This is a genomic window from Streptomyces harbinensis (assembly GCF_900116145.1).
GTDB lineage: Bacteria > Actinomycetota > Actinomycetes > Streptomycetales > Streptomycetaceae > Streptomyces > Streptomyces carpaticus.
In genome coordinates, this window is the sequence record NZ_FPAB01000004.1 from 56,037 (window position 1) to 112,280 (window position 56,244).

The following is a 56,244-nucleotide window of genomic DNA, read 5'->3' on the forward strand; positions in this document are numbered from 1 at the left end:
GGCGCTGGCGATGGCGGCGGCGCACCGGCCGGACGTGGCGGTGCTCGATCTCCAGATGCCGGGCGCGGACGGGGTGGCGGTGGCGGCGCGGCTGCGTACCGAACTGCCGCGGTGCACCACCATGATCGTGACCGGGCACGGGCGCCCCGGGCATCTCAAACGGGCGCTGTCGTCCGGGGTGCGGGGCTTTCTGCCCAAGACGGTCTCGGCCCAGCGGCTGGCCGAAATCATCCGTACGGTGCACTCGGGTGTCCGTTACATTGACCCGGAGCTGGCGGCGGACGCCATCAGCGCGGGCGATTCGCCGCTGACCGCCCGCGAGACGGAACTCCTGGAGCTGGCGGCGGACGGTGCGCCGATCAGTGAGATCGCCGCGCGGGCGGCGCTCGCCCAGGGCACCGTCCGCAATTACCTCTCCTCGGCGGCGGCCAAACTGCACGCCGAGAACCGGCACACCGCCGTGCGGCTGGCGCGCGAGCGCGGCTGGCTGTGACGGGGCGAGGCAGGCCGGGGCGGCGCCCGCCGGACCGCCCCGCGCCCGTGCCGCTCCCCGGCGCGGGTCCGGCACGCCGCCGCGCACCACACCTCGTACGCACCTGACCGCACCGCACCGCACCGAAGGGGCCCTCGACCATGACCACCGCCACGCTGATCGTGTTCGTCATCTCCATCGGCGTGGTCGGCTGGGTCGCCTGGCGCGGCTTCCGGGCGGAGGACGCCCGGCGCGCGGCCGAGGAGCGGCGCGACCGGTAGCCGGGCGGCTTCCCGGTCCGCTCAGCGGCCGGCGGCGCCGGCCGCCGGGCGGGGCCAGTTGCGTCCGCTGTGGGCCTCGATGCTGCGGTTGAGGCGGGTCAGCAGGTCCTCCAGGGCGCGCACGTCCGCCGGCTCCCAGTCGGCGAGCACCCGGCCCAGGCCCTCGCGGCTGCGCCGGTCGCGGTCGGCGAGCCGCCGGGCGCCCTCCTCGGTCATCTGGAGCCGGCGGGCGAGGCCACCGTCCGGGTCGGGGACCCGGCGGGCGAGTCCGTCGCGGAGCAGGGCGGCGGTCTGCCGGTTGATGGTGGAGGTGTCCAGCGCGAAGGCCTGGGCGAGTTCGGCGATGGTCATCGGGCCCTGGGCGGCGAGCCGGGTGAGCAGCAGATGGGCGGAGCGCTCCAGCGTGCCGTCCGTCTCGCGCTGGCGCGCGGCCATCTCGTACCGGCTGAGCAGCAGCAGTTCCCGTTGCAGCCCCGCGTACCGTTCCTGCGCCTCGGCCACTTCGGCTCCCTCCTCGTCGTACCGACCCTAAAGAAAAACCCAAGGCCGAGCGTTCCACACCCGATCGGAATATGCACGATGCACAACGTATGTATGCTGCATAACGATGCCCCGGGCAGTCGCGCCCGCCCGGCTGCCCTCCCGTTCCGCACCCACCCCCGTCCACCTCCCACCGAGCCCGGAGGCCACGCCCTCATGCCCAGCTCCACCGCCCCGCCGCCCACCGCCGCCCCGCCCGCCACCGTCGCCCGCGGGTCGGCCAACGTCATCGTCGCCGTCCTCGCCTTCTCCGGCATCGTCACGGCGCTCATGCAGACCCTCGTCGTCCCGCTCCTCGTCCAGCTGCCCGCCCTGCTCGGCACCACCTCCGCCAACGCCTCCTGGGTGGTCACCGCCACCCTGCTCGCCGCCGCCGTGGCCATGCCCACCACCAGCCGGCTCGGCGACATGTTCGGCAAGCGGCGGATCATCTTCGTCAATCTCGGCCTGCTCATCGCCGGCTCCCTGGTGTGCGCGCTCTCCGACTCGGTGGTCCCGATGGTCGCCGGCCGCGCCCTCCAGGGCTTCGGCATGGGCCTCATCCCGCTCGGCATCGGCGTCATGCGCGACGTCATGCCGCCGGAACGGGTCGCCTCCTCCATGGCGCTGATGAGCGCCTCCCTGGGCATCGGCGGCGCGCTCGGCCTGCCCGCCGCCGCGCTGGTGGCCCAGAACTTCGACTGGCACGTCCTCTTCTACGCCTCGGCGGCGCTCGCCGCCCTCGCCCTCGTCCTCATCGCCGTCTTCGTCCCCGAGTCGCCGGTACGGTCCCTGGGCCGCTTCGACCTCACCGGGTCGATCGGCATCGGCATCGGCCTGGTCTGCCTGCTGCTCGCGCTCTCCAAGGGCGCCGACTGGGGCTGGGGCAGCGGCAGCACCCTCGGCCTGTTCGCGGCCGGTGTGCTCGTCCTGGCCCTGTGGGGCCGGTACGAACTGCGCACCCCCGAACCGCTGGTGGACCTGCGCACCACCGCCAGGCCCGAGGTGCTGTTCACCAACCTCGCCGCGCTGGTCATCGGCTTCGCCATGTACGCCATGTCGCTGATCGCGCCGCAGCTGCTCCAGCTGCCCGAGGAGACCGGCTACGGGCTCGGGCAGTCGATGGTCGCCGCCGGACTGATCATGGCGCCCGGCGGGCTGATGATGATGGTGTTCTCGCCGCTGTCCGCGATCATCACCAAGTCCCGCGGCCCGAAGACCTCGCTCATCCTCGGCTCGGTCGTCATCGCCGCCGGCTACGGGCTCGGCCTCGTCATGGTGCACGAGGTCTGGCAGGTCATCGTCTTCACCTGCGTGGTCACCTCCGGCATCGCCATCGCCTACGCCGCGATGCCCACCCTCATCATGGGCGCCGTCCCGCAGTCGGAGACCGCCGCCGCCAACGGACTCAACGCCCTGATGCGGTCGATCGGCACCAGCACCGCCGGCGCGGCGATCGGAGTGGTGCTCGCGAACAGCACCACCACCTTCGGCACCGCCGAGGTGCCCTCGCTTGCCGGGTTCCGCACCGGCTTCGCCATCGCCTGCGGCGCCGCCGTCCTGGCCGCCGTGCTCGCCGCCCTCATCCCCGGCACCCGGCCGCGCGGCGGGGGCGCCGTCCCGGCGGCGGAGGCGGAGGCGGAGCCGGGGACCGAGACGGAGACGGAGACGGACCGGGCCGCGGCACGGGGCGGCGTCGCGGACGGGGCGGCCGGGGACGACCGGCCCCGTACCGCCTCCCGCACCGCCGGCTGACCGGCCCGTACGCCCGCGCCCCGGGGCCCGCCCGTCACGGCTACGGGGGGCGGCGGTGGCCGGCCACCGGCGTCGTGGCGATCGCCCTCACCCGCCCTCCCCCACCGGTGCTCCTCCCCCGGGCGCCGGGCCCGGCTCCGTCCCCGGACCCTCAGATCCAGCCCCGGTCCCGGGCCAGCAGGGCCGCCTGGGCGCGGCTGCCGGCGTTCAGATGGTCCATCAGATGCGCTATCCGCCGCCGGTAGGTGCGCACCGAGACGCCGATGCCGCGCGCCGCCGTCTCGTCCTTGGCGCCCGAGCACATCGCCGCCAGGATCAGCCGGGCGGTGTCGGTCGGGGTGGGCGCCGGGGTGAGCGGGGTGGCCTGCGCCCAGGCCCGTTCGAACAGGGCCCGGACGCTGTCCACGATGGCCGGTTCGCCGGTGAACAGCGCGCCGTGTTCGATGGTCGGGCCCTCGCCCAGCGGGAGTGCGGCGCGGTGGTCGCAGACCAGCAGGCGTTCGGTGGCGTGCCCGATCAGCCGCACCCGGCCGCCGTACCGTTCGATCTCCCGCAGCTGGGCCGCGGTGGCGGGGTCGTCCAGGGTCTCGCAGAGCATCACGGTGCGGAAGGCCACGCCGCGGCGCAGGCAGCCCAGCGCGAGCGGGCGGAGCCAGGCGAGGTAGCCCGGGGAGAGTTCGGGGTAGGGGGCGAGGCTGAGCACGTCCCGGCGGGCGTGGTGGATGAGGTCCTCGACGCGGGGTCGGACGAGCGCCGGATCGGTGAGCCGTTCGATGCGCTCGACGGGCCCGGCCGGGCGGGGGCGGTCGGTGCGGTCGGCCCGCTCCGTACGGTCCGCCGGTCGGCCGTCCCGCGCGGCGCCCGGGGCACGGCCGCCGTCCCCGGCGGACCGGGCGCGTACGGTGTCCGGGCGGTCGTGGCCGCGTTCCGTGCCGGCGTGCATGTTCATCCCCGTTCGGGCCGTGCGGTGCCGGGGTGGTCGGGCCCGGCGGCATGCCTGTCGGGGGCTTTCTACCAAGCGGGCCCCGGCCGGGTCAGCCCGGGGGGCCCGCTTGACCGTTCACGGTCAGTCCCAGGCGGTTCCGGTGAGCAGCCGGTAGGCCTCGGTGTACCGCTCCCGCGTCGCGTCGACGACCTCCTGCGGCAGCTCGGGCGGCGGGGCGTCCCCCGTACGGTCCCAGCCGGAGGCCGGGGAGGACAGCCAGTCACGCAGGACCTGCTTGTCGTACGACTTCTGCGGGCGGCCCGGCTCCCACTCGTCCTTGCGCCAGAAGCGCGAGGAGTCCGGGGTCAGCACCTCGTCCGCGAGGATCAGCTGGTCCGCGCCGGGCTTGCGCCCGAACTCGAACTTGGTGTCCGCCAGGATGATCCCCCGGTCCCGCGCCACGTCCCGGGCCCGCCCGTACACGGCGAGCGTCGTCTGGCGCAGCTGGGCCGCCGTCTCGGCGCCGACCTGGCGGGCGACCTCCTCGTAGCTGACGTTCTCGTCGTGCTCGCCGACCGCCGCCTTGGTCGCCGGGGTGAAGATCGGGGCGGGCAGCTCGGAGCCGTCCACCAGACCGGGCGGCAGCGCCAGACCGCACACCGTGCGGTCGCGCTCGTACTCCTTGAGCCCCGAACCGGTGAGGTAACCGCGGGCCACCGCCTCCACCGGGATCATCTCCAGCGCGTGCGCGACCATCACCCGGCCCTCCCAGTCGGCGGGCGCGCCCTCGGGAACGTCGGTGGAGACGAGGTGCCCGGGCACCAGATCGGCCAGCTGGTCGAACCACCACAGCGACAGCCGGGTCAGGATGCGGCCCTTGTCGGGGATTTCGGTGGGCAGTACCCAGTCGTACGCGGAGATCCGGTCGGTGGCGACGAGCACCAGCTCGCCGGCCTCGTTGCGGTAGAGATCGCGGACTTTCCCGGTGTGCAGATGCACAAGACCGGGCACCCGCACGGGCTCAGGCTTCGTGACGAATCCTGGCACTGTGCCTCCTGGCGGCTGAGAGGGTCGGTCAGTCGATGGGCCACGCGGCGTTCATTCTCACGCATCGCGCCCGCCGGCCGGCGCCCGGGGGGCCGCGGTCAGTCCCGTTTGCAGATGCGGTCCAGCAGATTGGCGGTGGCCTTCTGGATCCGGGGATCGGTGTGCTGCGGACGGTCCAGCGCCGGGGACCAGGCGAAGGTGCCGGAAGCGAACACCCAGGCGCCGCTGGGCGCCCGGTACAGCGAGGTCTCCTGATGCCGGCGCACCCCGGCCTCGTCGCGGTACGGGGAGTGGGCCAGCAGGATGCGGCTGTCGCTGACCGGCAGGGCGGTGCGCGGGAAGTAGCGGTCGGCCTCCCCGGCGACCAGGCCCGGGAGTTCGTCGCCCTCGTGGGCCCCGGTGGCCTCCCACAGCCAGTGGTCGGCGTTGCGCACGACCAGCGGATACGGGCGCGGCACCCGCCCGGCGTACTGGACGCCCAGCAGCAGCTGCTCGGGCTCGCCCTGCTCGCGCCACAGGGCGGGCCGGCCGGGGCCGCGCCGCTTGCGGCAGCGCAGCAGGCCGTCCTCGTCGCCGGACGGCAGCGCGCTCAGCTCCACCTGCCAGTACATCGTGTTCGCGGAGAGGAACACCAGCGAGGTACCGGTGTCCCGGGCGTGCTCGACGGCGCGGCGCATCGGCAGCGACCAGTACTCGTCGTGGCCGGGGAAGATCAGGCCCCGGTAGCGGGAGGTGTCGACGCGACCGGCGTGCAGATCGCGGGCGGTGGCGTACGCGAGGTCGTAGCCGTACCGCTCGGCCCAGCGGATGAAGTCGTAGGCGTGGCCGACGTGCAGCGGCAGCCCCGCCCCGGCGAAGGGGCGCGCGAACGAGACGGTGGTGGCCGCGTCCTGCTCGCCCAGCAGATGACCGGAGGCGTCCCAGGCGTGGTAAAGGCTGGCGCCGGTGCGGCCGTCCTCGGGGAAGAGGTTGTACGCCTGCCAGGTGACGTCGGGGAGCAGCAGCAGGAGATCGGCGGGCTGGTCGTCGCGGACGGTGAAAGGTACGTGCGAACGGAACCGGCCATCCGCGGTGGTGAGCACGGCCACGTGCGCCCCGGGGCGCCAGTCGGACGGGACCTGGAGCCGCCACGACAGCCACCAGTTGTGGCAGGAGACCGTGCGGTCGGCGATCAGCGGCTCCGGCTGGCGGGTGCCGCGCTGGACGGGGCTGCGGGTCAGCATCCGGGCGCCGTCGCCCGCGTAGTGGCCGATCCGGTAGATGTCGATCGAGAAGTCCTGCGGCGGGTTGACGGTGACCCGGAAATCGATGGACTCGCCCGGTGCCACGGTGCTCTGCGGGGCGAAGCCCTTGATCTGGCAGTCCACGTCGTCGGGGGTCCGGGGGCCGGATGACGGCTGGTCATCGCCCTGCCGGCCCGGGGAACATAGCCCCCGGGCATCGGGGTCCACGTACCACGGGACGACGCGGCCGGTGTCGTCGAAGTAGTGCTCCCCGCCGCGCAGCCAGGGCAGCGGGCCCTGCCCGAACGGGTCGGACACGGCGTGCGCCAAGGCTCCGGACTCCCATCGCCGGATCCGGTCCGTGCCCTCAGATGCCAGAGACAAGGTCCCCTCCTCCGCCCCGACTCCACTGCCGGACCAGCACATCACACATCGCGAGGGCGTTGTCACCGTTCGTCGTGAAATGGCTGGAGGTGATTGCCTCTTCACCGGCAGGAGCGGGGTGCGGCCCGCGGCCGGGTCAGGTCGCGGGGGCGTCCAGCCGCGCCCGCTGCTCCGGGGTCAGCCGCAGGTGGCGGGCGGCCACGTTCTCCTCCAGATGGGCAATCCGGGAGGTGCCGGGGATCGGGAGGATCACCGGCGAGCGGGCCAGCAGCCAGGCGAGCGGCACTCCGGGGTCGACGCGGTGCAGCTGGAGCAGTGCGTGGCGCTCGGTCCGCAGCCGCACCAGACCGCGTTCGACCTGCTCGCGCAGCACCTCGGGCCGCCCGTCGAGCCGCCACTCGCCGGTGGCGGCGGAGCGGGCGACGCCGACCTTGGTGGTGATCAGCAGCCCGGGCGGGTACGGGTGCAGGGCTTCGGCGAGCAGCTCCTCGTTGGCGCCGCCGCCGTACAGATAGGCGGTGTCGATGAGCGTGACCCCCAGCTCGACGGCCCGCCGGACGACGGCGATCGCGCCGTCCCTGGCGCTCCCGGCGGCGGTCGGCAGGTGCATGGCCCCGAACCCGAGCCGTCCCACCCGCAGATCCCCGCCGATCGCGAAACCGTCCGCTGCCACCCGCGCCACCCCCTGGTCGAGAGGGGACACGCTAACACCGGCGGGCGGGGGCACCGGGGCGGCCGGTGTCCGGGTCCCGGGCGTTCCCGGGGACTCGGTTCCCGTCCGGCGGCCGATGGTCCGTGGGTGCTGATGGCCGGACGGCCCGGCCCGCGCCGGGAGAGCCGCGTGGCCGCGCTCGTCCGCTCCGTACGCCGGGCGCGGGGCGTACGGCGGGGGTACCGGCGGGCCGGCGGCGCGGGGCGGGCCCGGTGGCCGGGCTCAGACCAGCCGTACCGGTTTGTCCTCGCGGACTCCGGCGGCCGTCAGCCAGGCGCGCAGCGGCTCCGGGTCGGCCTCGTCCACCAGGCTGTGCACGCAGCCGCCGAGCCGTTTGAGGTCCGTGGGACGGCGCGGGCTGCCGGAGCGCAGGACCGGTCCGTCCAGCCAGTCGAGGGCCGGGGTCGCGCCGGTGGTGTCGGCGGTGGCGCAGCAGACGGCGGCGGCCACGTGTTCGACCAGCAGCTCGCGTCCGGTGGCGGGCGGCTGGGCCGGGAAGCCGAGCGGGGGCAGCACGCCCGACCGGCCGCCGGTGGTGGCCGCCGGGAGCGGGCCGTCCGTCCCTCCCTCGGCGGCCGTGCCGATCCTGGCGGCCAGCGCGTCGGGCCCGCCCGGTCCCGCGGCGGCCTCGGTCAGCCGGCTGAGCGCCCGGGCCAGGGTGGGCGTCTCCTCGGCGTCCAGCGCCGCGAACAGCCGGGCAGCGCGGTCGCGCCAGATGCGGTCGACGACCTCCTCGGGGTAGGCGGTCCAGTCCACCGGGGCCCAGGGGGCGGCGTCGTGGCCGGGCCCGCCGTGGAACAGCCGGGCGGCCAGCAGGGAGATCTCCTCGTCCACCCGGCCCGGCTCCTCCAGCAGGTCGCAGGCGGGGCGTTCGCCCAGCCGGGAGGCGAAGCCCTGGGCGGCGAGCCGGTCGCGGCGGGAGAGTTCGGTGAGGGCGGAGACGACCCCGGCGTTCAGCCGGCGCGGCCAGCGGCCCATCCGCCAGGCGGGCAGCGCGACCTTGGTGAGCAGCCGGTCCCAGCCGGCGTAGGCGAGCCCGACCTGCTCCTGGGCGGCGGTCCGCACCCCGTGGTCGACGCTGTGCGCGCGGGCGGAGGCGGCGGCGGCCACCCCGCGTTCCATCTCGGCGGCGTGCGTGCCGGCGGCGCGCAGCAGCAGCCGGGAGACGGCGCCGGAGAGGGCGAGCAGCGGGTGCCGCGGCGGCCAGGCGCCGGCGGCGAGTCCGGCGGTGGCGTCCCAGCTCCGCACGCAGCGGCGGGCCGCCGCGATGTCGGGGTGGGCGGACGGGCCGGTGCCGGCGACGACGGGCGCGAGCAGCGCGCGCAGTTCGCCGACCCGCATCCACCATAGGAAGGGGGAGCCGATCACCAGGACCGGGGCACGGGTGTCCGATCCGGCGAGAGCGTGTGGGCCACCTGTATCCCGGGTGCGGGGCTGTTCCTCCAGCCAGCTGTCGCAGTCGGGGGTGAGGGCGATCCCGCCGGGGTGCGGCACGGCGAGCCGGTCGGCGAGGTCCCGTATCAGACCGTGCAGGGCGGGGGCGTCGGCCTCGGACACGTCGATGGTGGGCGTGACGGCGGGCCGGGCGCGGGCGATGAGCACACCGACGGCGGCGGCCACCGCGATCACCGCGACGGCGACGCCGGCGACCGGCCACCGTACGGCGTCCGGCACGTCCGGCCCGGCGGCGAACAGCACCACGGCGACGGCGGCCGGGAGCAGCGCGAGCGCCAGCGCGCTGTTGCGCGCGCGGAGCACGGCCAGCGCGTGGTCGCGCGCGGAGTGTGTGGCTCTGTGCTGCTGCCGCTGCCCCATGCCCCTGCCCTCCGCCGTGCCCGGCCCCGATCGTGCTCGTCATCCCACTGTGGCACCGACGGCCGACGGCGCAATGCGCGGTGGGCCGATCGCATGATCACCACGGCCCGCCACGGGACAACTCCCGCCGCACCCTAGTTGCGCACACGGCGAGCGTCAGCCGGACAGCGGCATCGGTCACCCGATGGAGGGGCTTTGGGTAAAGGAAGGCAGTGCATTCCGGCCACAACGACGCGATCCCGCCGCGCCGGTGGAGGCGCTCCGGCGGTACGGACTCGCCGTGCGCGCGCCGTCCGCCGTGCGGCCGGGGCCCGGCCACGGACCACCGCACGGACGAGGGCCCGGCCCCGGCGCGCGAACGCCCCGGGGCCGGGCCCGTACGACCGATGGGGGATCAGGCCGGCCCGGCCGCCGCTTCCGCCGCGGCCCGCGCGATGTCGCCGCGGTGGTGGGACCCCTTCAGCCCGATCCGCCCCACCGCCGTGTACGCCCGGGACCGGGCCGCCGCGAGGTCGGGCCCGGTGGCCGTGACCGACAGCACCCGGCCGCCGGCGCTCAGCACCTCGCCGCCCGCGCCGCGGCGCGTCCCGGCGTGCAGCACGTAGGCGTCCGGCGCGTCCCGTTCCGCCACCGCGTCGAGGCCGGTGATCGGGTCGCCGGTGCGCGGCGCGGCCGGGTAGCCCTCGGAGGCGATGACCACCGTGACCGCCGCGCCCTCGCTCCAGCGCAGCGGCGGCAGTGCGGCCAGTTCGCCGGTGGCCGCCGCGTACAGCAGGCCGGAGAGCGGGGTGCGCAGCCGGGCCAGGACGACCTGGGTCTCGGGGTCGCCGAAGCGCGCGTTGAACTCGATAACCCGCACCCCGCGCGAGGTCACCGCGAGCCCGGCGTACAGCAGGCCGGAAAAGGGGGTGCCGCGCTTGCGCAGTTCGGCGACGGTCGGCTCCAGGACCGTCTCGCGCACCTCGTCCACCAGGCCGGGCTCGGCCCAGGGCAGCGGCGAGTAGGCGCCCATGCCGCCGGTGTTGGGGCCCGCGTCCCCGTCGTGGGCGCGCTTGAAGTCCTGCGCCGGCTGGAGCGGCACCACGGTGGTGCCGTCCGTGACGGCGAACAGCGAGACCTCGGGGCCGTCCAAAAACTCCTCGATGACGACGCGTTCGCACGCCAGCGCGTGCTCGCGGGCCCGGGCACGGTCCTCCGTGACGACCACGCCCTTGCCGGCCGCGAGACCGTCGTCCTTCACCACGTACGGCGCGCCGAACGCGTCCAGCGCCGTGTCGATCTGCTCGGCCGTGGTGCACACGTAGCTGCGCGCCGTGGGGACGCCGGCCGCCGCCATGACGTCCTTGGCGAACGCCTTGCTGCCCTCCAGCCGGGCGGCCTCGGCCGACGGGCCGAACACCGGGATCCCGGCCGCCCGTACCGCGTCGGCGACGCCCGCGACCAGCGGGGCCTCCGGGCCGACCACCACCAGGTCGGCGGCCAGCTCGCCGGCGAGGGCGGCCACGGCCGCGCCGTCCAGCGCGTCGACGGGGTGCACGGTGGCAACCTCGGCGATCCCGGCGTTGCCGGGGGCGCAGTGCAGCGCCGTCACCTCGGTGTCGCGGGAGAGGGCGTGGCACAGAGCGTGTTCGCGGGCACCGCCGCCGATGACAAGGATCCTCACGGGAGGCAGCCTATCGGCGCCACCGGCCCGCTCACTCCTTCGGGTGAGGGAGGCGGACGCCGCTCCGGCCGTCACCCTCCCTTCTCGCCCTCTTCTGAGCGCAATTACGCCGAAAGTGGTCCGGACAGCACTATTTCCCGGGGTAAGAAAGGGGATCTTCGTTCGTTCATACCTCTTCAGGGAGTCGTGGGATGAGCCATCCGGAGGACACCGGTACCACGGGCGCGGGACGGCGGCGGGCGGATCTGGCCGGCCGGCCGGCGCCGTCGGCGGACTGGCACGAGCCCGCCCGGCGGCTGGCGGAGCTGTACGAGCTGGCGGAACGGGAGGCGCTGGCCACCGTCGACTGGTATCTGGGGTCGCGGCAGCGCAAACGACGGGCCGCGCGGGCGCTGCGCGGCGGGATGCTGACGGGGCTGACGGCGGGGGCGGCGCTGCCGCTGCTGGAGTTCACCGGGGCCGGTGAGGCGCTGGCCGGCTGGGGGTATCTGGCGCTGCTGGGGGCGGCGCTGTGCGCGGTCGGCGACCGCTGCTTCGGGGTGAGCTCGGGCTGGATGCGGGACATGGCGGCGGCGCAGGCGGTGCGGCGGCGGCTGGAGACGCTGCGGTACGACTGGGCGGCGGAGAGCGTCCGGGAGGTGCTGGGTCCGGCGGAGGGCACCGAGAGCGAGGCGGCGGAGCGCTGTCTGTGGGTGCTGCGCCGGTTCTCGGAGGATCTGGCGGAGCTGGTGCGGCGCGAGACGGCCGACTGGATGCTGGAGTTCCGGTGCGCGCCGGGGCCGCTGCTGGCACAGCTCGCGCCGGCGGGCGCGGGCGCGGCCGGCGCGGGCCGGGCGGAGCGGTGCGCGGCGTACGAGCAGGCGCGGGGCGGACCGCATGCGTATCTGCCGAGGCAGCGGCCCCCGGAGGGGCCCTGCCCCTGACATCAGCTGAAGACGATCATCGACCCCTGGGCGAGGCTGCGGGTGGCGGCGGCGTGCAGGCCGAGCCAGACGTGCCGTTCGCGGGCGAACGGGCTGTCGTCCGCGGGCGGCGCCGCCGGTTCGTCCAGCCGGGTGGGGCGGCCGGGCGGGGGCGGGCTCGGCGGCGGGTTGAACGGGTCGATGCCCAGCACGGGGGCGACCGACTCCAGTTCGCGCAGCAGTCCGTGACTGGAGCCCAGCGGTCCGCCGCCGGCCAGCAGGGAGTCGGTGACCAGCGGGTGCGGGAAGTCGACGGGGACGTACGCGCCCGCGTGGTCGAAGTGCCACACGAGGTGGGTTTGCTGGGCGGCGGTCTCGAACATCTCCAGGAGTTGCTGGTAGTCGCCGTCCAGGTCGTCGACCGGGGTGACGGGCAGCCCGCTGAGCTGGAGGAGGTAGGCGCGGCGCAGCAGATGGAGGGCCGCGTAGTCGAACCCGGCGACCGGGGCCACGTCGCCCGACATGCCCGGGACGTACCCGTACACGGGGACGGGCGGCGCGCCGGCTTCGGCCAGGGCGCGGTCGTATTCGGCGAGTTCTTCGGCGAAGGGGTTGTCGGGGCTGTGGCACAGCACGTCGACAAGGGGGACCAGCCACAGATCACATGCCACGGCATCACGCTCTCTCGGAGGTTGTGGGGAGAGGTTTCCCCCGCCGTCGGCCCGGTCACGCCCCGGTGAGTTCGATCGCCAGCGCGAGGGTGTGCGAGCGGTGGGAGTCCAGCAGCCGCTCGGTGTCCTTGGCGTCGCGCCGTTCGACGGCGTCGGCCAGTTCGAGGTGTCCGGACCAGAGCCGGCCACCGAGGGAGTGCCGGCGGCGGAGGTAGGGGACGGTGTACGCCCAGCAGCGTACGCGCATGCGGTCCAGGAATTCGCCGATGTGCGGGTTGGTGAGCAGGGCGGCGTCGAGCTCGCGCCAGAAGCGCAGGTCGTAGCCGATGAGGATGTCCAGGTCGCCGCCGAGTGCGGCCTGGCGGGCGGCGGCGGCGCGGCGGCGGATGGAGGTGAAGTCGCCGGGGTCGGCCCGGGGCAGGCTGAGGGTGGGGTTCTGCTGGAGCAGGCCCTGGAGTACGAGGGCCTGGGCTTCGATCAGGCGTTCGAAATCGCCGAGGCTGTCCTGGCGGATGCGGAAGCCGCGGTACTGCTCCACTTCGAGCAGGCCCTGGGCGGAGAGGTCGACCAGGGCTTCGCGGACGGGCGTGGCGGAGACGCCGTAGTGCTCGGCGATCTCCCGGACGGTGAACTCACCGCCCGGGGCCAGCCGGCCGGCCAGGATCTCTTCCCGCAGGGCATCGGCGAGTTGCTCGCGCAGGGTACTGCGTTGAATCACGCCGACCCACACTACAGTTCCCGGAATTGTTTGACAGCATGCTGTCTACATGACAGGGTGCTGTCATGAGCAGTAGCGGGGAGAACACCATGGAGACCACGGAGCGGCGCACCGGCGCGGAGGACGCGCCCAGGACCGTGCACCTCGCGGTGTACGACGGCCTCGCCGACTGGGAGGCGGGGCACGCGATCGCCGAGCTGAACGGGCGGGGCTTCCGGGTGCGGGCGGTCGGGGCCGGCCCGGGGCCGGTCACGACGATGGGCGGGCTGCGCGTCCTGCCGGACCTCACCCTCGGCGAGCTGCGGGCGCGGGACAGCGCGCTGCTGATCCTGCCGGGGTCGGCGGGGTGGGACGGCGGCGGCCTGGCGGAGTTCGGGCGGGCCGCGCGGCGTTTCCTGGACGCGGGGGTGCCGGTGGCCGCGATCTGCGGCGCGGTGGCCGGGCTGGCGCGGGAAGGGCTGCTGGACACCCGGGCGCACACCGGCGCCGCGGCGCCGGTCCTGGCGGCGACGGGGTACGCGGGCGGGGCCGGCTACCGGGAGGCGGACGCCGTGACGGACGGCGATCTCATCACGGCGGGGCCGACCGACCAGGAGGCGTTCGCGCGGGAGATCCTGCGGCGGCTGGAGGTGTTCCCGCCGGAGGTGCTGGAGGCGTGGTTCCGGCTGTACGCGGAGTCGGACGCGAGCGCGTACCCGCTGGTGGCGGGCGCGTGAGCGCGGAGCGGGCGGCGCAGCGGGAGCCGCAGCCGCAGTCGCAGTCGCAGTCGCAGCCGGACGCGCGAGGGGGCGGAGCCGGGCCGGCCGGGCAGCTGGGGCGGCAGCGGCTGTTCTCCGGTACGGCGCTGGCCGCCTTCCGGCTGAACGGGCAGTTCCTGTCGGTGGCGGAGGGCCTCGCCCGGCCGGCCGGGCTGACCGCCGCCCGGTGGCAGGTGCTGGGCGCGGTGGTGGACGAACCGCTGCCGGTGTCGGGCATCGCGCGGGCCATGGGCATCAGCCGGCAGAGCGTGCAGCGGATCGCCGATCTGCTGGTGGAGCGGGGGCTCGCGGCGTACGAGCCCAACCCGGCGCACCGGCGGGCGAAGCTGCTGGTGCCGACGGCGGAGGGGCGGGAGGCGATGGGGCGGATCGGGCCCGGCCACGCGGCGTTCGCCGACCGGCTGAGCGAGGCGCTGGGCGGGGAGCGGGAGTTCGCCGAGGTCCTGGCCACGCTCGGGCGGCTGAGCGAGGCCCTCGACCGCTTGGAGACGGAGAGTCCACCGAACGGGTGATGTCACGCTCCGTAGTCACTCGGTACGCTGTGGGAGAAGGTGACAGCGGGTGGACCGAGAGGCCGGGAGGGGTCGGAATGGTGTCCGTGCTGATGAGGACGGTGGCGTGGATCGGGCGCCGGTGGCGGCGCACGGGTGAGACGGTGCGCACGCTGGGTCACCGGCCGGTGGGGCCGGGCGGGCACAGGGGCGGGAGCCGGGGTGAAGGTCCGGTGAAGACCCGGGCACACTCCACGCGCCCGAACGGGAGCGCGGGCCGGGCCCGTCCGGGCGGCGGGGGACGCCGGGCGGGCCCGCCTCTGCCGCCGTGTCCGCCGGGCACGGCCCACGCGGGCAGCGGCGCGAGGGGCGGCGGACCGGTGCCGGCCACCCCGGCCCGGATCGGGCAACGGGCACCGGATGCGGGCGGCGCGGCAGGCCGCGCCGGGCGCCGCCGGAGCGGACGGGAGGCTCCTGCGGTGCGGCGACGGATCATCGGCCTCTATTCTCGGTGGCGTTCGGGACCGCAAACCGGGGGAGGAAACGCCGCTCATGCGACCGCTCGCGCCCGAAGATCCGCGCACCATCGGCGCGTACCAGCTGCTGGGCAAGCTCGGCGAGGGCGGGATGGGGCAGGTGTATCTGGCCCGTTCCGACCGGGGCCGCACGGTGGCGGTCAAGACCGTGCAGCCGGCGCTCGCCAGGGAGCCGGAGTTCCGGCGGCGGTTCGCCCAGGAGATCACCATCGCCCGCCGGGTCGGCGGCCAGTGGACAGCGCCCGTGCTGGACGCGGACACCGAGGCGGAGACGCCCTGGGTGGCCACCGGGTACATCGCGGGGCCGACGCTCAACCAGGTGGTGTCCGAGGACTACGGCCCGCTGCCGGAGCAGTCGGTGCTCACGCTGGCCTCCGGTCTGCTCCAGGCCCTGCGGGACATCCACGCCGTGGGCCTGGTGCACCGCGATCTGAAGCCGGCCAATGTGCTGATCACCATCGACGGCCCGCGGGTCATCGACTTCGGTATCGCCCGCGCCTACGACGGGGTGACCGGCGGCGGGCTGACCCGTACCGGATCGGTGATCGGCTCGCCGGGCTTCATGTCCCCCGAGCAGATCATGGGCAAGCGGCTGACGGCCGCCAGCGACGTGTTCTGTCTCGGCTCGGTGCTCGCCTACGCCGTCACCGGGCGGCTGCCGTTCGGCACCACCGACAGTGGCGGGCACGCCCTCATGTACCGGATCGTGCAGGAGGAGCCCGAGCTGGGCGGGGTGCCCGAGGGGCAGTTGCGCGAGCTGATCAGCGGGTGCCTGAACAAGGACCCGGACGTGCGCTCCTCCGTCGCCGAGTTGCTGGAGGTCACCGGCAGCGAGCCGCCGAGCGGCGCCTGGCTGCCCGCCGAAGTCCTGGCCCAGCTGGGGCGGCACGCGGTGCGGCTGCTGGACTCCGAGGACCCGGATCCGCTGCCGGGCGCCCGGCAGCCGCAGGACACCCCGGCTCCGGCCGCCCCGCAGCCGGCCGCCGTGGCCGCCACCCCGCCCGGTGGGCAGCCGAGCACGCCGGCGCACGGCAGCGCGTCCGCCCCGCCCGGGTTCGGGCCGGCCCTCACCACCCCGCTGGCGGGCCCGACGCCCACTCAGGTGGCGGCCCCGCAGGGAGCACCGGGCGGGCAGGCAGCTCAGTCCGCGCCGGCGGCGCGGGCCGGCGGGCCCTGGGGGACCACCGCGGCCAAGCAGGCCGTGCCCGGGACGAAGCCCGTCAAGGGGCTCACCACCGCGGTCACCTGGATGCTGGCGCTCACCATGGTCGCCTCCACCTTCACGCTCAGTCAGTACCTGCGGATCGCCGAGGAGCTGATGGTCTGGAACGGTGCCGACATGACCGGCTTCCTGGACAGCGGAGGGATCCGGGGCCTGGCGTCTCTCGCCGACATCCTGGCCCTCGGCGCGGGGGCCCTGATGCTGGCGACCGGCCTCGTGTGGCTGCTGTGGTTCCACCGGGTGCGGCACAACGCCGAGGTGTTCGCGCCCGGGCAGATCCGCTACGGGAAAGCCATGGCGATCGGGGTCTGGTTCATCCCGATCGGCATGCTGTTCATGCCCCGTGGCATCGCCCGGGACATCTGGCGGGCCAGCCACCCCCAGGCCTATCCGCCCATGAAGGCGGTCGACTTCTGGTGGGCGCTGTGGGCGCTGTGGCTGGCGCTCTCCCACCTCCCGCTCACCTGGGACACCTGGCACACCGTGGGGGCCAACGTGGAGGCGGCCCGGGTGATCATGGGGGTGACCCTGGTCGGTGAGTTCCTGATGTTCCTGGCGGCCATCGCCGCCCTCGTCTTCGTGCAGCGGCTCGGCCGGCTCCAGCAGCGGCGGATCGACAACGCGGCTTGACAACGCGGCTTGACACGGCCGTCGGTCGGGGCCTCTATCCTCAGTGAGGCACAAAGGTTCCGAACGGGGGAGTTCGTTTCACATGGACCCGCTGACGCCACAGGACCCGCGGTACATCGGTGACTACCGGCTGCTGGCCCGGCTGGGTGAGGGCGGCATGGGGCAGGTGTACCTGGCCCGTTCCGACCGCGGCCGGACCGTGGCCGTCAAGACCATCCGGGCCGAGCTGGCGCGGGAGGAGGACTTCCGGCGGCGGTTCGCGCTGGAGATCACCGCCGCGCGGCGCGTCGGCGGGCGCTGGACCGCTCCCGTGCTGGACGCCGACACCGAGGCGGCCACCCCGTGGGTCGCCACCGGCTACATCGCCGGCCCCTCCCTGCACGAGGTGGTGGGCCGGGACTTCGGGCCGCTGCCGGAGCGCAGCGTCCTGCTGCTGGCGAACGGCCTCACCCTGGCGCTGCGGGACATCCACACCGCGGGGCTGGTGCACCGGGACCTCAAACCGTCCAATGTACTGCTGACCATCGACGGGCCGCGCGTCATCGACTTCGGTATCGCCCGGGCGCTGGAGGCGGGGCCGGGCGACGGGCTGACCCGCACCGGCGCCACGGTCGGCTCCCCCGGCTTCATGTCCCCCGAGCAGATACGCGGCGAACGCCTCACCCCCGCAAGCGACGTGTTCTGTCTCGGCTCGGTGCTGGCCTACGCGGCGACCGGCCGCACCCCGTACGGGGCGCTGGACAGCGGTGCGCACATCCTGCTGTTCCGGATCGCCGAGGAGGAGCCGGATCTCGGCGGCCTCCCGGAACGCATACGCGGGCTGATCGCCGCCACACTCGCCAAGGACCCGGCCGCCCGGCCCACCCTGGAGGACCTGGAGCGGTACACGGCGGCCGGCCCGGACGGCGAACCGTGGCTGCCGGGCGCGCTGGTGGCCCAGCTCGGGCGGCACGCCGTCCAGTTGCTCGACTCCGAGGACCCGCGCAGCCGGGTGGATCACCCGGCGGTACGCCCCGCGGCCGGCCCGGCCCCACAGTCCGCGCCCGTCCCCGCGCCCGGCCCCACGGCGCCGCTCACCCCCGCCGGGCCGCCCCAGCAGCCGCACTTCGGCGGCCCGGTGCCCACCCCGTACGGACAGTCCGGCCCCTACGGGCCGCCGTCCGGGGGATTCGGGCCGCCCTCCCAGCAGTTGTACGCCCACACCGGGCAGGGGCAGCCGCCACCGCCGCCCCGCCGGCGCATCTCGGTCCCCGCGATCGTGGCGCTCTGTGTCGCGTTCGTGGCGCTGGTCGCGGGCGGCGTCATCACGGCGAACCTCATCAGCGGCAACGACAGCGCCGCCGGGTCCGACATCACCGAGGAGTACCTCGGGGCCTGGCAGGGCGAGTACCACACCACCGACGACGAGGGCGAACGCGTCTGGCACGGGGTGCGGCTGGATGTCACCCAGGGCGACACCGGGGAGAGCGTCGGCACCGTGACCGCGGTGTCCGCGCGTCTGCTGTGCGCCTACGACATGCGGCTGAGCACCTTCGACGCCGCCGAGGACCTGGAGTTCCGCGCCGAGCCGGCCTGGGCCGTCCCCTCCGACGCGGTGGGCGAGGACTGCCCGACCCCGGACACCCCCGAGGTGCAGGTGATGACGGCCACCGACACCGACGGCATGACGCTGGCCTTCGCCGGTGAGGAGATCGATCTGGAGCGCGGTCGCGGCGACCGGACGCCCGACCTGCTCGTCGGCGAGTGGGGCGACAGCTGGACGGACGAGGACGAGGTCGAGTGGACCACCACCCTCACCGTCACCGAGGGCGCCATCGGCGAGGTGATGTTCACCTACGAGGAGTGGAACGACGACCGCGGCACCTGCGTGTGGGAGAACCACCTGGTGCAGGTCTTCGAGCGGGAGGTCGTGCTCGGCCCCGACCTGTACGTGGCAGCGGGCTCCGACGCCGATCTCGACACCTGCGGGGAGTTCAGCGCGCCCCGGCTGACGGTCGGCCGCGGCGCCGACGACACGATCACGGTCGGCTGGGTCGACGATCCGGGCGGGCGGACCCTTCAGTTCTACCGGCAATAGTTCCCGTTACTCCTACCGATCAGTATGTGACCGGTATTTGAAGATCCAGATCACGAATTGGCAAGGAGCGGAAGCTCACACCCGGATACGGGAACCGGCTAGGGTTCAGCTCCTGTCCCCACGTACACGTACAGGCACCCGTATCCTCAGGGGGCTTACGCGAGCGAAGAGGAGTACCACAGCATGAAACCGCTCGGGCCCACCGATCCCCAACGCGTGGGCCAGTACAGGCTGCTGGGGAAATTGGGCGCCGGCGGGATGGGCAGCGTTTATCTGGCCCGTTCCGACCGCGGGCGCACAGTGGCCGTAAAACTGGTGCAGCCGGAACTCGCCCGGCAGCCCGAATTCCGCCGCCGCTTCCAGCAGGAGGTCGAATCCGCCCGCCGGGTGGGCGGCGAGTTCACCGCGCCGGTACTCGACTGCGACACCGAGGCGGAGACCCCCTGGGTCGCGACCGGCTACGTGGCGGGCCCCTCCCTGCACGAGGTGGTCACCTCCACCTACGGCAAGCTGCCCGAGCGCACTCTGCTGATCCTGGCGAACGGCCTGGTCCGCGCGCTGCGTGACATCCACGCCGCCGGGCTGGTGCACCGGGACTTCAAGCCCTCGAACATCATGATCACCATCGACGGCCCCCGGGTCATCGACTTCGGCATCGCCCGCGCCCTGGAGGCGCACGGCGAGGGCCTGACCCGGACCGGCGCGGCCGTCGGCTCGCCCGGCTTCATGTCGCCCGAGCAGTGCCGCGGCGAACTGGTCACCCCGGCCAGCGACATCTTCTGTCTGGGCTCGGTCCTCACCTTCGCCGCCACCGGGCACACCCCCTTCGGCGACGCCAACAGCGCGATGCACGCCCTGATGCTGCGCATCGTCCAGGACGAGAAGAACCTCGACGGCGTGCCGGACGGCATCCGCCCGCTCATCGAGGACTGCCTGCGCCAGATGCCCGGCGAGCGCCCCGGCCTCCAGTCGCTGCTGGAGCGCACCGTCGACGCGGACGAGATCGGCGACGACGAGCCGTGGCTGCCCGGCGCGCTGGTCGCCAAGCTCGGCAAGCACGCGGTGGAACTGCTCGACTCCGAGGACCCGCTGGTGGCACCGCCCCGGCCGGCCATGTCGCCGCCGCCCGCGATGCCCTCCGCGCCGCCGTCGTCCGTGGGCATGCCGGCCGCCCCCGGCACCCCGCCGCCGTCCCCGCCGCAGCAGCCGCCGGTGAGCGGGCCGGTGACCCCGCCGCCGCCGGGAGCGATACCCACCCCGACCCAGGCGATGCCCACCGGCGCGCCCGGCACCCCGCCGCCCAGCCCCCCGCCCGGCCAGGGCGCCGCGGGCATGGACGCGATGCAGACCATGACCTCGGCGGCACCGCCTCCGGGGATGTACGGCACGGGCCAGCCCACGCCGTACGGCCAGCCCACCGCCGGCTACGGCTACCCGACCCAGCAGGGCCAGGGGTACGGCTACCCGCCGCAGGGCCCGGGCGCCGGCCAGCCCACGCCGTACGGGCACCAGAGCCTGAACGCCGTCTACCCGGTCGGCCCCGGCGGCCCGGGCGGTCCCGGCGGCCCGCAGCAGAACGGGAAGAAGAAGTTCACCTGGATCCTGGTCGCCGCCGCCGTCGCGGTCTTCGGCATCGCCGTCGGTGTCGCGCTGGCGCTGTCCGGCGGCGACGACAAGAAGGACCAGGCCGGCGGGGACGGCGGGACCGGGCAGACCGAACCCGACCCGGTGCCGGAACCGGAACCCGATCCGGAGCCCGATCCGGAGCCGGTGGACCCCGAGCCGGGGACCATCGACACCAGCGAGATCCCGTACGAGCTGACCTACTCCTCCTGGGAGGGCGAGGTCGAGACGCCGAACGGTGACACCGGGCTGCGCCGCATGGAGATCAACACCGACGACAGCGGCGCCTACGTCCTCACCACCTGGGACCTGTACGGCAATGTGCTGTGCAAGGGCCAGGGCGAACTGCTGGACACCACCGGCGGGGTGCTGACGTTCAGCAACGAGATCACCGCGACCGTGCCCAGCAGCCTCCAGTGCAGCGCGCTCGGCAGCCAGACGCTGGAGCTGAGCGGCGACTCGGTGCTCTGGACGGTTCCGGACGCCGGCATGGAGTCGACGTTCGAGGCAGCCGGCACCAGGCCGGGCGGCGACGGCATGCCGTACGACATGCTGGAGCACTCCGGCACCTGGGGCTTCTGGACGGCCGACGTCCCGGGCGAGGGCGCCGCGGAGATCAAGATGGCCTCCATCGCTTCCGCCGGTGACAACGCCATGACGATCACCACCGGCTCCTGCACCTGGGAGCTCGAGATGGTCTCCTCCGAGGACGGCACCCAAGGCGACACCATCACCGTCGGCCCGGGCGAGGTGACCTCCGGCAGCTGCGACCCGCTGCCCTCCTACGTGGTCAGCGCGGACGGCGACAGCATGTCGATGGAGCCGTTCGGGGACGGGGACGGGCCGGAGATCGAGGCCGAGGCCGCCGCCGCCTACTGACGCGCGCAGCGGTACGCACACGGCGAAGGCCCGGAGCACCCGCTCCGGGCCTTCGCCGTGGTACCGCCCGCTTACAGGAAGGAGTTGATCTGGATCGTCTCGTCCCGGCCGGGGCCCACGCCGATCGCGGAGACCGGCGCGCCGGAGAACTCCTCCAGGGCCTGGACGTACCGCTGCGCGTTGACCGGCAGGTCCTTGACCGCGCGCGCCTTGGTGATGTCCTCGCTCCAGCCCGGCAGGTACTCGTAGATGGGCTTGGCGTGGTGGAAGTCGCTCTGGTTGTAGGGCAGTTCCTCCACCCGGCGGCCGTCGATCTCGTACGCCACGCACACCGGGATGCGCTCCCAGCCGGTGAGCACGTCCAGCTTGGTGAGGAAGAAGTCGGTGAGCCCGTTGACCCGGGTCGCGTAGCGGGCGATCACCGCGTCGAACCAGCCGCAGCGCCGGTCGCGCCCGGTGGTGACGCCGAACTCGCCGCCGATGCGCCGCAGCGCCTCGCCGTCCTCGTCCTCCAGTTCGGTCGGGAAAGGACCGGCGCCCACCCGCGTGGTGTACGCCTTGAGGATCCCGATCACCCGGCTGATCTTCGTCGGGCCGATGCCCGCGCCCGTGCAGGCGCCGCCCGCCGTCGGGTTGGAGGAGGTGACGAAGGGGTACGTGCCGTGGTCGACGTCCAGCAGCGTGCCCTGGCCGCCCTCCAGCAGCACCACCTTGTCCTCGTCGATGGCCTGGTTGAGGACGAGCGTGGTGTCGGCGACGTACGGGCGCAACCGCTCGGCGTAGCCCAGCAGTTCACCGGTGATCTCGTCGATGCCGATGGAGCGGCGGTTGTACAGCTTGGCGAGCAACTGGTTCTTCTGGTCGAGGGCCGCCTCGACCTTCTGCCGCAGGATCGACGCGTCGAACAGGTCCTGAACCCGGATACCCTGCCGGTTGATCTTGTCGGCGTAGGTCGGGCCGATGCCACGACCGGTGGTGCCGATCTTGCGCTTGCCCAGGAAGCGTTCGGAGACCTTGTCGAGGGTCTCGTGGTAGGGGGTGATGAGATGGGCGTTGCCGCTGACGAGCAGCCGGGAGGTGTCGACCCCGCGCGCGTTCAGCCCGTCCAGCTCGGAGAAGAGGACCTTGGGGTCGATGACGACACCGTTGCCGATGACCGGGGTGCAGCCGGGGGACAGAATGCCGGAGGGCAACAGGTGCAGCGCGTACTTCTGGTCGCCGACGACGACCGTGTGGCCGGCGTTGTTGCCGCCCTGGTAACGCACCACGTAGTCAACCGAACCGCCGAGCAGATCGGTGGCCTTGCCCTTGCCTTCATCACCCCACTGAGCGCCGAGCAGCACAAGTGCGGGCACAGGCGTACACCCCTTCCGAGCGGGGCATGGGAATGTCAGCTGCCCCGGATCGACGAAACCCCTGGCGCAATCGCGACAGGGGCTCTTGCACAGAGAGCTTACGGGACATGGGGGCGGGAGGCGAACAGGTGCTCATCGTCATCGATCCGGCGGCCCGGCGCGTGGACGGGGAATCGGTAAGGATCGCGCGCGATGTGCTGTGCGCGGGTGCGGGCGCGGGACAGGTCAAGGTGCGCGTGCTGGAGGGCCCGCAGGCGATGCCGGGGGCGCTGGCGCGGCGCGGCAGCCACCGGGTGGTGATCGTGGGCGACGACCGGGCGCTGGTCCGGGCGGTCCGGGCGCTGCACCGCTCGGGCGAGCTGGCGGCGGCGCCGCTGGCGATGGTGCCGGTGGGCGCGGCCCCGGCGCTCGCGCTGGTGCGCGGCCTCGGGCTGCCCACGGACGCGGTGGCGGCCTCGCGGGCGGTGCTGGGCGGCGCGGACCGGCCGCTGGATCTGCTGGCCGACGACGCGGGGGACGTGGTGGTGGGCCCGCTGGGCATTCCGGCGCCCCGGACCTGGTGGCAGCGCGGGCTGACCCGGCGCGGCCAGCGGCTGCGGGTGGAGACGGACGGCCGGGTACTGACGGACGGGGTCCGCCCGGTGTCGGCGGTGTCGGTGCGGGCGGCGGACGGCCTGGCCGAGGTGGTGGTGCGCGGGGTGGCCGAGGTGAGCGTCCGGGCGGCGTCGGTGACGGTGACCGGTCCTGGCGGGCAGGGTTTCCGCTACCGGGCGGACGCGCGGGACTGCGGCCCGACCCGGGCCCGTACCTGGACGGTGCTGGCGGGCGGCCTGCGGCTGCGGATGCCGTCCGCCTGACGGCGCGGGTGGCGCGCACGGGGGGCGCGGGCCGGGCCCCCGTCCGGGGACGGCGCGGGCCCCGGGGCGGCTCATCGCGGCAGCACCGAGTCGTCCCACAGCGCGCGGAGGGCCGGATCGGGGTCGCGGACCGTGGCCGGGGTGGTGCCGAAGCGCCTGACGGTGCGGTCCGGCAGACCGTGCCGGGGCCAGCCGGGGTCGCCGTGGGTCGCGAAGGCGATCCAGGCGGCGTGCAGGGTGTCGGCGAGCGCCTGGGGCGGGTCGTCGCCGGTCAGCGCACGGAAACGGGGATCGTCCAGGAGGTCGAAGACGAACGGGACCTCCAGGAAGTGGCAGGCGCCGAGCCGTCCGCCGTAGCGCGGGGAGCGCCAGGCGAACTCGTAGCAGTGGACGGGCTCCCCGGCCGCCGCCCGGGCCTCGGCCAGCCGGTACGCCGGGACGCGGTACCACCCGTCGCGTTGCAGGAGGGCCAGGATGTCCCCGGTGCTCGCCCCCGGGGCGGCGCGCCGGTAGACGTGCCGCGCGGGTCCTGGCGGCAGCCCGTACAGCCGCAGCGCGGTGTCCAGTTGCTCCTCGGTGACCGCGTCGAGCGCGCCGAAGGGCACCAGCGAGAGCCGGCCCTCCTCGGCGTTGGTGCCGATCAGCAGGTCGATTCCGGAGGCCGCCCCGGCGCGGATCAGCTCCAGGGGCCGGCCGGGCAGGATCTCCCCGTCGATCACGGGCTGCCAGGCGGTCACCCGGGCGCCGGGCTCGCCCGCCCAGCGCCGGGGGTCGGGACGGGACGCCAGTGCGGTCATGACCGCGTGCTGGGCGCCGAGGACCCGCTCGACGGGAACGGCCGCGATGGCGTCCCGGCGGGGCCGGACGCCGAGGGCGGCGGCCAGCAGCCGGCCGACGTACCGGGCGGTGGTGGCCGTCTGGACGAGGTTGCCGGCGCCGCTCTGCAGGATCGCGCGCCGGAACAGTCCCCGGGCGGCGGGGACGGCGAGCAGAGTGCCGCAGCACATGGCGCCGGAGGACTCGCCGAACACCGTGACGTTCCCGGGGTCGCCGCCGAACGCGGCGATGTTGGCGCGTACCCAGCGCAGCGCGGCGATCTGGTCGAGCAGGGCCAGGTTGGGGGTCGCGTCGGCCAGGGCGAGGAAGCCCTCGGCGCCGAGCCGATAGTTCACGCTGACCAGGACCACCCCGTCGCGGGCGAACCGGCTGCCGTCGTAGAGCACGCTGCTTCCGCCGTCGAAGCCGCCGCCGTGGATCCAGACCATGACCGGCAGGCCGGCCCGCCCCGGGTCGGGGGTCCAGACGTTGAGGTTGAGGCAGCCGTCCCCCGGCACGGTCGGATAGAGCCCGTCGAGACCGGGGGGCAGCGGGAAGCGCGGCTGCGGGGCGGTGGGGCCGAACGCGGTGGCGTCGCGCTCCCCGGGCCAGGGCGTGGCGGGCCGGGGCGGACACAGCCGCAGCGGGCCGGTGGGCGGCTGGGCGTACGGGATGCCACGGAACGCGTGGACGCCGGCGGCCACGGTGCCGCGTACGGTACCGGCCCGCGTACGGACGAGGGTTTCCGCCGGGTCGGCGGGTGCCATGAAGGGCTCCTTCTTACGCTGTACGTTTCTGTTTTTCGGGACGGTATTCTTACGGCGTAAGGCACGTCAACCGGAAACGAGGAGCACCGATGGCGACCGGCCGGAAGCGGGGCCAGCGGGCCGGGCTCACCCGGGAGGCCATCCTGCTCGCGGCGCTGGAGCTGGCCGACCGGGAAGGGCTCCCGGCGGTGTCGATGCGCCGGATCGCCGCCGCGCTCGGAGTGGAGGCGATGACGCTCTACCACCACATCCCCGGCAAGGAAGCCCTGCTGGACGGCATGGTGGAACAGCTCGTGGCCCGAGCCCAGCCGCACCGGCCCCCAAGCGGAACCTGGCAGGAGCACCTGCGGGATCTTGCCCACGCCCTCCGCGCGGCCCTGCTGGCCCATCCGCACCTGGTACCGCTGCTGGCCACCCGGCGGGCCACCACCGCGCGCAATCTGGACGCGATGGAGAACGCCCTGCGCACCCTGTGCGCGGCGGGCTTCACCCCGCCGCGGGCCCTCGATGTCGTGTACTCCCTGACCGGCTTCGTCTTCGGCCAGGTCACGCTGACACTGGCGGCCGGCTCCGTCGGGGACCCGCCCGGCGCGGAGCCGGACCCCGCGGCCCATCCGCTGTTCCACGAGGCGGTCCGCACGGGTGATCCGGCGCCGGACGCGCGCTTCGAGTTTGCGCTCGCGGCGCTGCTCGCCGGATTCGCCGCCGGCCATGAGCCGGGCCCTGCCTGAGCGAGGACCTCAACGGACGGGGCCGTCCGGCCGGCCCCGGGTGCTACGCGCCACCGGTGGCGCGCTGGGCGTGCCAGCGGTCGAGCAGGGCGTCCAGTTCCTTCATCAGGTAGTCCATGAAGGCGGCGGATTCGTTGAGGCGTTCGGCCGCCCGGCTGTCCGTGCCGACCACCCCGGCGCCGGCGCGCATGGTGGCCGCCCAGCGCTGCACCACCGAGTCGCGCTTGACCAGGGCGGTGTACCAGATGTCGTGGTGGAGCCGGTAGCTCTCCCGGCGGGAGCCGGGTTCGCGTTCGCGGCTGACCATGTGGACGTTCGCGAGGTAGCGCACGCCGCCGGAGACGGCGGCGGGGCTGATCCGCAGCCGGCGGGCGAGTTCGGCGGAGCTGAGGGCGCCTTCCTCGGACGCCATCAGGCAGGCGAAGATGCGGGCCGGCATCCGGGACATGCCGGCTTCGATGAGATCGGCGGCGAACCGTTCCACGAAGGCGGCCACCGCCTCCTCGTCACGCGACTGCTGATCGTTCACCCGCTCATCCTCCCATCCGATCAACGGATGCCAGGTTGACGCTTTCTTAACTTCACACATTACTGAAACTTCGGTAACTTCACAGCCATGACCACGGAAGCTCCCACCGACGCCGCCCCACCCCCCGCGGCCGGCCACGCCATCACCACCGCCGGACTCGTCAAGACCTTCGGCACCACCCGCGCCCTCGACGGCCTCGATCTCACCGTCCGCACCGGCGAGGTGCACGGCTTCCTCGGCCCCAACGGCGCCGGCAAGTCCACCACCATCCGGGTCCTGCTCGGCCTGCTGCGCGCCGACTCCGGCACCGCCACCCTGCTGGGCGGCGACCCCTGGGCGGACGCGGTCGCCCTGCACCGGCGGCTGGCGTACGTACCCGGCGACGTCGAACTGTGGCCCACCCTCACCGGCGGCGAGGCCATCGACCTCCTCGGCCGGCTGCGCGGCGGCCTGGACGCCCGCCGCCGCGCCGACCTCATCGAGCGCTTCGACCTCGACCCGACGAAGAAGGGCCGCACCTACTCCAAGGGCAACCGCCAGAAAGTCGCCATCGTCGCCGCGCTCGCCTCCGACGCCGAACTGCTGCTGCTCGACGAACCCACCGCCGGGCTCGACCCGCTCATGGAGGTCGTCTTCCAGGACGTGATCCTCCGGGCCAAGGCCGACGGGAAGACCGTCCTGCTCTCCAGCCACATCCTGGCCCAGGTCGAGAAGCTGTGCGACCGGGTGAGCATCATCCGGCGCGGCCGGATCGTCCAGAGCGGCACGCTGGACGAGATGCGGCACCTCACCCGCACCACCATCGAGGCCGTCACCGAACGCCCGGCGGCGGCGCTCGCCGCCCTCGACGGGGTGCACGACCTCACCGGCGGCGACACGGCGGGACAGGTGCGCTTCACCGTGGACGGCGCCCGGCTCGACGCCGCGGTGCGCGAACTGTCCGGCTACGGCATCCGCTCGCTCGTCAGCCATCCGCCGACCCTGGAGGAGCTGATGCTGCGGCACTACGGCGACGAACTGGCGGCCCACCGATGACCGCCACCACGGCCGCCGCCCCCGGCACCGCGCCCCCGCCCCCGCCCCGTACCACCGCCCCGGGTCCCGTGGGACCGTTCACCGGCACCGGCGTCCTGCTCCGCTTCGCGCTGCGCCGCGACCGGGTACGGCTGCCGGTGTGGATCGCCGCCCTCACCCTCGGCACCGCCTCCTCGCTGGCGAGCTTCGAGAGCACCTACGCCGACGCCGCCGACCGGCGCTCCATCGGCGAGACCCTGAACAGCCCGGCCGGCCTCGCGATGACCGGACCCGCCCGCTACCTGGAGGGCGACTACGGGTTCGGGGCGATGCTCGGCCACCAGGTGCTCGGGTTCGTCCTCGTCCTCGTCGCGCTGATGAGCGTCCTGACCGTCGTCCGGCACACCCGGGCCGAGGAGGAGAGCGGACGCGCCGAACTGCTGCGGGCCGGTGTGCTCGGCCGGCACGCCGGGCTCGCGGCGGCCCTGGCGCTCGCCGCCCTGGCCAACCTCGCCCTCGGCGCGCTGGTGGCCGCCACCGTCGCGGGCGAGGGCGGCGGCGCGCTGCTGTACGGCGCGACGCACACGGCCACCGGGGTGGTGTTCGCCGCGCTGGCGGCCGTCGCCGTCCAGATCACCCCGTACGCGCGCGGCGCCGCCGGGCTCGGGCTCGCCGCCATCGGCACGGCGTACGCCCTGCGCGCCGTCGGCGACGTGGGCGGCGGCACGCTGTCCTGGCTGTCGCCGATCGGCTGGGCGCAGGGCACCTATGTGTTCGCCGCCGACCGCTGGTGGCCGCTGCTGCTGTCGGCGGCGCTGGCGGCGGGCGCCGGCTGGGCGGCGTTCGCGCTGTCGGTGCGCCGCGACGTCGGCGCCGGGCTGCGCGCCCAGCGGCTGGGCCGCCCGGGCGGCTCGGCGGCGCTCGGCCGGCCGCTGGGGTTCGCGCTGCGGCTGCACCGGGGCGTCCTGCTGGCGTTCGCCGGCGGCCTCGCGCTGCTCGGGGCCATGTACGGCTCGATCCTGGGCGACGCCGAGCGGATGATCGAGGATGTCGAGGCGCTGCGCGAACAGGTGGAACGGGCCGGCGGGGCGAGCGTGGCCGAATCCTTCGTCTCGGTGGTGCTGATCGTCCCGGCGATCGTGGCGGCGGTGTACGTGGTGATGGCCGCGCTGCGCCCGCACGCGGAAGAGAGCGCGGGGCGCGCGGAGCCGGTGCTGTCCACCGCCCTGTCCCGCACCCGCTGGGCCGGCTCCCACCTGGCGGTGGCGCTGGCCGGCGGCACGGCGGTCCTGCTGTCCGGCGGACTGGTGCTCGGGCTCACCGGCGCACTGTCCACCTCGGACGGCGCGCTGCTGTGGAAAGTGCCGGGCGCTGCGCTGGCGTACGCCCCCGCGCTGTGGGTCACGGCCGGCATCGCGGCCGTGCTGTACGGCTGGCTGCCGCGCGCCTGCGCGGCGGCGTGGATCGTCCCGGCGTACGCGTTCGTGTGCGGCTATCTGGGCGAACTTCTCGGCTTCCCCGGCGTCCTGAACGACCTCTCCCCGTTCGGCCACGTCCCCCGGCTGCCGGCCACCGCCCTGGACGGCGGCGGGTGGCTGGCGCTCGGATTGCTGACGGCGCTGGCCGGCGCCCTGCTGTGGCTGGGGCTCGCGGGCTTCCGCCGGCGGGATCTGGAGACCAAGTAGCGCGTCCGGGGAGCACACTGGAGACAGGGGAGGACGCGTCACGGCCCCTCCCCGCGGACGCCCGGCCGTCCTTTCCCCCGAGGGGCGGCCGGGCCCTTCCGTAGGCCGCTGCGGTGCACCCGTACCCCGGTACGGAGCAATGCGGCACCCGCAGGGACGCACTCGGGGTGCGGAAGCCATGACCCCCTGTTCGCATAGGTGACAACCCGTCACGCCACCGCGCGTGCCGTTCACCGACGACCCGGAGGTCATCGCTCCCATGAAGGCTTTGTCACCGCGAAGGACATCCAGGACCGGCCGCCGCCTGGTCACGGGCGTCGCCGCGACCCTGCTGACCCTTGGCCTGGCCACCACGCCCGCCGTCGCCGGAGGCGACGACAAGGGCAGCCAGACGACCAACCCACCGCTGTCCATCAGCCCGAGCGCGGGCGGCGCCGGCACCTCGGTCACCGTCCGCTCCACCTGCCAGCCCGGCGGCCCCGCCACCTCGGAGGCGTTCCAGGCCGATATCAACCTGTCCACCAGGGAGTCGGACGGTCGCTGGGTCGGTACCGGCAAGATCAGGACCAGCGGGCTGACCATCGGCAAGAGCTACCCGGTCACCCTGGTGTGCGCCGACGGCGTCACCCTGACGACCAACTTCACCTTCACCTCGGCGACACCCTCCGGTGGCGCCGGGGCCGGATTCGGTGGCACCGCGGGTGAGGGCGGCGGGGCGCAGGCCACGGCGCTGGCGGTCGGCGGCGGGCTGGCCGTCGCCGGTGCGGTCGGCTACGTGTTCCTCGCCCGGCGGCGCCGCTCGGCCGGTAACCACTCCTACTGAGGGGCGCGAGCGTGACTGAGATCCTGCGCGGCATCCTGGGCGGCCCGGCCGCCCTCGTCCGCCGGGCGGGCGAGCGCTACCGCTGCGCCCGTTCCCGTCCGGGTACCCCGAGCGGACGGCGCCGTCCGGCACCGCGCGGACGGGGTCTCAGGCACGCCGCCGCCCAGCGTCCCGCCTCCACCCTCACCCGGTTCCAACGGCTCGCGCGCCGCAGCCGCCGCTACGAGGTGGCGGCTGCGGTGGCGGCGGTGACGGTCGGGGTGACGGCGGGCATCTGGCCACCCGAGCCGGTGATCGAGTTCGGCAAGCAGCCCCCGGCGACGGCCGAGGCGGAGGCGAGCCCGACCATCGGCCCGTCCTACACGGGCGCGGAGGGGCACGGGGCGCCGATGCCCCGCTCCCGTCCCACCCAGGTGCGCGTGCCGTCCCTGGGCACGGACGTCGAAGTCTTCGGCGCCCAGCTCGACCCGGACGGCGGTCCGCCCACCCCGTCCGAGGAGGACGCGATGCGCGCCGCCTGGTACTCGGGGGGCGTCTCCCCGGGCGAGCGCGGCGCGGCCCTGCTGGTCGGCCATCTGGACACCTACGTCGGCCCGGCCGCCTTCGCGGGCCTGGCGAATCTCCAGCCCGGCGAGACGGTGGAGGTCGACCGGGAGGACGGCTCGATGGCGACCTTCATCGTGGACGCGGTGGAGATGTACGCCAAGAACAACTTCCCCAGCGACGTGGTCTACGGCTCGGACGACACCCCGCAGCTGCGCCTGATCACCTGCGGCGGCGCCTGGTCGGCGACGACGGGCTACGACTCCAACATCGTCGCCTACGCGCACCTGGCGTGATCGGGGCCCCGCCGGTGGGCACCCTTCTCCCATGACAGCAGCGGAGATAGCGCCGGACATCCTGGCCTACTACGACGAACGCACCGACGAGGACACCCGGCTGAGCCGGACCGCCGACGGCGCGCTGGAACTGGTCCGCACCCGGGAGATCCTGCGCCGCCATCTGCCGCCTCCCCCGGCCACCGTCCTGGATGTGGGCGGCGGCACCGGGGTGCACGCGCGCTGGCTGGCGGCCGAGGGGTACGCCGTCCACTTGGTGGACCCGGTGCCCCGCCATGTGGCGCGGGCGGCCCGGGTCCCGGGGTGCACGGCCGAGCGGGGCGACGCGCGGGCGCTGGCGGCGGGCGACGGGACGTACGACGTGGTGCTGCTGCTGGGGCCGCTGTACCACCTGGTGGAGCGGACGGACCGGCTCGCCGCCGTACGGGAGGCGCGCCGGGTGGTGCGGCCGGGCGGTGTGGTGGCGGTGGCCGGGATCAACCGGTACGCGCCGGTCCTCGATCACACCGCCACGACCGCCCTCGGAAGCCGGGCCGGGGTGCGGGAGGCCGTGGCGGACACCGTGCGGACCGGCCGGCACGGCGGCGGTGGCCGCAAGGGGTTCACCCTCGCCTACCTCCACACGGCGGCCGGGCTGGCCGGCGAACTGGCCGCGGCGGGGCTGCCGGAGGCCACCGTGTACGGCGTGGAGGGGCCGGGGTGGGCGATGCTGCGGGCCGTCGAGGTGCACACCGGTACGCCGGTGACCGACTCGCCGCTGTTCACCGCCGCTCTGGAGGCGGCCCGGTTCGCCGACGGGTACCCGGACCTGCTGGCGGCCTCCTCGCATCTTCTCGCCGTCGCCGGCGGCCCGGCCCAGGAGGGGTGACATGGACATCGAGGACTTCGGGGGCGGGCCCAGCGCCGAGGCGGAGGTGCTGGTGGTGACCACGGACGACGTGCCCGGGCGGCGGGTCGCGCGGGTCGTCGGGGAGGTGTTCGGGCTGACCGTCCGGTCCCGCAACCTCGGCAGCCAGATCGGCTCCGGCATCAAGTCGATGTTCGGCGGCGAACTGCGCGGGCTGTCCAAGACGCTGGCCGAGACCCGCGCCCAGGCCGTGGAGCGCCTGATCGAACAGGCCAGGGCGCGCGGCGCCAACGCGGTGCTGGCGATGCGGTACGAGGTGAGCACGGCGGACTTCGGCACCGAGGTCTGCGCGTACGGGACGGCGGTCGTGCTGGTCGACGCCGATTCCTAGACTGCGGCCATGAGTTACGGACTGAACCTGTTTCTCGTCGATCCCGCGCTGGTGCGCGGGATCGTCGGCGGCAGGGACGAGAAGCAGCGGCGGATGATGGGCGGCCGGTTCAAGCGGGCCATGGCCCGGGACGACGACTGGTTCGCGGACCGGATAGCCGAGGGCGCGCCCACGGCGTACGAGGCACTGCGCGCGGTGATCGACGGCGGCCCGTTCGATACCGCGCACGCCTTCCAGTACGCGTACGCCTATCAGCGGATCTGCGAGTTCCACGGCCGGCGGCTGGACAACAGCAGCTTCTCGCCGTTCCGTTACGGCTGGCTGGGCCGGGTGGACGAGGGCCTGACGGCGCTGGGCGTCACGGCGGTGGAGGTCACCTCCTTCACGTACGCCGACTTCCCCGCGCCGCTGCCCCGTCCCGAGGAGTTGCCGGGCCACGGCACATGGAGCGCGGCCGACTGCGCCCGCGCGCTGAAGGAGTGGGAGGCCACCACCCCGGACCAGCGCGCGGCGCTGGACCCGGAGGTCCGGGAGGCGGTCGAGTCGATCGCGGACTGGCTCCGCCACACGGCGGCGAAGCCGGACACGGGCGTCCTGGGGTTCTTCTCCTGAACCGGGCGCCTCGTGGCACGACGGCGGTCGCGCCGGCCGGCACCGGCGCCCGGCCGGTCCGGCCTGATAGCGTGCGGGCATCTGCCATGGGTACGTACCCGTACCCACCCGGAGGCCGAAGGAGTTCTGCCGTGACCGATGCCAACATCCGCATCCCCGTCGAGGCTCGTGACCGGCTGGCCCGGATAGCGGCCGACGAAGGGCTGTCGCTGCGCGCCTATCTCGCCCGCCTGGCGGATTCGCTGCTGACCCCGGAGGAGCGGGCGGCCCGAGCGGAGCAGACCCGGACGGCGCTGCGGGAGTGGAACGGGTACGACCCGACGCCGGCCGAGAAGAGCGCGCTCGACGCGGAACTGGACCGCCGGCTGGCCAAGGCGTTCGCACCATGAGCGATGCCGTGCACTTCATCCTGGACGAATCGGCCCTGCTCGCCGCCGGTTACGGCAATGTCATGGCCTCCGGGCTGATCCACCGGTCCGCGGAGGTGCCGGGCTGGTACGTCCACGTGCCCGTCTGCGCCCTGGTGGAGGCCGATCGCCGACGCCCCGGCACCGCCGAACACTTCGCCTCACTGCCCGGCATCACCGTGCTGGAGCTCGATCTGCCCGCCGCGCTCGCTCTCGCCCGCGAGACGACCTGGGCCGATGCCCACACCCGGTATGCGGCGGCCCCCACCCCGGAGCGCCCCGACGGGGCCGTCATCGCGACGACCGCACCGGAGAAGTGGCGGGGCGCCCACGTGCGGGTTCTCGATCTCTCTCCCGACGCTCCCTGACCCCGGGTCCCCGGCGTGCGCCGCCTCTTCCGAGGGGCAGCGGGCAAGCGGGCATCGGCATCCCGGCCTGTAATCAAATTTGACTAGACTGCGCCGCATGACCGAGAAAACCATTCCGCTGCTCACCTGCCGGGACATCGCGCCGGTCGCCGCGTTCTACCGGGCCCTGGGGTTCGCGGTGACCTTCGAGCAGAAGAGCCCCTACGCCTACCTCGTCGTCGAACGCGGGGCGGTGGAGCTCCAGTTCCACGGCATGAAGGACTTCGACCCGCAGACCTCCCTCGGTGGCTGCTACATCCTCACCGACGAGGTCGACGCCCTCCACGAGGTGTTCCGGGCCGGGCTCAAGGACGTCTACGGCAAGGTGCCCACCCGGGGGCTGCCCCGGATCGGGCCGGTCAAGGACATGGCCTACGGCGTACGGCAGTTCCTCATGACCGACCCGGGCGGCAACTCGATCCGGGTCGGACAGCCGACCGGCGGGGACGGGCACATCGCGCCCGCCCCCAAGGAGACCTTCGCCCGCGCCCTGCACTTCGCGGTCCTCTTCGCCGACTCCAAGGAGGATCTGCCCGCCGCCGCCAAGGTGCTGGACCGGGCGCTCGCGCTGACCCACGAGCGGCCCACCCCGGAACAGCGCGTCCGCCTCCTCGTCCTGCGCGCCGACGTCGCCCACCGGCAGGGCGAGGACCCCGCCGGGGTCGCCCGGCGGCTGGCGGAGGCGGACGCCGTCCCGCTGACCGACGCGGAACGGCACCGCATACCGGACGATCTCGCCCGGCTCGCCGAACTGCGGCTCACCCTCCGCTGAGCACGTCCAGCAGCCGGGCGCCGGCCGCCGTCCCCGGGTCGACCGGAGCGTAGTGGCCGATCCCGGGCAGCGGGATCAGCGTGGCGCCGTGCCGGGTGGCGTAGGCGAGGGACTGGGCGAGCGGCACCTGACCGTCCTCGGTGCCGTGCAGCACGGTGACCGGCACCGGCGGGGCCGGCAGCCGGAGCGGGTCGGCCGCCGCCGGCGGCTCGCCGAAGCAGGCGCCGACCGCGCCCGCGCCCAGCCCGAGCCGGGCCGCCTCGCGCAGATCGGCCACCGGCGAGACCGCCACGGCGCGCGCGACGCGGCCCGGAGCACCGGCCGCCGCCCACAGCGCCAGCTGGCCGCCGGCCGAGTGGCCGGCCAGGGTCAGCGGCCCGGTGCCGGGCAGGGCCGCCAGGGCGGCGCGCAGATCCTCCCCCGCCGTGGGCCAGGCGCCGGGGCCGCGCCGGTACTCGACGAGCGCCACCGGCACGCCCCGGTCCGCCAGTGCGGCGGCCAGCGGCGCGAGATGGGCGCGGTCGTACCCGGTGCGCCACCAGCCGCCGTGCACCAGGACCACGCGCGGGTCCCCGTCCCCGTACAGGTCGACGACCCCGTCCGGGCCCGGCCGGTAGCGCAGCGTACGGTCCGGCGGCGCGGGCGGCCGGGCGAGCAGCGCCGCCGCCTCCTCCCCGTCCCGGCCCTCGTCGGGGGCCCCGGCCGGGGCCGGGCGGCGCGGTGTCCCGGCCAGCACCTCGGCCAGGGTGCGCGCGGCGCGCTCCGTCTCCGCGAACGAGGTGTACAGCGGGGTGAACCCGAACCGCAGCACGTCCGGTTCGCGGAAGTCGGCGATCACCCCGCGCGCCGCCAGTTCCCCGGTCACCCGGCGCGCGTCCGGGCAGCGCAGCGCGACCTGGCTGCCGCGCCGCCCGGGCTCCGCCGGGGTGAGGACCGGCAGCACCCCCGCCAGGCAGCGTTCGAAGAAGGCGGTCAGCGCCAGGCTCTTGGCCCGCACCTCCGACAGGTCCACGCCGTTCCACACCTCCAGCGCGGCCTCCAGGGCCAGCAGGGACAGGATCTCCGGGGTACCGACCCGGCCGCGCGGCGCGCCGGGTGCCGGGCGGTAGCGCGGGGACATCGCGAACGGTTCGGCGTGCGAGTTCCAGCCCGGCAGCGGGGAGTCGAACGCCGCCTGGTGCGCCGCCCGGACGTACAGGTACGCGGGCGCTCCGGGCCCGCCGTTCAGATACTTGTAGGTGCAGCCGACCGCGAGATCGACGCCGTCGGCGTCCAGCGCGAGCGGCAGCGCACCGGCGCTGTGGCACAGGTCCCACACGCTCAGCGCGCCCGCCGCCCGTACCGCCGCCGTGATCGCGGGCAGATCGTGCAGGGCGCCGGTGCGGTAGTCCACGTGGTTGACCAGGACGGCCGCGGTGCGCGGGCCGGCCTCGGCGGCGATGTCCCCGGCCGGGACGGGGCGCAGGGTGCGGCCCGTCAGCCGGGCGGCAGAGGCGGCGATGTAGCCGTCGGTGGGGAAGGTGGTGGCGTCCACCAGGATTTCGTCACGTCCTTCCGGTGCCAGCCGGACGGCGGCCACCAGCGCCTTGAAGACGTTGACGCTGGTGGAGTCGCCCACCACCACCTGGCCGGGCGCGGCACCCAGCAGCGGCGCGATCCGGTCGCCGACCCGCTCGGGTGCGGTCCACCAGCCGGACTCGGTCCACGAGCGGATGCGCAGCCGGCCCCACTCGTGGCCGATCACCTCCGCGATCCGGCCGGGGACGCCGCGGGGCAGCGCGCCCAGCGAGTTGCCGTCGAGGTAGACGGTGTCGTCCAGTACGAACGCGGCGCGCTTGGTCCGCAGCGGGTCGGCGGCGTCCAGCCGGGCGGCCTCCGCCGCCGCGTCCGCGGTCGTCGTCGTGGTCGTGGTCATCGCCTGCTCCGTCTCCGTCTCAGACATGGCTGCGCGCCGTCCACAGTTCGGGGAAGACATGCTTGGCCGCCCGCTTCTCCAGCCAGGCCACCCCGGCCGATCCCGCGGTCCCGGTCTTGCCGCCCATCGCGCGCCGGGTGGCCACCAGATGGTCGTTGCGCCAGCGCCACACCAGCTCCGCCACCTCGGTCAGCGCCTCGCCGAGCGTCAGCAGCGGGCCCTCGCCCGCCGCGTACACCCGCTGCCAGGCGGCCTCCACCGCCGGGTGCGGCTCGTAGCGGGCCTGGAAGTCGCGGGCCAGCACCTCGGCGGGCAGCGGCGCCTCGCCGTGCCGGGAGAGATAGCCGAGCGCCTCGTCGTACAGGCTCGGTTCGTGCAGCGCCTTGGAGAGTTCGTCGTGGACCTTCGGGGTTCCCCGGTGCGGGACCAGCATGGCGGCCGACTTCTCGCCGAGCAGGAACTCCAGCCGCCGGTACATCGCCGACTGGAAGCCGGAGCCCTCCCCCAGGGCCGCCCGGTAGGCGTTGAACTCGCCCGGGGTGAGGTGGGCCAGCGGCTCCCAGGAGGCGTTGAGCGCGGTCAGCTGGTAGCCGGAGCGGCGCAGCGCGGCCAGGGCGCGCGGCAGGTCGTCCTCGCGCAGCGCGTCGGCGGCCGTGCGCCATTCGTGCACGATCACCGTGAACCACAGCTCCATGACCTGGGTGGTGACGAGGAACGCCATCTCCCCCGGGTCCTCGGACAACGGGCGCTGGAGGTGGGTCAGCACCTCGGCCCGTACGTAGTCCTCGTACGGTGTGCTGCCGTCGTGGGTCAGCGTCGGCTCGCCGGTGGTGTCCGACATGGCTCGCTCCTTCGCACGGTCGTCCGTCGTCCCCGGGATCGCCGGGTGTCAGCGGCAGATTACGTGGAGGACGCGCAACGGGCGCCCCTCCGTCGTGCGGTGGGGCGCCCGGGGGCTCGGCCGTGCCCGGGGTGCGGCCCGATCAGGACAGGGTCTCGGCCGCCGTCGGGGAGCTGTCGCGCAGGAAGGTGGTGCAGCGCTCGTACTCCTCCTGCTCACCGATGGCCTGCGCGGCGCGCGCGAGGGCGTGCAGGGCGCGCAGGAAGCCGCGGTTGGGCTCGTGCTCGAACGGGATGGGGCCGTGGCCCTTCCAGCCGTTGCGGCGCAGGGCGTCCAGGCCCCGGTGGTAGCCGGTGCGGGCGTAGGCGTACGAGGCGACGGTGGCGCCCTCGGCGAACGCGTCGTCGGCGAGCTGGGCCCAGGCGAGCGAGGAGGCCGGGTACGCGGCGGCCACCTCGGCCGGCGCGGTGCCGGAGGCGAGCAGGTCGCGCGGCCCGGGGTCGTCGGGCAGATGGGTCGGGGGCGGGCCCCCGAGCAGGTTCTCGTGAAGGGACATGCCGTCCAGTCTGCCTGCTCGGGGGCGGTGCGCCGACCTCGCTACTTCAGGCGGGTGCCGGTGGAGCGCAGGTCGCCGCAGGCCTGGGTGACCCGGGCGGCCATGCCGGCCTCGGCCAGCTTGCCCCAGCTGCGCGGGTCGTAGGTCTTCTTGTCGCCGACCTCGCCGTCGACCTTCAGCACACCGTCGTAGTTGCGGAACATGTGGTCGGCGACGGGCCGGGTGAAGGCGTACTGGGTGTCGGTGTCGAGGTTCATCTTCACGACGCCGTTGGCGAGCGCGGTGACGATCTCCTCGCGGGTGGAGCCGGAGCCGCCGTGGAAGACGAAGTCGAACGGGCTCTCCTTGCCGTAGCGCTCGCCGACGCCCTCCTGGAGGTCCTTGAGCAGTTCGGGGCGGAGCACGACGTTGCCGGGCTTGTAGACGCCGTGCACATTGCCGAAGGAGGCGGCCAGCAGGTAGCGGCCCTTCTCGCCCAGGCCCAGGGCCTCGGCGGTGCGCAGCGCGTCGTCGACCGTGGTGTACAGCTCGTCGTTGATCTCGTGGCTGACGCCGTCCTCCTCGCCGCCGGTGGGGGTGATCTCCACCTCCAGCACGATCTTGGCGGCTGCGGCGATCGCCAGCAGTTCCTCGGCGATCTCCAGGTTGTCCTTCAGGGTTTCGGCGGAGCCGTCCCACATGTGGGACTGGAAGAGCGGGTTCTCGCCGCGGGCGACGCGCTCCTTGGAGAGCTGGAGCAGCGGGCGGACGTAGCCGTCCAGCTTGCCCTTGGGGCAGTGGTCGGTGTGCAGCGCGATGTTCACCGGGTACTTCTCGGCGACGACGTGCGCGAACTCGGCCAGCGCCCGGGCGCCGGACACCATGTCCTTGGCGTACTGCCCACCGAGGAACTCGGCACCGCCCGTGGAGATCTGCACGATGCCGTCGCTCTCCGCCTCGGCGAAGCCGCGCAGCGCGGCGTGCAGGGTCTGCGTCGAGGTGACGTTGATGGCGGGGTAGGCGAACCGGCCTGCCTTCGCCCGGTCGAGCATCTCGTTGTAGACCTCGGGGGTTGCGATGGGCATCTGTCCGCTCCTTGATATCCGTGCGGGTCCGCGTCCCGCCCATCCTCCCAGACCGGAACAGATGCACCAGTGCGGTGGGCACCCTATGCACGGAGGGTCACCGTTTCACGTGAAACAGTGACCCTCCGTAGCGATCCGGGGGCGGAGCGCACCGGGCGGTCAGCCCAGGCCCAGCTCCGGCAGCCCGTAGATCTGCACATACGGCAGCCCGGCCGCCTCCACCGCCGGGGCCGCGCCCCGCTCGATGATCACCGCGACCGCGACGACCTCGGCCCCGGCCTCGCGCACCGCGGCCACCGCCTCCAGCGCCGAAGAGCCGGTCGTGGAGGTGTCCTCGACCACCAGCACCCGGCGGCCCGCCACCTCGGGGCCCTCCACCCGGCGTTGGAGCCCGTGCACCTTCTGCGCCTTGCGGACCACGAACGCGTCGAGACGCCGGCCGCGCGCCGCGGCGGCGTGCAGCATCGCCGCCGCCACCGGGTCGGCGCCCAGGGTCAGCCCGCCGACCGCGTCGTATTCCAGATGCGCGGTGGCCTCCAGCAGCACCTCGCCCACCAGCGGGGCGGCCTCCCCGTCCAGGGTGATCCGCCGCAGGTCGACGTAGTAATCGGACTCCACTCCGGAGGAGAGGGTCACCTTGCCGTGCACCACGGCCTTGTTCTGAATCTGCCGCAGCAGGGTCTCACGCGCGTTCATGAAAGCCGACATTACGGCAGCCGCCGCCAGGTCCAGACCGTGGAGATCTCCAGCGGCTCGATGGGGGTGACCAGGTGGGGGGTGGTGTTCAGCCCGTCCGGCGGCCCCGACTGCGGTTCCACGCACACCGCTTCGGCCACCTCGTCGTAGATCACCACCCACTCGGTGCGGCTGGTCACCTTCAGCTCCAGCTGCCCGGGCCAGGTGAGCGTCACCGCCACCCCCTCCGGCATGCCGAAGCAGTCGTCCCACGGCCCCGGCAGCGGCGCGATCCGCTGCCCGGTGGGCAGATGGTCCGCCCCGCGCTCCTCCTGCCAGCCGGCCGTGAAATCCAGTTCCACCCCGGGGCCTTCCGGGGTGAGCCGGCGCGAGAACCACGGGTGCCAGCCGGCCTGCGCGGGGAAGGACACCCCGTCGGTCTCCACCCCGAGGGTGAGCGTCACCCCGCCGCCGTCCTCGGCGAGTTCCACGGTCTGGGTGACCAGACCGGCGTACGGCCAGGCATCCCCCTCCGGGCCGTCCCCGCCGATGGCCCGGCTGAACGTCGCCGTCCGCTCACCGGCGCGCAGCGTACGCCAGGGCCGGCCCCGTACCGTCCCGTGCATGGCGTGCTGCTGGCCCTCGGCCACCGGCAGCCGGTGGGTGAGCGCGCCGTTGCGGAACCGGCCCTCGCGGGTCCTGCCGCACCAGGGGGCCATCACGAAGGAGCCGAAGCGCTCACCCTGCCGGAGCAGTTCGGTGCCGTCGATCAGCAGGGAGGAAATCCGCGCGCCCTCGTCGGGACGCACCGTCAGCCGGGTGTCGCCGGCCCGCAGCACGACGGCCGGGTCCGGGGTGCCGGGGCGGTCTGAGTCATCCGTGGTCACCCGAAGACCATAACGAGCCCGCTCAGCGCCGCTTGCGCAGTACCCGTCCCACCAGCACCGCCGAGGCCAGCGCGAGGGCGGCGGCGGGAGCCACCCAGCGCAGCGGGATCGAGGCCGCGCCGCCGCTGCCCGGCGGCGGCTCGGGGGCGTACCGCCCGCGCGGCGGGGCGTGGTCGACCTCCTCGGCGCTGCGGCCGATCATCGTCCGGCGGGCGAAATCCGCCTCGGGGGCGGGGGTGTGACGCCGTACCGCCTCCTCGCCGTCCTCCTCCAGATCCTCCAGATCGTCCAGGTCCTCCAGCGCCTCCAGGTCCTCCAGATCCTCCAGACCGTCGAGTTCCTGGAGGTCGTCCAGCTCGCGCAGCCCATCCAGCCGCTCCAGGCTCTCCAGGTCCTCGAACTCCTGCCCGCCGTGCCCGGCCCGGTCGGCCGGCTGACCCTCGGGGGCGGGGATACCGGGGATGACGCGTTCGTTGTCGTCCGGCTCCCCGATGCCGCCGGCCCCGGCCACCGGCGGTACCTCGCCGCGCTCGACCTCCTCCTGGCCCAGCTCGGCGACCAGCGCCTCCAGGAACCGCTCCAGCAGCCGGCGGCCCGCCGCCTCACGCTGCCGGGCCTCCAGGGACCGCAGCCGGCCCGTGCTCTCCACGGTGCCGCTCAGGACCAGGGTGGTGCCGGAACCGTCCGGCAGCGGGGTGGGCACCACGGTGAGGGCCAGCGCCGCGCTCCCGGTGCCGCGCGCCTCGCGGCCCTCGGCGGCGACCGTGACGACGCCGGTGTCCTGCCGGGTGGCGAGGGTGAGGGTGCCCCGGTAGGTGATCGAGGTGTTGCCGGCCCGCAGCCGCAGCCGGCCCGCCACCGTGGCGGGGGCGGTCGCGGCGTCCGGTTCGGAGGCCGGGTCCGAGGCGGCGGCGGAGGAGGCGGCAGTGGACGAGGCGGTGGCGGGGGAGGCGGTGGACGCGCCCGCCGACGGCCCGGCCGGCTGCTCCCGGTCGGGTTCGAGGCCGGGAACACAACGGGCGACCCGCTCCGGATCGGCGAGCGCGCTCCGCAGCACGGCGGCGGAGAACGGGACGTAGACCTCGTGTTCCATGGGCCGACCCTACCCACTGGGGCCGCTTAAACGACTAGTCCGACACAGGACACGGATTCCGGCCACCCCAGCAGGGGCTGCCCGGGGCCGGTCACCGGTGGCTCAGTCGGCCGGCCGCGCCGTTCCGTACTCGGCCAGTGCCCGGTCGGTGGCCGTCTCGAGCGGGCCCATCAGGGGGATCAGCGCCAGCAGGACGGCGATCACCCCCGCGTTGAGCGCGAGCAGCCGCCACCGGCCGGCCCGGGTCAGCTCCCGCCGGAACAGCCACAGCACCAGCAGGCCGCCCGCCGCCGCGTTCACGGCGCCGGTGACCAGGGCCGCCGACAGCCGGCCCAGCAGCGGCAGCAGCAGAAAGGGGAACGCCAGGCCACCGAGCAGCGCTCCCACATAGTCGGCCGCCGACAGATCGGCCACCGCCCGGTCCGCCTCCTGGGCCCGGATCCGCTGGAACAGGGCCATCAGCAGCGGCATCTCGGCACCGATCAGCACCCCGATGGCCAGCGCGTACCCGCACAGCGCCCACCGGGCCTCGCCGCTCCACACGTAGGAGAGGTGGAGCGCCATGGCGCAGCTGCCGCCCACCAGCCCCAGCAGGGCCTCGATCAGCGCGAAGTTGGCGGCGGCCCGCCCGCGCAGCCGTTTGGCGGCGAGCGAGCCGATGCCCATCGCGAAGACCATCAGGGAGAGCACGACCGAGGTGTGGGTGACGGTGTCCCCGATCAAGTGGTCGGCCAGCGCGATCAGTTCCAGCTCGTAGACCAGCCCGCAGGCCGCGCAGACGAAGACGCCCGCCAGCACCAGCGCCCGCCCGACGCCGGGCGGCACCGGAAGCCCGCCCCCGGCGGCCGGTGTCCCCCGCCCGTAGTCCGGGCCGGAGCGCCGGGGCGCGCGCCGCCCGGGCGAGGCCGCCGAGCGTGCGCTCACGAGCCGGACATGACGTCACTCCCCGCGCCCACCCTGTCCCCCACGGGAGTGGCGTGCACGCCGATTCTGGTCCTGGTGACCACCAGGCGCCGCTCCTGCGGGTAGGCGTGCCAGGTACGCCAGTGCACATGAGCGCCGCGGCGCTGGGCGAGTAAGGCCGTGAAGGCGTGCGGATCGCCGGGGAAGGTGGCGGCCAGTCCGTGGGGGTGCTCGGCGACCAGGGCGAGCAGTTCCTGGGCGCGCCCGGCGAAGGAGCCGGCGCTCAGGGTCTCGACCCGGGCCGCGAAGGCGTAGTCGAAGCCGCCGACGCGCTTGGAGACACCGAGCGGCAGTGGCGTTCTGCTGCCCGGCATGCAGGCCACCGTCTCGGAGCAGGAGTCGTCCAGCGCGCTGAGCAGCACCTGGTGGGAGGCACCCAGCACGCGCAGTTGAACGCTCGCGCCGCCGAGTTCGAGATCGAGGGTGGCCAGGGACGGCAGGGGCTCGCGGCCCAGGGCCCAGGCCAGATCGTCGGCACTGGTGTCGGTATAGGCGGTGTGAATGGTGGTGAGCATGGGTCGGCTCCCGCATGCACGCAGTTCGATGGTGAGCGGACCGGCCGTGGAATACCCTCGGCCGCCCGTCCGCCGGGCCCGGCAGGCACTGGGCGGGGCGCCCAGGCGCTGAACCCGGATACGGACTTCACCGAATCATGGAACCCGCCGCCCCCACAGCGTTTTTACCCAACTTCACCAGGTTTCCATCCCCCCGGGGTCAGGGTGGGTCAGGTGTTCTCCTGTCCGTGACCGTAATGCGAACACCCGTTCACGTTGCCGATGTGCTAGCGGCATTGAAACGCCCGTTTGTTCCATATATCCGCGTAGATGCAGGTAACAACTCAGCCTGTTTCACATCTCGGCTGCACAACGGTCACTCTTGCGCACTTGTTCGCGCCCGGTTCTGTGACGAAGCTCTCCGCAACTTCACACTACAAGTCATCACACCGTGGAAGGCCCAAGATGACCCGATTCGGAAGGGCGTCGAAGCTGGGCGCTGCTCTCCTGGGAGGCGCACTCGTCCTCTCAGCATGCGGCAGCGACAGCGACGGCGGCGACGACACCGACAACAACAACGCCGGCGGGGGCTCGGCCGACACCGTCACGCTCGCCTGGGCCCAGCCGCTGGACAGCTACAACCCCACCACCGCGGGTGCCAACTCCAACGCCAACGGCACCATACTCAACGGCACCGTCGGCGGTTTCTGGGGGTACGACGGCGAGCGCGGTCTGGTGACCCCGCACGAGGAGTTCGGCACCTACGAGAAGGTGTCCGACGACCCGCTGACGGTCGAGTACACCATCAACGAGGCCGCCGTGTGGTCCGACGGTGTTCCGATCGACTGTGATGACGTCCAGCTGTGGTGGACGCAGAACAGCGGCGCCATCGACGGCCTGTTCTCCGCGGTGGGCATCCAGGGCATCGAGGACACCACCCGCCCCGAGTGCGAGCCGGGCGGCAAGTCCTTCACCCTCGTCTACGACACCCCGTACGCCGACTGGGAGACCGCCGGCCCGGGTGTGGGCAACAACAAGATCATGCCGGCGCACGTCGTCGCCCGTGAGGGCGGTCTGAGCGACGAGGAGTTCCTCGCCGCGCTGCTGGCCGAGGACGCCGACGCGCTCGCCGACGCCGCCAAGTTCTTCAACGAGGGCTGGCTGATCAACGGCTCGCTGCCCGACGAGTCGATCATCCCCTCCTCCGGCCCCTACAAGCTGACCGGTTTCGAGGAGGGCCAGTCGGTCACCCTCACCGCCAACGAGGCGTACTGGGGTGAGCAGCCGGCCACCAAGACCATCGTCGTCCGCCAGGTCGCCGAGGAGCAGCAGGTCCAGGCGCTCCAGAACGGCGAGGTCGACGTCATCCAGCCGCAGCCGACGGTGGACGTCGCCAACCAGCTGGAGCAGGCCAGCGGCATCCAGACCCACCTGGGTGACCAGTACACCTACGAGCACTGGGACTTCAACTTCGACCGGGGCCCGTTCTCCGAGTCGCTCGCGCTGCGCCAGGCCTTCGCGCTGTGCGCCCCGCGCCAGCAGATCGTCGAGAACCTGATCCAGCCCATCGTGCCGGACGCCGAGGTCAAGAACATCCGCAGCCTGGCCCCCTGGGACCCGGGCTACGAACTGGGCGTGGACGCCGTCGCCCCGGTGATCGCCGAGTTCGGCACCACCGACATCGAGCGCGCCCGCCAGATCCTGGAGGAGGAGGACGCGGTCGGCACCAAGATCCGCGTCGAGACCCTGGACAACCAGCGCCGCAACGACTCCGGCGCGCTGGTGAAGGCGTCCTGTGACGAGGCCGGCTTCGACGTCGAGTTCGTCTCCTCCGCCGACTTCTTCGACACCACCGGTGGCCTCTCGCAGGGCACCTTCGACGTCGCCCAGTACGCCTGGATCGGCTCGAACCAGATGTCCGGCTGGAACTCCACCTTCCGCAGCCCGGCCGAGTGCTCGGTCGAGGGCAAGGGCAACAACAACGGCTGCTACTCCAACGCCGAGCTGGACCAGCTGCTCAACGACATCCTGGTCGCCCCCAACCCTGAGGACGCCCAGGCCATCGCCGCCGAGATCGAGCTGAAGCTGTGGGAGGACATGGTCACCATCCCGATCTTCCAGCACCCCGGCATCACCGCCTGGGGCGACAGCGTCCAGAACATCGTTCCCAACCCGTCCCAGGGCTCCATCACCTGGAACGTGCACGAGTGGTCCAAGGGCTGAGGCCGCGGCGGTGACGGCCGCCGGCACCACCCCTGACGGGTGAGCCGAACGCCGCACCGCGCCGCGACCGCGGCAAGGCATACGCCTCACGGGGCCGGGCTTCATCACCCCCGGCCCCGTCTTCATTCGCACTCCCCCACCCCAGCCCTTCACCTCCCACACCACTCGCACCTTCAGGAGTCAGCGCCATGCTCGTCTTCATCGTGCGGCGGCTGTTCGTCTCGATCTGGGTGTTCTTCACCGCCACGATCGTGATCTTCTTCCTGGCCACCAAGGTCAAGGACCCGCTCGCCGACGCACGCCAGCTGCCGGACAACACGCGCGAGAGCGCGATGGCCGTGATCATCGAACGGATGCATCTGGACGAACCCTTCATCGTCAGATACTTCCTCTGGCTCGGGGACGCCATCCAAGGCGATCTCGGAGTGAACCGGCAGGGCCTGAGCGTCAACTCGATGCTGGACGCGGCCGTGAGCGCCACCCTGCAACTCGTCATCGGCGCCACCGTGATCTCGATCGTCATCGGCATCACCATCGGCGTCATCTCCGCACTGCGCCAGTACAGCGCCCTGGACCAGACCGTCACCTTCGTGGCGTTCGTCTGCTTCTCGCTGCCGTCGTTCTGGATCGCCACCCTCCTCAAGGAGTTCATGGCGATCGACTTCAACGACTGGCTGGCCGACCCCGTCATCTCCGTACCGTTCATCGCCGGGATTTCGCTGGTCACCGCGCTCACCGCCGGCGGCCTGGTGGTCGGCGACCGCCGCAGCCGGCTCACGGTCTTCGGCACCACGCTCGCCGGCATGGTGGTGCTGCTCGCGGCGCTCTCCGCCACCGGCTGGTTCAACGACCCGGGCCTGGGCCCGATCGTGGTCGCCCTCACCGCGCTCGGCGGCGCCATCGGCTTCACCGTCCTGGTCAGCGGCCTGGAGTGGGCACCGCCGCTGAAGGCCGCGCTCATATCCGCCGGCCTCGGCATCGTCGCCTACTTCGCGCTCGGCCCGGTCCTGAAGGACCCCAACCTGCTGACCCTGCTGCTGCTCGCGCTGGTCACCGCGGGCGTCGGGTACGGCGTCGGCTGGTACGTCGGCGGCGACCTGTACCGCCGCAACGCCATCCCGGCCGCGATCTTCACCGGCCTGTTCACCGGCGCGGTCATCTTCCTGGACCGGATGCTCCAGTCCTTCGCCTCCTACAGCGACTCGGTCGGCGGCCGGCCCATCTCCACCATCGGCGCCAGCACCCCCAACTACGACGGCACCTTCTGGCAGAGCGGCCTCGACTCGTTCGGCCACCTCGCCCTGCCCAGCCTGGCGCTGGTGCTGATCTCGCTGGCCACGTACTCCCGTTACACCCGCGCCAGCATGCTGGAGGTCATGAACCAGGACTACGTGCGCACCGCCCGCGCCAAGGGCCTGAGCGAGCGCGCCGTGGTCACCCGGCACGTGCTGCGCAACGGCATGATCCCGATCACCACCCTGGTGAGCTACGACATCGGCACCGTGCTCGGCGGCGCGGTCATCACCGAGAAGGTCTTCGGCTGGCGGGCCATGGGCACCATGCTGCTGGAAGGCATCGAGCAGGGCGACCCGATGCCGATCATGGCGTTCTTCCTGGTCTCCGGCGGCGCGATCATCGTCTTCAACATGATCGCGGACATCGCCTACGCCGTCCTCGACCCCCGCATCCGGCTGTCCTGAAGGAGATTGACATGACGGACGCACAGCGCGCAGCGCAGAAAGCCGGATCCGAGCCGGGACCGGAGGCCGCCGGCCCGCCCGGCACCGCGGACACCGCCGCCCAGGGCATGACCATCGTCGCCCGCAGCCAGGGCCAACTGGTCCGGCGCCGGTTCTTCCGGCACAAGGGCGCCATGGTCGGCCTGGTGCTGTTCATCCTGGTGGTCGGCCTGGCCGTGACCTCCATCGGTGCCGGGCCCATCCCCGGCTGGTGGGACAAGACGCCCACCGCCACCGCCACCGCCGTCGACGGCGGCCGGCCCACCCTCTCCGTCGTCCCCGAGTTCCTCGGCGGCGGCGGCGTCCACCTGGGCGAACACCCCTTCGGCCAGGACAACATCGGCCGCGACTACTTCGCCCTCACCATGCGCGGCGCCCAGGTCTCCCTGGTGATCGCGCTGCTGGTCGGCCTGATCGCCACCTTCGTGGGAACGGTCATCGGCGCCGCCGCCGGCTACTTCCGGGGCTGGACCGAGTCCACCCTGATGCGCTCCAGTGACGTGCTCATCGCCGTCCCCACCCTGCTGATCGCCGGTCTGATCGGCACCATGATCGCGGGTCGCGGCATCGTCCTGTTCGGCATCTTCCTGGGCCTGGTGACCTGGATGCAGACCGCCAGACTCGTCCGCGGTGAGGTGCTCTCGCTGCGCGAGAAGGAATTCGTGGAAGCGGCCCGCTCGGTGGGCACCTCCTCCCGGCGGATCATCTTCAAGCACATCCTGCCCAACACGATCGGCATCATCATCGTGTCGGTGACGCTGGCCATCGCCTCGGCGGTGCTGCTGGAGACGGGCCTGTCCTTCGTCGGCCTCGGCGTGCAGCCGCCGGACACCTCGCTCGGCCGGCTGATCAGCGACTACCAGACGGCGCTCGGCACCCGGCCCTGGCTCTTCTACTGGCCCGGTGTCTTCATCATCCTGATCGCTCTCTCGGTGAACTTCATCGGCGACGGTCTGCGTGACGCCTTCGATCCCCGACAGAACCGGGTGCGTGACTGATGTCTGTGACCAACCCCCCCGCCACTCCCGGCACCCCCGCCGTGACCGAGGCGGCCGAGGACGTGCACGAGGCACGCACCCTGGCCGACTCCCGGCCGCCCTCCGACGAAGCCATCCTCGAAGTCGAGAACCTGACCGTCGAGTTCCCGACGGACGACGGCGTGGTCCGCGCCGTACGCGGCGTCGACTACACCCTGCACGCCCGTGAGGTGCTGGGCATCGTCGGCGAGTCCGGATCCGGCAAGTCGGTGTCCTCGATGGCGGTCATGGGCCTGCTGCCCAAATCCGCCCGCATCAAGGGCTCCATCCGCTACCGGGGCCAGGAAATGCTCACCATGCGCCCCAAGGAGCAGCGGGCGCTGCGCGGCCGGAAGATCGCGATGATCTTCCAGGACCCGATGACCTCGCTCAACCCGGTCCGCACCATCGGCGACCAGCTGTCCGAGGCCGTCCTCGCGCACCATCTCGTCCCGCGCAAGGAAGCGCTGCGCCGGGCCAAGGACATGCTCGACCTGGTCGGCATCCCGCAGCCCGGGAAGCGGCTGGGCGCCTACCCGCACGAGTTCTCCGGCGGGATGCGGCAGCGGGTGATGATCGCCATGGCGATCATCAACGACCCGGACGTCATCATCGCCGACGAGCCCACCACGGCGCTCGACGTCACCGTCCAGGCGCAGATCCTGGAGAAGCTGCTGGAGGTCAAGGACGAGGTCAACGCGGCGATCCTGATGATCACCCACGACCTCGGGGTGATCGCCGGCATGGCGCACCGCACCCTGGTGATGTACGCGGGCAAGCCGGTCGAGATCGGCGGCACCGACCAGGTGTTCTACGAGCCGCGGATGCCGTACACCGCCGGTCTGCTGGGGTCGATCCCGTCCCTGGACGGCGACCGCGAGGACCGGCTGCGGCCGATCACCGGGACGCCCCCGTCCCTGATCCACCTGCCGGCCGGCTGTCCGTTCGCGCCGCGCTGCCCGCTGGCGACGGCGGAGTGCACGGAGAGCGAACCCGGGCTGACGGAGGCCGGCGAGGGCCACCGGGCGGCCTGCCACCACAGCGACCGGCTGGCCGCGGCGGACGACCCGACCGCGTTCTTCCGCGACGACAGCTCCCCCATCACCGAAAGCGAGGAGGGGTGATGACGGCGACCACGGACCTGTCCAAGGCCCCCGAGAACACCACATCCGGCGAGGAACTGCTCACCGTCACCGACCTGGTGGTCAACTTCCCGGTGCGCGGCGGCGGGCTCTTCCGCCGGGTCGTCGGCCAGGTGCAGGCCGTCAGCGGGGTGTCGTTCGGCGTCCGCGCCGGCGAGACCCTGGGCGTGGTGGGCGAGTCGGGCTGCGGCAAGTCCACCACCGGGCGGGCCGTGCTCCAGCTGATCAAGCCGACCTCCGGGTCGGTGACGTTCGACGGCAAGGAGATCACCGGGCTCAAGCCGGCCCAGCTGCGGCCGGTGCAGCGCGAGACGGGCATGGTCTTCCAGGACCCGTACGCCTCGCTCAACCCGAAGCTGCCGGTGAACGACATCATCGCCGAGCCGCTGAAGGTGCAGGGGCAGTGGCGCGACGGCGGCAAGGACCGGGTCGCGGAGCTGCTGCGGCTGGTGGGGCTGAGCCCCGAGCACGGCAACCGCTACCCGCACGAGTTCTCCGGCGGCCAGCGGCAGCGCATCGGCATCGCGCGGGCGCTGGCGCTGTCGCCGAAGCTGCTGGTGCTGGACGAGCCGGTGTCGGCGCTGGACGTGTCGGTGCAGGCCGGGGTCGTGAACCTGCTGGAGGACATCCAGGACCAGCTGGGCGTCGCGTACGTCTTCATCGCGCACGACCTGTCGGTGGTGCGGCACATCTCCGACCGGGTGGCGGTGATGTACCTGGGCAAGGTGGTGGAGACCGGCACCCGGTCCGAGGTGTACGAGCGGCCCTCGCACCCGTACACGCAGGCGCTGCTGTCGGCGGCGCCGCTCGCGGACCCGAAGAAGGAGCGGCGGCGGCGCCGTACCGTCCTCACCGGTGACGTACCCAGCCCGCTGGACCCGCCCAGCGGCTGCCGGTTCCGCACCCGCTGCTGGAAGGCGCAGGACATCTGCGCCACCGAGGAGCCGCAGCTGAAGGACCGGGGCACCGGGCACCCGGTGGCCTGCCACTTCGCGGAGGAGGACACGGCGGTGGTGTGAGGCCGTACGGCACGCGGACGGGCCCCGGGGTCTCCCCCGGGGCCCGTCTTCTCGTCGTGTGCGCGCCGGTCAGCTCCCGGCGAGGTGGCGTTCGACGGTGGCGACCTTGGCGGTCAGCCCGTCGGTGACGCCCTCGCGCAGGTCGGCCTTGAGCACCAAGGAGACGCGGGCGGCGTGCGCCTGGACGGCCTCGGTGGCGCGCTTGACGACGTCCATCACCTCGTCCCACTCGCCCTCGACGCTGGTGAACATGGCGTCGGTGCGGTTCGGCAGGCCGCTGTCGCGGACGACGCGGACGGCGGCGGCGACCGCCTCGCCGACGTCCTCACCGGCGCCGATGGGGGTGACGGAGAAGGCGACGATCACGAGGTGGCACCGCCGCTCGTACCGCCCTCGCCCCCGGTGCCGTCGGTCCCGCCGTTGGTGCCGTTGGTGCCGTTCCCGCCCTCGTCGCCGCCGTCGCCGTCGCCGGACTCGGCGTCCTTCTCCAGTCCGAGGGTCTCCACCAGCCACTTGTCGAACTCGATGGCGGCCCGGATCCAGCTGACGGCGGTGTTCACGAAGTGGTCCGGGGCCACGCCGAGACCGATGAGCATCTGCGCCTCACCGATGAGACGGACCGTTCCGTCGTCATTGGTGTGGGTGTAGACCTTCGGCCACAGCGTGCGGCGGTTCCACTCGTCGATGGTCTCCAGCAGCCGGCCTTTTTCCTCGATGGTGTGCGGCCGGTCGTAGAAGGTCCGGACCGACAGGATCCGCTGCTGCTTCTCACCGCGGAACATGAAATACGTACGGAACTTCTCCCAGGGGGCGACCAGATCGCCCTCCTTGTCCGTGACGTACTTCAGCTTCATGCGCTCCAGCAACTGCTTGATCAGGTCCTGGTTGGGCATGATCGGCCCGGCCGGCTTCCTCGCTCCGCCCTGACCAGGGGTCTTGTTCTCCGGCTTCTCCGGTTGGCCGCCGAAGTTCGGAATTGCGGAGGGATCGACAGACACGGGATGGGTCCCTTTCCTCGGTTAAGGAGACACTGCCATCCTCGCTCATCCCCGCCCCGTTCTGGCAAGCAGTACGGGGCGGGAAAGATCACCTCACCCGGCCGCCGCCGGCGTCACCCGCAGGGCGCCGCCGTCCGGGTCCGGCTCGACCCGCACGGTGTCCCCGTCCCGGATCTCGCCGGCCAGGATGCGCCGTGCCAGCTGGTCGCCGATCGCGCTCTGCACCAGCCGGCGCAGCGGACGGGCCCCGTACGCCGGGTCCAGACCCTCCTCGGCCAGCCAGGTCAGCGCCGGTTCGGTGATGTCCAGGGTGAGCCGGCGGTCGGCGAGCCGGCGCTGGAGCGAGTCGATCTGGAGCCGGGCGATCCGGCTCAGCTCGGCGGTGCCCAGCGCGCTGAAGATCACCAGATCGTCCAGCCGGTTCAGGAACTCGGGACGGAAGGCCGCCCGCACCGCCGCCAGCACCTGCTCGCGCTGCTCGTGCGGCTTGGCCAGCGGGTCCATGAGGTGCTGGCTGCCGAGGTTGGAGGTGAGGATGAGGATGGTGTTGCGGAAGTCGACGGTACGGCCCTGGCCGTCCGTCAGCCGGCCGTCGTCCAGCACCTGGAGGAGGATGTCGAACACCTCGTGGTGCGCCTTCTCCACCTCGTCCAGGAGCACGACCGTGTACGGGCGGCGGCGGACCGCCTCGGTGAGCTGGCCGCCCTCCTCGTACCCCACGTAGCCGGGGGGCGCCCCGACCAGCCGGGCCACCGAGTGCTTCTCGCTGTACTCGCTCATGTCGATGCGGACCATGGCGCGTTCGTCGTCGAAGAGGAAGTCGGCCAGCGCCTTGGCCAGCTCGGTCTTGCCGACGCCGGTCGGGCCGAGGAAGAGGAACGAGCCGGTGGGCCGGTCGGGGTCCGCGACCCCGGCCCGGGAGCGGCGCACGGCGTCCGAGACGGCCCGTACGGCGTCGAGCTGGCCGATCAGCCGGCGGCCCAGCTCCTCCTCCATCCGCAGCAGCTTCTCGCTCTCCCCCTCCAGCAGCCGGCCGGCCGGGATGCCGGTCCAGGAGGAGACCACATCGGCGATGTCGTCCGGGCCGACCTCCTCCTTGACCATGGTCGCGCGGGCGGCGGTCTCCTGCTCGGCCTCGGCGGCGTCCGCCAGCTCCCGCTCCAGGGCCGGGATCTCGGCGTACAGCAGCTTGGAGGCGGTCTCGAAGTCGCCGTCGCGCTGGGCGCGCTCGGCCTGGCCGCGCATGTCGTCCAGCCGCTCCTTCAGCTCACCGACGCGGTTGAGGCCCTGCTTCTCCTTCTCCCAGCGGGCGGTCAGGCCGCGCAGTTCCTCCTCGCGGTCGGCGAGTTCGCGGCGCAGCCGGGCCAGCCGCTCCCGGGAGGTGGCGTCGGACTCGTTGACCAGAGCCAGCTCCTCCATGCGGAGCCGGTCGACCGAACGCTGGAGTTCGTCGATCTCCACCGGCGAGGAGTCGATCTCCATCCGGAGCCGGGAGGCCGCCTCGTCCACCAGGTCGATGGCCTTGTCCGGGAGGAAGCGGGAGGTGATGTAGCGATCCGAGAGGGTGGCGGCGGCCACCAGCGCGGCGTCGGCGATCTGGACCTTGTGGTGCGCCTCGTAGCGGCCCTTGAGTCCGCGGAGGATCGCGATGGAGTCCTCGACGCCGGGCTCGGCCACCAGGACCTGCTGGAAGCGGCGCTCCAGCGCCGGGTCCTTCTCGATGCGCTCGCGGTACTCGTCCAGGGTGGTGGCGCCGACCATGCGCAGCTCGCCGCGGGCCAGCATGGGCTTGAGCATGTTGCCCGCGTCCATGGCGGAGTCGCCGCCGGCGCCCGCGCCGACGACGGTGTGGAGCTCGTCGATGAAGGTGACGATCTGGCCGTCTGACGCCTTGATCTCGGCGAGGACGGCCTTCAGCCGCTCCTCGAACTCGCCCCGGTACTTGGCCCCGGCCACCATGGCGCCCAGATCGAGGGAGACCAGGCGCTTGTTCTTCAGGGACTCGGGGACGTCGCCCTTGACGATGCGCTGGGCCAGCCCCTCGACGACGGCGGTCTTGCCGACGCCGGGCTCGCCGATGAGGACGGGGTTGTTCTTGGTGCGGCGGGAGAGCACCTGAACGACGCGGCGGATCTCGTGGTCACGGCCGATGACCGGGTCCAGCTTGCCCTCGCGGGCGGCGGCGGTGAAGTCGGTGCCGTACTTCTCCAGCGCCTTGTAGGTGTTCTCGGGATCGGCGGTGGTGACGCGCCGGGAACCCCGGGAGCTCTGGAAGGCGTCGGTGAGGGCCCGGGCGTCCAGCGGCTCGCCGGCCTTGCCGCCCTGGGCGGCGATCGCGATGAGGAGGTGTTCGGTGGAGACGAAGGAGTCGCCGAGGTCGCCGGCCCGGCGCCCCGCGTCGGCGAGGACGGCCATCAGCTCGCGGTTGGGCTGCGGCCGGCTGACGGTGCTGCCCTGCACGGTGGGCAGCGCCCCGAGCAGCCGCTCGGCACCGGCCCGCAGCGCGGCGGCGTCGGCACCGGCGGAGGCGAGCAGATCGCGGATGTTCTCGTTGTCCTGCCCTTCGAGCAGGGCGAGCAGCAGATGCGCCGGGGTGATGTCACTGTGCCCATCGGTGAGCGCCCGGTCATTGGCGCCACTGATCGCTTCCCGGCTCCTGTTGGTCAGCTCGGCAGTCACGTCGCGTTACTCCTCGGCTTGCCTCATGGGTCATGCGATAAGTTGAGTCTACTCCACTCAATGCCGATCCACACCCGCCGCCACGGACGAGTACAGGGGGGCGAACGGGACCGGACTCTCGAGCGGCGCTGCTACGCACGGGCCGGCATCCCGCTCTATCTGCTGTGCGACCGCGAGCTGGAGACCGTCACCCTGCACAGCGAGCCGGGCAGCAACGACTACCGGACGGTCCTCTCGGTGACCTACGGCAAGTCCCTCCTACTGCCGGAGCCGTTCGGCTTCGAGCTGGAGACCGCCGACCTGATCTGATGTGCACACCCCCGGGAAATCCGCTGGCCGGACCGGAGGCGGGGCGGCACAGTGACGGTGTGGAGGCGAACGACCGGGGGCTGCGGGCGGACGGGACCATCGCGCGGGAGGGATCGCTCGACCGCGTGGGCGAGGCGTTCGTCCCGGTCGTCGCGGCGGCGCGGGAGCGGATCGGCGCGGTGTTCGGCCCGGACCGGCTGCACAGCGCGTACCTCTATGGCAGTGTCCCGCGCGGCACCGCCGTGCCCGGGGTCTCCGATCTCGACCTTCAGCTCGCGCTCCATCACGCGCCGGGTCCGGCCGAGCGTGCCGACGCCACGGCGCTCGAAGCCGCGCTCGACGCCGCGTTCCCCCAGCTCGACGGGGTGGGCATCCTGCTCTCCGGCCGGGACGAGTTGCTGAGCCCGTCCCAGCGGTACGACGCCGGGTTCTTCCTCGCTTGTCTGTGCACCCCGCTGCTCGGGCCCGATCTGGCGGAGCGGCTGCCCCGCTACCGCCCCACCTCTCTCCTGGCCCGCGAGACCAACGGCGATCTGGCCCGCCTCCTCCCTGGCTGGCGGCGCGCGGCGGCCGAGGCGGCCACCGGGGCCGAGCGCCGGGCGCTGGCCAGACGGGTCGGGCGGCGGCTGGTGCGCACCGGGTTCACCCTCGTCATGCCCCGCTGGGGCGGCTGGACCAGCGACCTGGAGCGGTCCGCCGAGATCTTCGGCCATACCTATCCGCGGCGCGCCGGGCAGATGCGGCTGGCGGCGGCCACCGCACGGCGTCCGGCCGCCGACCCGGCGGCACTGGGTGCGCTCATCGAGGACCTGGCGCCCTGGCTCGCCGACGAGTACGCCGCCGTGCACGGCGTACCGCTCCGGTCGCGCTAGGTGTTCGGTCCATCCGCCGTCGCCGCCACCGCCGCCGCCAGCAGGTCCTCGGCCTCCGCCGGGAAGGGACGGCCCACCACCGTGCCGGTACCGGTGCCCGCCGACATCACCGCTACCACCGTGCCGGTGCCGGTGGCGGGGTCGTATCCCTGGAGCCAGGGGCCGCCGCTGGTGCCCTCGGTGAGGTCGCAGTCCTCCAGCAGCAGCCCGCCCGCGTTGACGGGCGGGGCGTCCGGGCCGTCGAGCACCTGGGTCGGGCCCGAGCAGGAGCGCAGCGACTCGCCGTCGTACGGGGCTGCCGCCGGGTAGCCGAGCACCGCCACGTCCCGGTCGGCCGGCACCGGCGCGAACACCAGCGTGTGCGCCCCGTGCGTCTGCTGGAGGGTGCGCCCCGCTTTCCGTTCCACCGTCAGGAACGCGTAGTCGTGGGGCAGCAGCTCGGCGATGTCCCCGCCCTCCTGCGGCTGCCACGCGGCGGGGGTGTGGAAGGAGAGCACCCGCCAGCCGTCCTCCTGATAGGTCGCGAGGCCGTGGTCGTAGCCCGGCACGAACCACACCTCGGCGGGCGGCTCCGGCCGGTCCGGGGCGCTGACGCAGTGCGCGGCGGTGGCGACGACGCTGCCGCCCGGCGCGTCCACGACGGCGCCGGAACACACCCCGAGCCGGCCGCTGTCGTCCAGCTCCCAGAGGATCTTGCCGACCGTGCCGGGCGCGCCGCCGGCCCACGGCTCGGAGGCCAGCGCGGCGGGGGCGGTGGCTCCGTGCACGGTGACGGTGAGCACGGCGGCGGTGGCGGCGGACAGCAGCCGGCGGTGGACGTCCATGCCGGACACGCTGCGGGTGGCGCCGGGCCGTGTCCAGCCGCACCACTCGATCGGGTGAAGAGGTCACGGTTCGGTAACGCGACGGTGGTGCCGGATCGTCTTCAGAGTGTGGACGGCCGAGAGCAACGTCCATGCGGCACCCGCCTCCTGACGTGGAGGGGGACCGCCTTACCCACGGCACCCGCCCAGGACGGAAGGACACCATCATGCGCCGACACCACCCCCTCGCCCTCCCCTTTCCGTGCCCGCCCGCCCGCGCGGTGACGGGCCGTCCGGACGGTTGGGGCCTAACCTGCCCCAATGGCCCGCTCATTGCTGACCGCCGCCGTGACCGGCGCGCTGTTCACGCTGCTGACGGTGGCGGTGTTCCTCCACGGCCGGGAGCCGTTCGGGATCGACACCGCGCTCACCAGCTGGTTCCTCGATCACCGCTCCCCGGGGCTCACCCGGCTGGTCACCGCCGTCACCGATACCGGGACGGGGGTGGGCCCGATCCTGGTGATGGCGCTGGCCGGGGCCCTGGCGGGGCGGCGCTCCGGAGCGCCGGCGATCGGCGCGCTGGCGGGCGTGGGGGCGCTCGTGACGGGGCAGTTGCTGCGGTACACGCTGGTGTGGAGCATCGACCGCCCCCGGCCGCCGATGCCGGACTGGCTCACCCATGTGAACGGCCCGTCGTTTCCCTCGGGCCACACCACGACCACCGCGCTGGCCGGGTTCACCCTGATCACCGTGCTGCTGCTCACGGTACGGCGCGGCTGGCCGCGCACAGCGGCCGTGGCC

The 56,244-nt window shown here is 73.5% G+C and carries 52 protein-coding genes and 2 pseudogenes (2 of these 54 running past the window's edge); 28 read left to right on the forward strand and 26 right to left on the reverse strand.

The features are described 5' to 3' along the window. A protein-coding gene (locus tag BM385_RS11655) for a response regulator transcription factor (RefSeq protein ID WP_093842997.1) crosses the window boundary here: on the forward strand, positions 1 to 493 show its 3' portion. Its footprint begins 113 nt before the window's first position; the window shows 493 of its 606 coding nt (coding positions 114–606); its start codon lies off the left edge, out of view; it ends in the stop codon at positions 491 to 493. Positions 494 to 774: 281 nt separating this feature from the next. Here the strand turns inward: BM385_RS11655 and BM385_RS11660 are convergent, their stop codons facing one another. After that, on the reverse strand, positions 775 to 1,254 hold the full coding sequence (locus tag BM385_RS11660; RefSeq protein WP_019431956.1) for a MarR family winged helix-turn-helix transcriptional regulator: 480 nt from the start codon (positions 1,252 to 1,254) through the stop codon (positions 775 to 777). A gap of 195 nt (positions 1,255 to 1,449) precedes the next feature. On the opposite strand from BM385_RS11660, the gene BM385_RS11665 reads away from it, so the two are divergent. After that, positions 1,450 to 3,027, forward strand: coding sequence for an MFS transporter (locus BM385_RS11665; RefSeq protein ID WP_093842998.1), 1,578 nt, complete (start codon positions 1,450 to 1,452; stop codon positions 3,025 to 3,027). 151 nt (positions 3,028 to 3,178) lie between these two features. Here BM385_RS11665 and BM385_RS11670 read toward each other — a convergent pair whose 3' ends face one another. The 6 genes from BM385_RS11670 to purD form a co-directional block, all read right to left on the reverse strand. Continuing rightward, complete coding sequence (locus tag BM385_RS11670; protein ID WP_093842999.1) at positions 3,179 to 3,970, reverse strand: helix-turn-helix domain-containing protein; 792 nt, start codon at positions 3,968 to 3,970, stop codon at positions 3,179 to 3,181. Positions 3,971 to 4,093: 123 nt separating this feature from the next. After that, the gene (locus BM385_RS11675; protein WP_093843000.1) at positions 4,094 to 4,999 is read right to left on the reverse strand and encodes a phosphoribosylaminoimidazolesuccinocarboxamide synthase; all 906 of its coding nucleotides are present in this window, start codon (positions 4,997 to 4,999) and stop codon (positions 4,094 to 4,096) included. A gap of 98 nt (positions 5,000 to 5,097) precedes the next feature. After that, positions 5,098 to 6,648, reverse strand: coding sequence for a N,N-dimethylformamidase beta subunit family domain-containing protein (locus BM385_RS11680; protein ID WP_051131013.1), 1,551 nt, complete (start codon positions 6,646 to 6,648; stop codon positions 5,098 to 5,100). Between the two features lie 94 nt (positions 6,649 to 6,742). Then, a complete protein-coding gene (locus BM385_RS11685; RefSeq protein WP_093843323.1) occupies positions 6,743 to 7,279 on the reverse strand; it encodes an aldo/keto reductase in 537 nt (178 codons plus the stop codon). Between the two features lie 261 nt (positions 7,280 to 7,540). Next, positions 7,541 to 9,133 carry a hypothetical protein gene (locus tag BM385_RS11690; RefSeq protein WP_093843001.1) on the reverse strand — a complete coding sequence of 531 codons (1,593 nt, stop codon included), beginning with the start codon at positions 9,131 to 9,133 and terminating at the stop codon, positions 7,541 to 7,543. Between the two features lie 394 nt (positions 9,134 to 9,527). Next, on the reverse strand, positions 9,528 to 10,796 hold the full coding sequence (gene purD, locus BM385_RS11695) for a phosphoribosylamine--glycine ligase (RefSeq protein WP_019431963.1): 1,269 nt from the start codon (positions 10,794 to 10,796) through the stop codon (positions 9,528 to 9,530). A 191-nt stretch (positions 10,797 to 10,987) separates the two neighbouring features. On the opposite strand from purD, the gene BM385_RS11700 reads away from it, so the two are divergent. Then, positions 10,988 to 11,719: an SLATT domain-containing protein gene (locus BM385_RS11700; protein WP_019431964.1), complete on the forward strand. Its 732-nt coding sequence runs from the start codon at positions 10,988 to 10,990 to the stop codon at positions 11,717 to 11,719. Positions 11,720 to 11,721: 2 nt separating this feature from the next. Here BM385_RS11700 and BM385_RS11705 read toward each other — a convergent pair whose 3' ends face one another. Further along, positions 11,722 to 12,369: a putative DNA-mimic protein gene (locus BM385_RS11705; RefSeq protein ID WP_026047121.1), complete on the reverse strand. Its 648-nt coding sequence runs from the start codon at positions 12,367 to 12,369 to the stop codon at positions 11,722 to 11,724. 55 nt (positions 12,370 to 12,424) lie between these two features. Continuing rightward, positions 12,425 to 13,114 (reverse strand): GntR family transcriptional regulator, encoded by a 690-nt coding sequence (locus tag BM385_RS11710; protein ID WP_380979710.1) that lies wholly within the window; start codon positions 13,112 to 13,114, stop codon positions 12,425 to 12,427. Positions 13,115 to 13,176: 62 nt separating this feature from the next. On the opposite strand from BM385_RS11710, the gene BM385_RS11715 reads away from it, so the two are divergent. From BM385_RS11715 to BM385_RS11735, 5 genes are all read left to right on the forward strand, one after another. Continuing rightward, a complete protein-coding gene (locus BM385_RS11715) occupies positions 13,177 to 13,803 on the forward strand; it encodes a DJ-1/PfpI family protein (RefSeq protein WP_019431967.1) in 627 nt (208 codons plus the stop codon). A 95-nt stretch (positions 13,804 to 13,898) separates the two neighbouring features. Then, positions 13,899 to 14,357, forward strand: coding sequence for a MarR family winged helix-turn-helix transcriptional regulator (locus BM385_RS11720; RefSeq protein ID WP_026047123.1), 459 nt, complete (start codon positions 13,899 to 13,901; stop codon positions 14,355 to 14,357). A 531-nt stretch (positions 14,358 to 14,888) separates the two neighbouring features. Beyond that, positions 14,889 to 16,724 (forward strand): protein kinase domain-containing protein, encoded by a 1,836-nt coding sequence (locus BM385_RS11725; RefSeq protein WP_093843004.1) that lies wholly within the window; start codon positions 14,889 to 14,891, stop codon positions 16,722 to 16,724. A gap of 82 nt (positions 16,725 to 16,806) precedes the next feature. Beyond that, positions 16,807 to 18,801, forward strand: coding sequence for a serine/threonine-protein kinase (locus tag BM385_RS11730; RefSeq protein ID WP_093843005.1), 1,995 nt, complete (start codon positions 16,807 to 16,809; stop codon positions 18,799 to 18,801). Between the two features lie 183 nt (positions 18,802 to 18,984). Continuing rightward, on the forward strand, positions 18,985 to 21,303 hold the full coding sequence (locus tag BM385_RS11735) for a serine/threonine-protein kinase (protein ID WP_093843006.1): 2,319 nt from the start codon (positions 18,985 to 18,987) through the stop codon (positions 21,301 to 21,303). Between the two features lie 71 nt (positions 21,304 to 21,374). Here the strand turns inward: BM385_RS11735 and BM385_RS11740 are convergent, their stop codons facing one another. Then, on the reverse strand, positions 21,375 to 22,658 hold the full coding sequence (locus BM385_RS11740; protein WP_026047124.1) for an adenylosuccinate synthase: 1,284 nt from the start codon (positions 22,656 to 22,658) through the stop codon (positions 21,375 to 21,377). A 107-nt stretch (positions 22,659 to 22,765) separates the two neighbouring features. Here BM385_RS11740 and BM385_RS11745 point away from each other — a divergent pair, with 107 nt between their 5' ends. After that, positions 22,766 to 23,515, forward strand: a complete 750-nt coding sequence (locus tag BM385_RS11745) for a diacylglycerol kinase family protein (RefSeq protein ID WP_093843007.1) — start codon at positions 22,766 to 22,768, stop codon at positions 23,513 to 23,515. Between the two features lie 71 nt (positions 23,516 to 23,586). On the opposite strand, the gene BM385_RS11750 is transcribed toward BM385_RS11745, so the two are convergent. Continuing rightward, on the reverse strand, positions 23,587 to 25,098 hold the full coding sequence (locus tag BM385_RS11750) for a carboxylesterase/lipase family protein (RefSeq protein WP_093843008.1): 1,512 nt from the start codon (positions 25,096 to 25,098) through the stop codon (positions 23,587 to 23,589). Between the two features lie 89 nt (positions 25,099 to 25,187). On the opposite strand from BM385_RS11750, the gene BM385_RS11755 reads away from it, so the two are divergent. Beyond that, on the forward strand, positions 25,188 to 25,829 hold the full coding sequence (locus BM385_RS11755; RefSeq protein ID WP_093843009.1) for a TetR/AcrR family transcriptional regulator C-terminal domain-containing protein: 642 nt from the start codon (positions 25,188 to 25,190) through the stop codon (positions 25,827 to 25,829). A gap of 43 nt (positions 25,830 to 25,872) precedes the next feature. Here BM385_RS11755 and BM385_RS11760 read toward each other — a convergent pair whose 3' ends face one another. Beyond that, complete coding sequence (locus BM385_RS11760; protein WP_019431974.1) at positions 25,873 to 26,358, reverse strand: GbsR/MarR family transcriptional regulator; 486 nt, start codon at positions 26,356 to 26,358, stop codon at positions 25,873 to 25,875. An 87-nt stretch (positions 26,359 to 26,445) separates the two neighbouring features. On the opposite strand from BM385_RS11760, the gene BM385_RS11765 reads away from it, so the two are divergent. From BM385_RS11765 to BM385_RS11810, 10 genes are all read left to right on the forward strand, one after another. Beyond that, positions 26,446 to 27,393 carry an ABC transporter ATP-binding protein gene (locus tag BM385_RS11765; RefSeq protein WP_019431975.1) on the forward strand — a complete coding sequence of 316 codons (948 nt, stop codon included), beginning with the start codon at positions 26,446 to 26,448 and terminating at the stop codon, positions 27,391 to 27,393. Beyond that, the gene (locus tag BM385_RS11770) at positions 27,390 to 29,057 is read left to right on the forward strand and encodes an ABC transporter permease (RefSeq protein ID WP_093843010.1); all 1,668 of its coding nucleotides are present in this window, start codon (positions 27,390 to 27,392) and stop codon (positions 29,055 to 29,057) included. Before BM385_RS11765 ends, BM385_RS11770 begins: the two co-directional genes overlap by 4 nt. Positions 29,058 to 29,280: 223 nt before the next feature. Next, positions 29,281 to 29,880: a hypothetical protein gene (locus tag BM385_RS11775; protein ID WP_019431977.1), complete on the forward strand. Its 600-nt coding sequence runs from the start codon at positions 29,281 to 29,283 to the stop codon at positions 29,878 to 29,880. An 11-nt stretch (positions 29,881 to 29,891) separates the two neighbouring features. After that, positions 29,892 to 30,719 carry a class F sortase gene (locus BM385_RS11780; RefSeq protein ID WP_019431978.1) on the forward strand — a complete coding sequence of 276 codons (828 nt, stop codon included), beginning with the start codon at positions 29,892 to 29,894 and terminating at the stop codon, positions 30,717 to 30,719. A gap of 31 nt (positions 30,720 to 30,750) precedes the next feature. Beyond that, a complete protein-coding gene (locus BM385_RS11785) occupies positions 30,751 to 31,587 on the forward strand; it encodes a class I SAM-dependent methyltransferase (protein ID WP_093843011.1) in 837 nt (278 codons plus the stop codon). Between the two features lies 1 nt (position 31,588). Next, entirely contained in the window at positions 31,589 to 31,957 is a 369-nt protein-coding gene (locus BM385_RS11790) for a YbjQ family protein (protein WP_019431980.1), read from the forward strand. A 9-nt stretch (positions 31,958 to 31,966) separates the two neighbouring features. After that, positions 31,967 to 32,569 carry a DUF7691 family protein gene (locus BM385_RS11795; RefSeq protein ID WP_093843012.1) on the forward strand — a complete coding sequence of 201 codons (603 nt, stop codon included), beginning with the start codon at positions 31,967 to 31,969 and terminating at the stop codon, positions 32,567 to 32,569. A gap of 131 nt (positions 32,570 to 32,700) precedes the next feature. Continuing rightward, complete coding sequence (locus BM385_RS11800; RefSeq protein WP_019431982.1) at positions 32,701 to 32,958, forward strand: hypothetical protein; 258 nt, start codon at positions 32,701 to 32,703, stop codon at positions 32,956 to 32,958. After that, a complete protein-coding gene (locus BM385_RS11805) occupies positions 32,955 to 33,344 on the forward strand; it encodes a PIN domain-containing protein (RefSeq protein ID WP_026047128.1) in 390 nt (129 codons plus the stop codon). Before BM385_RS11800 ends, BM385_RS11805 begins: the two co-directional genes overlap by 4 nt. Before the next feature lie 97 nt (positions 33,345 to 33,441). Beyond that, positions 33,442 to 34,155: a bleomycin resistance protein gene (locus BM385_RS11810; RefSeq protein ID WP_019431984.1), complete on the forward strand. Its 714-nt coding sequence runs from the start codon at positions 33,442 to 33,444 to the stop codon at positions 34,153 to 34,155. On the opposite strand, the gene BM385_RS27735 is transcribed toward BM385_RS11810, so the two are convergent. From BM385_RS27735 to BM385_RS11855, 10 genes and pseudogenes are all read right to left on the reverse strand, one after another. Next, on the reverse strand, positions 34,142 to 34,891 hold the full coding sequence (locus BM385_RS27735; RefSeq protein WP_254791567.1) for an alpha/beta fold hydrolase: 750 nt from the start codon (positions 34,889 to 34,891) through the stop codon (positions 34,142 to 34,144). The genes BM385_RS11810 and BM385_RS27735 overlap by 14 nt on opposite strands. After that, a pseudogene (kynU, locus tag BM385_RS27740) lies at positions 34,886 to 36,097 on the reverse strand (kynureninase); the annotation flags it as partial. The gene BM385_RS27735 and the pseudogene kynU, both read right to left, overlap by 6 nt. Continuing rightward, entirely contained in the window at positions 36,090 to 36,911 is an 822-nt protein-coding gene (locus BM385_RS11820; RefSeq protein WP_019431986.1) for a tryptophan 2,3-dioxygenase family protein, read from the reverse strand. The pseudogene kynU and the gene BM385_RS11820, both read right to left, overlap by 8 nt. Before the next feature lie 142 nt (positions 36,912 to 37,053). Then, the gene (locus BM385_RS11825; RefSeq protein WP_019431987.1) at positions 37,054 to 37,467 is read right to left on the reverse strand and encodes a DUF3151 domain-containing protein; all 414 of its coding nucleotides are present in this window, start codon (positions 37,465 to 37,467) and stop codon (positions 37,054 to 37,056) included. A 41-nt stretch (positions 37,468 to 37,508) separates the two neighbouring features. Further along, positions 37,509 to 38,531, reverse strand: coding sequence for a class II fructose-bisphosphate aldolase (gene fbaA, locus BM385_RS11830; protein WP_019431988.1), 1,023 nt, complete (start codon positions 38,529 to 38,531; stop codon positions 37,509 to 37,511). 159 nt (positions 38,532 to 38,690) lie between these two features. After that, positions 38,691 to 39,227: an orotate phosphoribosyltransferase gene (pyrE, locus tag BM385_RS11835; RefSeq protein ID WP_093843324.1), complete on the reverse strand. Its 537-nt coding sequence runs from the start codon at positions 39,225 to 39,227 to the stop codon at positions 38,691 to 38,693. Between the two features lie 11 nt (positions 39,228 to 39,238). After that, positions 39,239 to 40,093 carry an aldose epimerase family protein gene (locus BM385_RS11840; RefSeq protein WP_093843014.1) on the reverse strand — a complete coding sequence of 285 codons (855 nt, stop codon included), beginning with the start codon at positions 40,091 to 40,093 and terminating at the stop codon, positions 39,239 to 39,241. 22 nt (positions 40,094 to 40,115) lie between these two features. Next, positions 40,116 to 41,186, reverse strand: a complete 1,071-nt coding sequence (locus BM385_RS27105) for an SRPBCC family protein (protein WP_093843015.1) — start codon at positions 41,184 to 41,186, stop codon at positions 40,116 to 40,118. A 135-nt stretch (positions 41,187 to 41,321) separates the two neighbouring features. Continuing rightward, positions 41,322 to 42,110: pseudogene (locus tag BM385_RS11850) on the reverse strand (spermidine synthase); the annotation flags it as partial. Further along, on the reverse strand, positions 42,107 to 42,664 hold the full coding sequence (locus BM385_RS11855) for a DUF2617 family protein (protein ID WP_019431993.1): 558 nt from the start codon (positions 42,662 to 42,664) through the stop codon (positions 42,107 to 42,109). The gene BM385_RS11855 and the pseudogene BM385_RS11850, both read right to left, overlap by 4 nt. Before the next feature lie 444 nt (positions 42,665 to 43,108). Between BM385_RS11855 and BM385_RS11860 the strand changes: the two genes are divergently transcribed. From BM385_RS11860 to BM385_RS11880, 5 genes are all read left to right on the forward strand, one after another. After that, positions 43,109 to 44,866 (forward strand): ABC transporter family substrate-binding protein, encoded by a 1,758-nt coding sequence (locus BM385_RS11860; protein WP_019431994.1) that lies wholly within the window; start codon positions 43,109 to 43,111, stop codon positions 44,864 to 44,866. Between the two features lie 188 nt (positions 44,867 to 45,054). Then, positions 45,055 to 46,566, forward strand: a complete 1,512-nt coding sequence (locus BM385_RS11865; RefSeq protein WP_093843016.1) for an ABC transporter permease — start codon at positions 45,055 to 45,057, stop codon at positions 46,564 to 46,566. 11 nt (positions 46,567 to 46,577) lie between these two features. Beyond that, entirely contained in the window at positions 46,578 to 47,603 is a 1,026-nt protein-coding gene (locus BM385_RS11870) for an ABC transporter permease (RefSeq protein WP_093843017.1), read from the forward strand. Next, complete coding sequence (locus BM385_RS11875; RefSeq protein ID WP_051131015.1) at positions 47,603 to 48,745, forward strand: ABC transporter ATP-binding protein; 1,143 nt, start codon at positions 47,603 to 47,605, stop codon at positions 48,743 to 48,745. The genes BM385_RS11870 and BM385_RS11875 overlap by 1 nt, the downstream gene beginning before the upstream one ends. Next, on the forward strand, positions 48,745 to 49,782 hold the full coding sequence (locus BM385_RS11880; protein WP_019431998.1) for an ABC transporter ATP-binding protein: 1,038 nt from the start codon (positions 48,745 to 48,747) through the stop codon (positions 49,780 to 49,782). The genes BM385_RS11875 and BM385_RS11880 overlap by 1 nt, the downstream gene beginning before the upstream one ends. 69 nt (positions 49,783 to 49,851) lie before the next feature. Here the strand turns inward: BM385_RS11880 and BM385_RS11885 are convergent, their stop codons facing one another. The 3 genes from BM385_RS11885 to clpB all read right to left on the reverse strand — a co-directional run bounded on the left by BM385_RS11885 (position 49,852) and on the right by clpB (position 53,459). After that, positions 49,852 to 50,148 (reverse strand): MTH1187 family thiamine-binding protein, encoded by a 297-nt coding sequence (locus BM385_RS11885; RefSeq protein WP_019431999.1) that lies wholly within the window; start codon positions 50,146 to 50,148, stop codon positions 49,852 to 49,854. After that, positions 50,145 to 50,780, reverse strand: a complete 636-nt coding sequence (locus tag BM385_RS11890) for a YbjN domain-containing protein (protein ID WP_254791527.1) — start codon at positions 50,778 to 50,780, stop codon at positions 50,145 to 50,147. Before BM385_RS11890 ends, BM385_RS11885 begins: the two co-directional genes overlap by 4 nt. A gap of 93 nt (positions 50,781 to 50,873) precedes the next feature. After that, a complete protein-coding gene (gene clpB / locus BM385_RS11895; protein ID WP_019432001.1) occupies positions 50,874 to 53,459 on the reverse strand; it encodes an ATP-dependent chaperone ClpB in 2,586 nt (861 codons plus the stop codon). Between the two features lie 60 nt (positions 53,460 to 53,519). Between clpB and BM385_RS27110 the strand changes: the two genes are divergently transcribed. Together BM385_RS27110 and BM385_RS11905 are read left to right on the forward strand one after the other, a co-directional pair. Continuing rightward, the gene (locus tag BM385_RS27110; protein WP_093843019.1) at positions 53,520 to 53,768 is read left to right on the forward strand and encodes a Uma2 family endonuclease; all 249 of its coding nucleotides are present in this window, start codon (positions 53,520 to 53,522) and stop codon (positions 53,766 to 53,768) included. Positions 53,769 to 53,827: 59 nt separating this feature from the next. Beyond that, positions 53,828 to 54,640: a nucleotidyltransferase family protein gene (locus BM385_RS11905; RefSeq protein ID WP_093843020.1), complete on the forward strand. Its 813-nt coding sequence runs from the start codon at positions 53,828 to 53,830 to the stop codon at positions 54,638 to 54,640. Here BM385_RS11905 and BM385_RS11910 read toward each other — a convergent pair. After that, complete coding sequence (locus BM385_RS11910; RefSeq protein ID WP_093843021.1) at positions 54,637 to 55,464, reverse strand: trypsin-like serine peptidase; 828 nt, start codon at positions 55,462 to 55,464, stop codon at positions 54,637 to 54,639. The two genes, BM385_RS11905 and BM385_RS11910, sit on opposite strands and share 4 nt — an antisense overlap. 300 nt (positions 55,465 to 55,764) lie before the next feature. Between BM385_RS11910 and BM385_RS11915 the strand changes: the two genes are divergently transcribed. Further along, a protein-coding gene (locus tag BM385_RS11915) for a phosphatase PAP2 family protein (RefSeq protein WP_093843022.1) crosses the window boundary here: on the forward strand, positions 55,765 to 56,244 show its 5' portion. Its footprint extends 165 nt past the window's final position; 480 of the gene's 645 nt are visible here — the first part of the coding sequence; it begins with the start codon at positions 55,765 to 55,767; the stop codon falls past the right edge of the window.

Excerpts from the sequence above, each read along its gene's own strand:
- BM385_RS11665 (WP_093842998.1), top strand. The coding sequence starts at position 1,450 with ATGCCCAGCTCCACCGCCCCGCCGCCCACCGCCGCCCCGCCCGCCACC.
- BM385_RS11670 (WP_093842999.1), bottom strand. The coding sequence starts at position 3,970 with ATGCACGCCGGCACGGAACGCGGCCACGACCGCCCGGACACCGTACGC.
- BM385_RS11680 (WP_051131013.1), bottom strand. The coding sequence starts at position 6,648 with ATGTGCTGGTCCGGCAGTGGAGTCGGGGCGGAGGAGGGGACCTTGTCT.
- BM385_RS11690 (WP_093843001.1), bottom strand. The coding sequence starts at position 9,133 with ATGGGGCAGCGGCAGCAGCACAGAGCCACACACTCCGCGCGCGACCAC.
- BM385_RS11700 (WP_019431964.1), top strand. The coding sequence starts at position 10,988 with ATGAGCCATCCGGAGGACACCGGTACCACGGGCGCGGGACGGCGGCGG.
- BM385_RS11715 (WP_019431967.1), top strand. The coding sequence starts at position 13,177 with ATGGAGACCACGGAGCGGCGCACCGGCGCGGAGGACGCGCCCAGGACC.
- BM385_RS11725 (WP_093843004.1), top strand. The coding sequence starts at position 14,889 with ATGCGACCGCTCGCGCCCGAAGATCCGCGCACCATCGGCGCGTACCAG.
- BM385_RS11730 (WP_093843005.1), top strand. The coding sequence starts at position 16,807 with ATGGACCCGCTGACGCCACAGGACCCGCGGTACATCGGTGACTACCGG.
- BM385_RS11735 (WP_093843006.1), top strand. The coding sequence starts at position 18,985 with ATGAAACCGCTCGGGCCCACCGATCCCCAACGCGTGGGCCAGTACAGG.
- BM385_RS11745 (WP_093843007.1), top strand. The coding sequence starts at position 22,766 with ATGGGGGCGGGAGGCGAACAGGTGCTCATCGTCATCGATCCGGCGGCC.
- BM385_RS11750 (WP_093843008.1), bottom strand. The coding sequence starts at position 25,098 with ATGGCACCCGCCGACCCGGCGGAAACCCTCGTCCGTACGCGGGCCGGT.
- BM385_RS11755 (WP_093843009.1), top strand. The coding sequence starts at position 25,188 with ATGGCGACCGGCCGGAAGCGGGGCCAGCGGGCCGGGCTCACCCGGGAG.
- BM385_RS11765 (WP_019431975.1), top strand. The coding sequence starts at position 26,446 with ATGACCACGGAAGCTCCCACCGACGCCGCCCCACCCCCCGCGGCCGGC.
- BM385_RS11770 (WP_093843010.1), top strand. The coding sequence starts at position 27,390 with ATGACCGCCACCACGGCCGCCGCCCCCGGCACCGCGCCCCCGCCCCCG.
- BM385_RS11785 (WP_093843011.1), top strand. The coding sequence starts at position 30,751 with ATGACAGCAGCGGAGATAGCGCCGGACATCCTGGCCTACTACGACGAA.
- BM385_RS11790 (WP_019431980.1), top strand. The coding sequence starts at position 31,589 with ATGGACATCGAGGACTTCGGGGGCGGGCCCAGCGCCGAGGCGGAGGTG.
- BM385_RS11795 (WP_093843012.1), top strand. The coding sequence starts at position 31,967 with ATGAGTTACGGACTGAACCTGTTTCTCGTCGATCCCGCGCTGGTGCGC.
- BM385_RS11805 (WP_026047128.1), top strand. The coding sequence starts at position 32,955 with ATGAGCGATGCCGTGCACTTCATCCTGGACGAATCGGCCCTGCTCGCC.
- BM385_RS11810 (WP_019431984.1), top strand. The coding sequence starts at position 33,442 with ATGACCGAGAAAACCATTCCGCTGCTCACCTGCCGGGACATCGCGCCG.
- BM385_RS11820 (WP_019431986.1), bottom strand. The coding sequence starts at position 36,911 with ATGTCGGACACCACCGGCGAGCCGACGCTGACCCACGACGGCAGCACA.
- BM385_RS11825 (WP_019431987.1), bottom strand. The coding sequence starts at position 37,467 with ATGTCCCTTCACGAGAACCTGCTCGGGGGCCCGCCCCCGACCCATCTG.
- fbaA (WP_019431988.1), bottom strand. The coding sequence starts at position 38,531 with ATGCCCATCGCAACCCCCGAGGTCTACAACGAGATGCTCGACCGGGCG.
- pyrE (WP_093843324.1), bottom strand. The coding sequence starts at position 39,227 with ATGAACGCGCGTGAGACCCTGCTGCGGCAGATTCAGAACAAGGCCGTG.
- BM385_RS27105 (WP_093843015.1), bottom strand. The coding sequence starts at position 41,186 with ATGGAACACGAGGTCTACGTCCCGTTCTCCGCCGCCGTGCTGCGGAGC.
- BM385_RS11855 (WP_019431993.1), bottom strand. The coding sequence starts at position 42,664 with ATGCTCACCACCATTCACACCGCCTATACCGACACCAGTGCCGACGAT.
- BM385_RS11860 (WP_019431994.1), top strand. The coding sequence starts at position 43,109 with ATGACCCGATTCGGAAGGGCGTCGAAGCTGGGCGCTGCTCTCCTGGGA.
- BM385_RS11865 (WP_093843016.1), top strand. The coding sequence starts at position 45,055 with ATGCTCGTCTTCATCGTGCGGCGGCTGTTCGTCTCGATCTGGGTGTTC.
- BM385_RS11870 (WP_093843017.1), top strand. The coding sequence starts at position 46,578 with ATGACGGACGCACAGCGCGCAGCGCAGAAAGCCGGATCCGAGCCGGGA.
- BM385_RS11875 (WP_051131015.1), top strand. The coding sequence starts at position 47,603 with ATGTCTGTGACCAACCCCCCCGCCACTCCCGGCACCCCCGCCGTGACC.
- BM385_RS11880 (WP_019431998.1), top strand. The coding sequence starts at position 48,745 with ATGACGGCGACCACGGACCTGTCCAAGGCCCCCGAGAACACCACATCC.
- BM385_RS27110 (WP_093843019.1), top strand. The coding sequence starts at position 53,520 with ATGCCGATCCACACCCGCCGCCACGGACGAGTACAGGGGGGCGAACGG.
- BM385_RS11910 (WP_093843021.1), bottom strand. The coding sequence starts at position 55,464 with ATGGACGTCCACCGCCGGCTGCTGTCCGCCGCCACCGCCGCCGTGCTC.